This is a genomic window from Streptomyces sp. AA4, from assembly GCF_000158875.1.
In the GTDB taxonomy this organism is placed as follows: Bacteria; Actinomycetota; Actinomycetes; order Mycobacteriales; family Pseudonocardiaceae; genus Amycolatopsis.
Genome location: NZ_GG657746.1, coordinates 3,629,057 through 3,685,641, shown reverse-complemented (window position 1 = coordinate 3,685,641; position 56,585 = coordinate 3,629,057). Strand labels below are relative to the sequence as shown.

General features: G+C 71.2%; 51 protein-coding genes and 2 pseudogenes (2 of these 53 running past the window's edge). 17 read left to right on the top strand and 36 right to left on the bottom strand.

The window, feature by feature from the left end:
* The 4 genes in view from SSMG_RS16980 to SSMG_RS16965 are tightly spaced (at most 38 nt apart) and all read right to left on the bottom strand, a layout consistent with a single transcriptional unit that may run on beyond the window.
* Positions 1–725 carry the 5' portion of a metallophosphoesterase gene (locus SSMG_RS16980; RefSeq protein WP_009077798.1) on the bottom strand. Its footprint begins 214 nt before the window's first position, so 725 of the gene's 939 nt are visible here — the first part of the coding sequence; its start codon is at positions 723–725; its stop codon lies beyond the left edge, outside the window.
* Positions 722–1,129 carry a cupredoxin domain-containing protein gene (locus SSMG_RS16975; protein WP_009077796.1) on the bottom strand — a complete coding sequence of 136 codons (408 nt, stop codon included), beginning with the start codon at positions 1,127–1,129 and terminating at the stop codon, positions 722–724. The genes SSMG_RS16980 and SSMG_RS16975 overlap by 4 nt, the downstream gene beginning before the upstream one ends.
* 38 nt (positions 1,130–1,167) lie before the next feature.
* Positions 1,168–1,854 carry a ubiquinol-cytochrome c reductase iron-sulfur subunit gene (locus SSMG_RS16970; protein ID WP_009077794.1) on the bottom strand — a complete coding sequence of 229 codons (687 nt, stop codon included), beginning with the start codon at positions 1,852–1,854 and terminating at the stop codon, positions 1,168–1,170.
* Complete coding sequence (locus SSMG_RS16965) at positions 1,851–2,432, bottom strand: RNA polymerase sigma factor (protein WP_037713956.1); 582 nt, start codon at positions 2,430–2,432, stop codon at positions 1,851–1,853. Before SSMG_RS16965 ends, SSMG_RS16970 begins: the two co-directional genes overlap by 4 nt.
* Before the next feature lie 114 nt (positions 2,433–2,546).
* Here SSMG_RS16965 and SSMG_RS16960 point away from each other — a divergent pair, with 114 nt between their 5' ends.
* A complete protein-coding gene (locus SSMG_RS16960) occupies positions 2,547–3,818 on the top strand; it encodes a vanadium-dependent haloperoxidase (RefSeq protein WP_009077791.1) in 1,272 nt (423 codons plus the stop codon).
* A 73-nt stretch (positions 3,819–3,891) separates the two neighbouring features.
* Here the strand turns inward: SSMG_RS16960 and SSMG_RS16955 are convergent, their stop codons facing one another.
* The 4 genes from SSMG_RS16955 to SSMG_RS16940 form a co-directional block, all read right to left on the bottom strand.
* Entirely contained in the window at positions 3,892–4,743 is an 852-nt protein-coding gene (locus tag SSMG_RS16955; RefSeq protein WP_009077790.1) for an ATP-grasp domain-containing protein, read from the bottom strand.
* A 168-nt stretch (positions 4,744–4,911) separates the two neighbouring features.
* Positions 4,912–6,741, bottom strand: coding sequence for a murein biosynthesis integral membrane protein MurJ (murJ, locus tag SSMG_RS16950; RefSeq protein WP_037713954.1), 1,830 nt, complete (start codon positions 6,739–6,741; stop codon positions 4,912–4,914).
* Positions 6,742–7,070: 329 nt separating this feature from the next.
* A complete protein-coding gene (locus SSMG_RS16945; protein WP_009077786.1) occupies positions 7,071–7,763 on the bottom strand; it encodes a hypothetical protein in 693 nt (230 codons plus the stop codon).
* Positions 7,764–7,824: 61 nt separating this feature from the next.
* A complete protein-coding gene (locus SSMG_RS16940) occupies positions 7,825–10,788 on the bottom strand; it encodes a glycoside hydrolase family 3 protein (protein WP_037713952.1) in 2,964 nt (987 codons plus the stop codon).
* Positions 10,789–11,102: 314 nt separating this feature from the next.
* On the opposite strand from SSMG_RS16940, the gene SSMG_RS16935 reads away from it, so the two are divergent.
* From SSMG_RS16935 to SSMG_RS16910, 6 genes are all read left to right on the top strand, one after another.
* On the top strand, positions 11,103–12,110 hold the full coding sequence (locus tag SSMG_RS16935; RefSeq protein WP_009077783.1) for a LacI family DNA-binding transcriptional regulator: 1,008 nt from the start codon (positions 11,103–11,105) through the stop codon (positions 12,108–12,110).
* A 53-nt stretch (positions 12,111–12,163) separates the two neighbouring features.
* A complete protein-coding gene (locus SSMG_RS16930; protein ID WP_009077781.1) occupies positions 12,164–13,399 on the top strand; it encodes a sugar ABC transporter substrate-binding protein in 1,236 nt (411 codons plus the stop codon).
* A complete protein-coding gene (locus SSMG_RS16925) occupies positions 13,396–14,334 on the top strand; it encodes a carbohydrate ABC transporter permease (protein ID WP_009077779.1) in 939 nt (312 codons plus the stop codon). Before SSMG_RS16930 ends, SSMG_RS16925 begins: the two co-directional genes overlap by 4 nt.
* Positions 14,331–15,140 carry a carbohydrate ABC transporter permease gene (locus SSMG_RS16920; RefSeq protein ID WP_009077777.1) on the top strand — a complete coding sequence of 270 codons (810 nt, stop codon included), beginning with the start codon at positions 14,331–14,333 and terminating at the stop codon, positions 15,138–15,140. Before SSMG_RS16925 ends, SSMG_RS16920 begins: the two co-directional genes overlap by 4 nt.
* Before the next feature lie 18 nt (positions 15,141–15,158).
* Positions 15,159–17,159, top strand: coding sequence for a TIM-barrel domain-containing protein (locus SSMG_RS16915; protein WP_009077776.1), 2,001 nt, complete (start codon positions 15,159–15,161; stop codon positions 17,157–17,159).
* A 151-nt stretch (positions 17,160–17,310) separates the two neighbouring features.
* Positions 17,311–17,592 carry a colicin immunity domain-containing protein gene (locus tag SSMG_RS16910; protein ID WP_009077774.1) on the top strand — a complete coding sequence of 94 codons (282 nt, stop codon included), beginning with the start codon at positions 17,311–17,313 and terminating at the stop codon, positions 17,590–17,592.
* A 138-nt stretch (positions 17,593–17,730) separates the two neighbouring features.
* Here the strand turns inward: SSMG_RS16910 and SSMG_RS16905 are convergent, their stop codons facing one another.
* The 3 genes from SSMG_RS16905 to SSMG_RS16895 form a co-directional block, all read right to left on the bottom strand.
* Positions 17,731–19,500, bottom strand: coding sequence for a dihydroxy-acid dehydratase (locus SSMG_RS16905; RefSeq protein ID WP_009077772.1), 1,770 nt, complete (start codon positions 19,498–19,500; stop codon positions 17,731–17,733).
* 145 nt (positions 19,501–19,645) lie between these two features.
* A complete protein-coding gene (locus SSMG_RS16900) occupies positions 19,646–20,458 on the bottom strand; it encodes an oxidoreductase (RefSeq protein WP_009077770.1) in 813 nt (270 codons plus the stop codon).
* 3 nt (positions 20,459–20,461) lie between these two features.
* Positions 20,462–21,643, bottom strand: a complete 1,182-nt coding sequence (locus SSMG_RS16895) for a cytochrome P450 (RefSeq protein WP_009077769.1) — start codon at positions 21,641–21,643, stop codon at positions 20,462–20,464.
* A gap of 174 nt (positions 21,644–21,817) precedes the next feature.
* On the opposite strand from SSMG_RS16895, the gene SSMG_RS16890 reads away from it, so the two are divergent.
* A complete protein-coding gene (locus SSMG_RS16890; protein ID WP_009077768.1) occupies positions 21,818–22,504 on the top strand; it encodes a helix-turn-helix domain-containing protein in 687 nt (228 codons plus the stop codon).
* A 334-nt stretch (positions 22,505–22,838) separates the two neighbouring features.
* Here SSMG_RS16890 and SSMG_RS46180 read toward each other — a convergent pair whose 3' ends face one another.
* Entirely contained in the window at positions 22,839–23,090 is a 252-nt protein-coding gene (locus SSMG_RS46180; protein WP_234392834.1) for a hypothetical protein, read from the bottom strand.
* Between the two features lie 137 nt (positions 23,091–23,227).
* Between SSMG_RS46180 and SSMG_RS46175 the strand changes: the two genes are divergently transcribed.
* Positions 23,228–23,413 (top strand): NIPSNAP family protein, encoded by a 186-nt coding sequence (locus SSMG_RS46175; protein ID WP_009077767.1) that lies wholly within the window; start codon positions 23,228–23,230, stop codon positions 23,411–23,413.
* A gap of 12 nt (positions 23,414–23,425) precedes the next feature.
* Here SSMG_RS46175 and SSMG_RS16880 read toward each other — a convergent pair whose 3' ends face one another.
* The 14 genes from SSMG_RS16880 to SSMG_RS16810 form a co-directional block, all read right to left on the bottom strand.
* Positions 23,426–24,682, bottom strand: coding sequence for an activator-dependent family glycosyltransferase (locus SSMG_RS16880; protein ID WP_009077766.1), 1,257 nt, complete (start codon positions 24,680–24,682; stop codon positions 23,426–23,428).
* A gap of 50 nt (positions 24,683–24,732) precedes the next feature.
* The gene (locus tag SSMG_RS16875) at positions 24,733–26,286 is read right to left on the bottom strand and encodes a CdaR family transcriptional regulator (protein ID WP_009077765.1); all 1,554 of its coding nucleotides are present in this window, start codon (positions 26,284–26,286) and stop codon (positions 24,733–24,735) included.
* A gap of 104 nt (positions 26,287–26,390) precedes the next feature.
* Positions 26,391–27,413, bottom strand: coding sequence for a glucose-6-phosphate dehydrogenase (coenzyme-F420) (gene fgd, locus SSMG_RS16870; RefSeq protein ID WP_009077764.1), 1,023 nt, complete (start codon positions 27,411–27,413; stop codon positions 26,391–26,393).
* An 80-nt stretch (positions 27,414–27,493) separates the two neighbouring features.
* A complete protein-coding gene (locus tag SSMG_RS16865) occupies positions 27,494–29,077 on the bottom strand; it encodes a PucR family transcriptional regulator (protein WP_037713949.1) in 1,584 nt (527 codons plus the stop codon).
* Positions 29,074–30,363: a hydantoinase/oxoprolinase N-terminal domain-containing protein gene (locus SSMG_RS16860; protein ID WP_037713947.1), complete on the bottom strand. Its 1,290-nt coding sequence runs from the start codon at positions 30,361–30,363 to the stop codon at positions 29,074–29,076. Before SSMG_RS16860 ends, SSMG_RS16865 begins: the two co-directional genes overlap by 4 nt.
* Entirely contained in the window at positions 30,360–31,424 is a 1,065-nt protein-coding gene (locus tag SSMG_RS16855; RefSeq protein ID WP_037713944.1) for a DUF917 domain-containing protein, read from the bottom strand. The genes SSMG_RS16860 and SSMG_RS16855 overlap by 4 nt, the downstream gene beginning before the upstream one ends.
* Positions 31,425–31,453: 29 nt before the next feature.
* A complete protein-coding gene (locus SSMG_RS16850; protein WP_009077761.1) occupies positions 31,454–32,599 on the bottom strand; it encodes a M20 family metallopeptidase in 1,146 nt (381 codons plus the stop codon).
* Complete coding sequence (locus tag SSMG_RS16845; RefSeq protein WP_009077760.1) at positions 32,596–33,534, bottom strand: DUF1028 domain-containing protein; 939 nt, start codon at positions 33,532–33,534, stop codon at positions 32,596–32,598. The genes SSMG_RS16850 and SSMG_RS16845 overlap by 4 nt, the downstream gene beginning before the upstream one ends.
* A complete protein-coding gene (locus SSMG_RS16840) occupies positions 33,531–34,352 on the bottom strand; it encodes an alpha/beta fold hydrolase (protein WP_037713942.1) in 822 nt (273 codons plus the stop codon). Before SSMG_RS16840 ends, SSMG_RS16845 begins: the two co-directional genes overlap by 4 nt.
* Positions 34,349–34,786 carry a nuclear transport factor 2 family protein gene (locus SSMG_RS44795; protein ID WP_037713939.1) on the bottom strand — a complete coding sequence of 146 codons (438 nt, stop codon included), beginning with the start codon at positions 34,784–34,786 and terminating at the stop codon, positions 34,349–34,351. The genes SSMG_RS16840 and SSMG_RS44795 overlap by 4 nt, the downstream gene beginning before the upstream one ends.
* Positions 34,787–34,798: 12 nt before the next feature.
* A complete protein-coding gene (locus SSMG_RS16830) occupies positions 34,799–35,806 on the bottom strand; it encodes an LLM class flavin-dependent oxidoreductase (RefSeq protein ID WP_009077758.1) in 1,008 nt (335 codons plus the stop codon).
* A 262-nt stretch (positions 35,807–36,068) separates the two neighbouring features.
* Positions 36,069–36,746, bottom strand: a complete 678-nt coding sequence (locus tag SSMG_RS16820) for a hypothetical protein (RefSeq protein WP_037713937.1) — start codon at positions 36,744–36,746, stop codon at positions 36,069–36,071.
* Positions 36,747–36,860: 114 nt separating this feature from the next.
* A complete protein-coding gene (locus SSMG_RS16815) occupies positions 36,861–37,481 on the bottom strand; it encodes a TetR/AcrR family transcriptional regulator (RefSeq protein ID WP_037713935.1) in 621 nt (206 codons plus the stop codon).
* 26 nt (positions 37,482–37,507) lie between these two features.
* On the bottom strand, positions 37,508–38,416 hold the full coding sequence (locus tag SSMG_RS16810) for a LysR family transcriptional regulator (protein WP_009077754.1): 909 nt from the start codon (positions 38,414–38,416) through the stop codon (positions 37,508–37,510).
* A 95-nt stretch (positions 38,417–38,511) separates the two neighbouring features.
* Here SSMG_RS16810 and SSMG_RS16805 point away from each other — a divergent pair, with 95 nt between their 5' ends.
* Positions 38,512–39,822: an MFS transporter gene (locus SSMG_RS16805; RefSeq protein ID WP_078560805.1), complete on the top strand. Its 1,311-nt coding sequence runs from the start codon at positions 38,512–38,514 to the stop codon at positions 39,820–39,822.
* Positions 39,823–40,066: 244 nt separating this feature from the next.
* Positions 40,067–41,245, top strand: a complete 1,179-nt coding sequence (locus SSMG_RS16800) for an epoxide hydrolase family protein (RefSeq protein ID WP_100266813.1) — start codon at positions 40,067–40,069, stop codon at positions 41,243–41,245.
* A gap of 2 nt (positions 41,246–41,247) precedes the next feature.
* On the opposite strand, the gene SSMG_RS16795 is transcribed toward SSMG_RS16800, so the two are convergent.
* Positions 41,248–42,138: a helix-turn-helix domain-containing protein gene (locus tag SSMG_RS16795; protein WP_037713933.1), complete on the bottom strand. Its 891-nt coding sequence runs from the start codon at positions 42,136–42,138 to the stop codon at positions 41,248–41,250.
* Between the two features lie 38 nt (positions 42,139–42,176).
* Between SSMG_RS16795 and SSMG_RS16790 the strand changes: the two genes are divergently transcribed.
* The gene (locus tag SSMG_RS16790) at positions 42,177–42,590 is read left to right on the top strand and encodes a nuclear transport factor 2 family protein (RefSeq protein WP_009077751.1); all 414 of its coding nucleotides are present in this window, start codon (positions 42,177–42,179) and stop codon (positions 42,588–42,590) included.
* 287 nt (positions 42,591–42,877) lie between these two features.
* On the opposite strand, the gene SSMG_RS16785 is transcribed toward SSMG_RS16790, so the two are convergent.
* The 5 genes and pseudogenes from SSMG_RS16785 to SSMG_RS47665 form a co-directional block, all read right to left on the bottom strand.
* Positions 42,878–43,258, bottom strand: a complete 381-nt coding sequence (locus SSMG_RS16785; protein ID WP_009077748.1) for a hypothetical protein — start codon at positions 43,256–43,258, stop codon at positions 42,878–42,880.
* A gap of 337 nt (positions 43,259–43,595) precedes the next feature.
* Positions 43,596–44,081 carry a hypothetical protein gene (locus SSMG_RS16780; RefSeq protein ID WP_009077746.1) on the bottom strand — a complete coding sequence of 162 codons (486 nt, stop codon included), beginning with the start codon at positions 44,079–44,081 and terminating at the stop codon, positions 43,596–43,598.
* 45 nt (positions 44,082–44,126) lie between these two features.
* The gene (locus SSMG_RS42450) at positions 44,127–45,416 is read right to left on the bottom strand and encodes a hypothetical protein (RefSeq protein ID WP_009077744.1); all 1,290 of its coding nucleotides are present in this window, start codon (positions 45,414–45,416) and stop codon (positions 44,127–44,129) included.
* A 117-nt stretch (positions 45,417–45,533) separates the two neighbouring features.
* A pseudogene (locus SSMG_RS47670) lies at positions 45,534–45,740 on the bottom strand (hypothetical protein); the annotation flags it as partial.
* A gap of 994 nt (positions 45,741–46,734) precedes the next feature.
* Positions 46,735–47,304: pseudogene (locus tag SSMG_RS47665) on the bottom strand (ALF repeat-containing protein); the annotation flags it as partial.
* Between the two features lie 515 nt (positions 47,305–47,819).
* Here SSMG_RS47665 and SSMG_RS16770 point away from each other — a divergent pair.
* Positions 47,820–49,736, top strand: coding sequence for a tachylectin-related carbohydrate-binding protein (locus SSMG_RS16770; RefSeq protein WP_009077741.1), 1,917 nt, complete (start codon positions 47,820–47,822; stop codon positions 49,734–49,736).
* A gap of 119 nt (positions 49,737–49,855) precedes the next feature.
* Here the strand turns inward: SSMG_RS16770 and SSMG_RS16765 are convergent, their stop codons facing one another.
* The 4 genes from SSMG_RS16765 to SSMG_RS16750 form a co-directional block, all read right to left on the bottom strand.
* Positions 49,856–50,284: a hypothetical protein gene (locus tag SSMG_RS16765; RefSeq protein ID WP_009077739.1), complete on the bottom strand. Its 429-nt coding sequence runs from the start codon at positions 50,282–50,284 to the stop codon at positions 49,856–49,858.
* 222 nt (positions 50,285–50,506) lie between these two features.
* Entirely contained in the window at positions 50,507–51,025 is a 519-nt protein-coding gene (locus tag SSMG_RS16760) for a hypothetical protein (protein ID WP_009077737.1), read from the bottom strand.
* The gene (locus tag SSMG_RS16755; RefSeq protein WP_009077735.1) at positions 51,022–51,927 is read right to left on the bottom strand and encodes a class I SAM-dependent methyltransferase; all 906 of its coding nucleotides are present in this window, start codon (positions 51,925–51,927) and stop codon (positions 51,022–51,024) included. The genes SSMG_RS16760 and SSMG_RS16755 overlap by 4 nt, the downstream gene beginning before the upstream one ends.
* Positions 51,928–52,007: 80 nt before the next feature.
* Complete coding sequence (locus SSMG_RS16750) at positions 52,008–52,655, bottom strand: TetR/AcrR family transcriptional regulator (protein ID WP_009077733.1); 648 nt, start codon at positions 52,653–52,655, stop codon at positions 52,008–52,010.
* Positions 52,656–52,755: 100 nt separating this feature from the next.
* Between SSMG_RS16750 and SSMG_RS16745 the strand changes: the two genes are divergently transcribed.
* From SSMG_RS16745 to SSMG_RS16730, 4 genes are all read left to right on the top strand, one after another.
* Complete coding sequence (locus SSMG_RS16745) at positions 52,756–54,189, top strand: FAD-dependent monooxygenase (RefSeq protein ID WP_037717370.1); 1,434 nt, start codon at positions 52,756–52,758, stop codon at positions 54,187–54,189.
* Entirely contained in the window at positions 54,186–54,575 is a 390-nt protein-coding gene (locus tag SSMG_RS16740; RefSeq protein ID WP_037713931.1) for a RidA family protein, read from the top strand. Before SSMG_RS16745 ends, SSMG_RS16740 begins: the two co-directional genes overlap by 4 nt.
* Positions 54,572–55,219 carry an alpha/beta fold hydrolase gene (locus SSMG_RS42445; RefSeq protein ID WP_009077728.1) on the top strand — a complete coding sequence of 216 codons (648 nt, stop codon included), beginning with the start codon at positions 54,572–54,574 and terminating at the stop codon, positions 55,217–55,219. The genes SSMG_RS16740 and SSMG_RS42445 overlap by 4 nt, the downstream gene beginning before the upstream one ends.
* 323 nt (positions 55,220–55,542) lie before the next feature.
* On the top strand, positions 55,543–56,585 hold the 5' portion of the coding sequence (locus SSMG_RS16730) for a M4 family metallopeptidase (protein WP_009077727.1). 568 nt of this gene lie beyond the right edge of the window; only the first 1,043 of its 1,611 coding nucleotides appear in the window; its start codon is at positions 55,543–55,545; its stop codon lies beyond the right edge, outside the window.

The following is a 56,585-nucleotide window of genomic DNA, read 5'->3' as shown; positions in this document are numbered from 1 at the left end:
CCGTTGAGGCACGTCACCGACGAGAACCGCCGCAGGTACGAGAGCGCCTGGGTCGCGTCGTCGGTCCCCCAGCCCCACGTCGGGTACATCGCGAACAGCGGGATGTGGCTGAACACGACGATCGGCGTGTCCGAACCGAGCTTCGCGACGTCCTTGCGCACGAACTCCAGCTGGTCCGGACCCAGGTGGCCGAGCTTTTCCAGGCTCAAAGTGTTGACCAGCGCGATGAAGTGGACGCCCTTGACGTCGAAGCTGTACCAGCCGTCGCCCGCCGTGCCCGCGCCGAACGCCTTGCGGTACTTCTGGCCGGCGTCGTCGATCGAGTCGTGCTCGCCGGGCACCGTGGACACGTGCCCGGTGTCGAGAGTGCTCATCATCTGCTTGACCTGGTCGAACTGGGCGGCCGTCGACAGATGGGTCAGGTCGCCGGTGTGCATGACGAAGTCCGGGCGGTACCCGAGCGTGTTGATTTGCGTGATGGCGTCGGTAAACGACGCCTCGACGGCGGTGTTCGCGGGCCCGGTGAAGCCGAGGTGGCTGTCGCTGATCTGAACGAACCGCAGTGCGTTCGGGTCGTCGACGGCAGCGGCGTCGCCCGGCGCGGCGATCCGGCTGATGACTTCGCCGCCGGTGACGGTCAGGACCACCGCGGCGCCGAACCACGCCGTGTGGCGCAGGAGCTGGCGCCGGGTCATGCCCTCCGGGCCGGGGTCGTCTTCGGTCACGGGGTCACCGTCACGGTCGCCGTCATGAACGGATGGATGGTGCACAGGTACTCGAACGTGCCCGGCGTGCTGAACGTGTACTGATAGGACTGTCCGGTTTGGAGGGTCGGCGACCGTAGCGGGCCGCCGGAACCCGTGCTGGTGACGGTATGCGCGTCTTGGTCCTGGTTGGTCCAGGTGACGGTGGTGCCCTTCTTCACCGTCGTCGCGGCGGGCGCGAACGCGAAGTCCTTGATGGCCACGGCGTTCGCCGTCGAGTTCGCGGCCGCGGGTGGCGACGGCGGCTGCGTCATCCCAGGCATCGACGCCATGGGTGTGGCGGCGGGCGGCGGTGCCGCAGGAGGCGACGCGGCGCAGGCCGTCAACGCCAGCGCGGCTGCGGTGACGAGCAGGAAGTGTTTCACCCCAACGGATTTCCTCATACCAGGAATACGCGCGGGGGTTACGCTCCCTCGCCCGGCACCAAGACCTCGACGACGCCGCCGGACTCGCGCACCACCAGGTGCGGCAGCGGCGGCGGAGTCACCGGCAGCTGATGCGTGAGGACCGCGCCGTCGACGGCGAACGACGTCCGGTGGCACGGGCAGTTCAGCCGCCGGGCCGGCGCGTCCAGGTTCAGCCGGCAGCCGAGGTGCGTGCACGTCGCCGAAACCGCGCGCACCTGCCCGCCGGAGCGCTGCACGAACCCGGCGACGGCCCCGAAATCGAACGGCAGCACGCCGCCTTCGGGCAGGTCTTGGGCCGCGACAACAGCTCGCCACTGGCCGTTCTCGGGGCGCAGGGTCTGCTCTTCCGGGGGCGCGGCGGCCGGTTCGGCCCCGGACGTCACCAGGTACTCGACGCCCGCGCCCGCCGCGGCCGCCACCGCGGCGGCCGAGGACACCTGGATGAACCGGCGCCGGTTGCCGCCCCGGACGGGCTCGGGTTCGGGTTCGCGCAGCTCCTGCGCGAGCCGGCGGTGCAGCGCGGCGACGAACTCCTCGCTCGCCGCCGCACCGCCGGGCCGGGCGGCGCGCAGCAGCACCGCGGTCCGCAGCTCCGCCTCATCGCCGGGACCGGCCGCGAACGGGCGCGGCCGACGTCGGCGCAGGAGGTCCTTGACGAACCGGCGGACGCCTCGAGTGCTCACGTCTCCATCCCTTCCGCCAGCTGGGCCGCCTGGCGCAACGCGCGGTGCTGCAGCACCTTCGCGTTGCCGACGGTGGTGCCCAGCTCTGCCGCCGCCTCCTTCAACGAGCAGGCCTGCAGGAACCGCAGGCGCAGGATCCGGCCGTAGCGCTCGGGCAGCTGCGCGAGGATCGCCTCGGCGCGGGCGAGCACGCCCGGGTCGACGGTGTCCGCTTCGAACGCGGCGATGTCGCGCTCCTCGTCCAGGGCGGTGATCTCCCGGCCGAGCGTGCGCCGCCAATGCCCGGCCAGCACCGTCCGCGCGGTGGCCAGCAAGTACGCCCGGACCTCGCCGACGCTTGCCGAGACCCGCAGCGGCCGCAGCGCCGTCAGGAAGACCTCCGTGGTGAGGTCCTCGGCGTCGGGCCGGTTGCCGACCTTCGAGAACATCAGCCGGAACACGCGGTCGACGTTGTCGCGGTAGACCGCCTCCCAGTCCGGGTAGACGTCCGCGCCGACCGCGTGCAGCCGCGCGCGAGGCACCGCGCCCGCTTCGTCCTGTTCGGCGCGTCTGCGCCGGAACCGCTGTGCCACCGGCACCGCCCGCCTTCTCCCCACCGGACTCTTCCCGCCACCAGAGGGATACGCACCGGGGTTACGCCGTAACCGAAGACCGTATCCGTGAGCGGAGTTCCCGACGACCCGAGGAGCGAAATGACCGCATCGATGTCACGCCGGCACCTACTCGCCACCGGCGGGGCGGCCGCCGCCGTCCTCGCCGCCACCGGCCTGCCCCGGCCCGCCGCCGCGGCGACGCCGATCCGGCCGGGCGGCGCGGACGTCGTCCTCGCCTGGAACCGCGAGCTGCTGGCGATCGTGCGCACGCCCGGCCTCCAGCCCGCGACCGTGCACCCGACGCGCAGCTTCGCGCTAATGCACGCAGCGATGTACGACGCCGTCGTCGCGACGACCAACAGCGGGCGTCCGTACCTGTTCACGCTCGATGTCCGAGGCCCGGCGGCACCGGAAGCGGCGGCAGCACAGGCCGCGCACGACGTCCTGGCCGCGCTCTACCCCGCCCGATCCGCGGAATTCGCGCGCCTGCTGACCGGGCAACTGACCGGCATTCCGCCAACCCCGCGTGACGGCGGCGTACGAGCTGGGCGTCTGGTGGCCCGGTTGCTCCTCGGCCTGCGCGCGGACGACGGCTCCGCAGCGGTCCCGCCGGTCCTGACGCCGGGCACGGCCCCCGGGCAGTACCGGCCGACGCCGCCCGCGTTCGCGTCCGCGGTGTTCACCCACTGGCCCGCCGTGACGCCGTTCGTGCTCGACCGGGCCGGGCAGTTCCGGCCCCGCCCCTACCCCGCGCTGGATAGCGCCCGGTACGCGAGAGCCCTGAACGAGGTCGCCGCGACGGGCCGGGACACGAGCACAACGCGCACCGCGGACCAGACCGTGCAGGCGCGGTTCTGGGCGGCGCCGATCTGGAACTACTGGAACGAGATCGCACAGTCGGCCGTCGGCGGTTCGCGCAGCAACCTGCTCGTCGCGGCCCGGGTGTTCGCACAGCTGAACCTGACCTTCGCCGACGCCGTGATCGCGTTCTACGAAGCGAAGTACCACTACCGGATCTGGCGACCGATCACCGCGATCCGCCTCGCCGCCGACGACGGAAACCCGGCGACGCAAGCGATCCCGGACTGGTCGAGCCTCGCCACCACCCCGGCGGACCCCGCGTACCCCGGCGCGCACAGCGTCGTCTCGCAGGCGGGCGCGCTGGTCTTGAGCCAGGAGTACGGGCCGCGATGGACGCTGAAGGTCACGTCCGAGTCGCTGCCGAACGTGGTCCGGCGGTTCAGTACGTTCCAGGACGCCGCCGACGAAGCCGGGTTGAGCCGCATCGCCGCGGGAGTGCACACCCGGCTCGACCACGACGCCGGTCGGCAGCTGGGCCTGGACGTCGCCGCGTTCGTGTTGCGCTGCTGACCGAGTAAGCGGTTTGGCCCGCGTTCCAACGCTAGCCGCTCTCCACCGGCCCCAGCTCGCCGAATCGTAGTGTTCAGCTTGCGCCGCTCTGAAGCATCGTGATCATCGCTTCCGGCGTGATCGCTTCCGGCCGGTCGCTGACTTGTCCGTCGCCGATCTCCACGACTCGCCATCCGCCGTCCGCTCGCTGGACGAGGTCGACAGTCACGAACGGCAGCCCCAGCGCCGCGACCAGCGGTCGGACCAGGGTGAGGTCGGGGTCGGCGACCGCGGCGCCGGGCGGATTGTCCGGGTGCGGTCCGATGATCCGGCACCGGCCGTCGACCCACCACGTCCGCACCTCATCGGAGGTGAAGTTCTCGAATCCGCGAAGGACGAATCCGCCGACCATGTCCTCCGCGCGCAGCTCCCGGAATCTGCTTGCCACGGCCCAAGATTTCTCCGCGTCGCTCAGCTCGGGGATGAATGCCGCCTCGGTCCAGTAGTGCTTCATGGACTTGGCGTAGTCGCGCAGCACGGCAGGGCCTGGCCCCAAGTCGCTTCGCGCACGGTCGAACGCGGCCCGGTCGTCGCCGACTGTCCACACCGATCGCGGTGTTACCGCTGCCAGGCTGGAGTACCAGCCTGGCAGCTCGTGCGCGCGCCGATACTGTTCGGCGGTGGTGCGCAGGGTGACGCCGCGCTGCGCGAGCGCGTCGGCGAAGGCCGCGTACTGCTCGCTGCGCAGCATCCAGCCGCGGTAGACCGCGTCGTCGCCCGCGGGTACCCGGCACACCGCTTGACGTGCTCCTGCCGAGGTCGCCAACGCGTCGTGGTCGATCAGCGCGACCTCGATCCCCGACGCCCGCGCAGCACTCGCCTCGGCCGCGAAGTGTGCATCGGGACGGCGGGGACGAAGCACATCCGAGGGCACGAGCAGCATCATGACCGCATAGTGCGCGACCCGGCCCGGCGACCGCTACACATTTCCTGCCGTGCGGCCGAGGCGGGATACCGCGAGCCGCGAGGGCATCGGAAACTACGCACGCCCAGCGCCCAGGTACCGGAGCAACTCGAGAAACTTGGCACGCGCGTATCCGAATCGAGCCCCTCGTCACCCCCGCTTCAGCAACCGGCCGAACCTCTTCCTCGCGGGCGCGAGTTCCTCGATCCCCAGCGCCGCCAGCACGCCGAACGACACGGCGAGGCCGACCAGGCCCTGCAGGATCAGCTTGACCCACGCGGTGCCCTTGGCCCCGGCGTCCGGCACGATCCAGCCGACGGCGACGGCCGCCGCGACGCCCAGTGCGCTCGCGACTACCGAGAACAGGATCACCCCGAGCGCGCGTTTGCTGCGCAGGTGGCCGAGGCTCACCCACAACCAGACCTGGCCCAGGATCGCGCCGACCACGAACGTCAGCGAGTTCACCAGCATCGTGCCCAGGACGATGCTGTGCGGGTCCAGCAGCACCGGGCACAGGTACAGCAGCGGGACCTTCACCGCGGTCATCACGACCATGATCAGCGTCGGGGTCCGCGCGTCCTTCATCGCGTAGAACACCCGCAGCTGCAACATGACCAGCGCGTACGGCAGCAGCCCGAACGACGAGATCGCGAGCGCTTCGCCGAGCCGGCCCGCGTCGGCTACCGAGTTCGCGCCGCCGCTGAACAAGGCGACTCCGATCGGCTCGCCGACCACCGTCGTCACCGCGGCGATCGGCACCAGCATCACGGTGGAAATGCGCGACCCGTAGGAAAGATCGGCCACCACCTTGCGGGTGTCGCCGTCGGCCGCGTTGCGGGACAGGCGCGGCATGATCGCGGTCAGCAGGGACACGCCGATCACGCCGTAGGGCAGCTGGAACAGCAGCCAGGCGTTGGAGTAAATGGTCACGCCGCCCGCGTCGCCGCTGGTCAGCACCCGCGTGTTGACGGTGAGGCCGATCAGGCTGATCGCGACGTAGCCGAGGATCCACAGCGCGAGGCCGCCGAACTCCTTCATGCGCTTGTCGATGCCCCACCGCCACTTGAAGCGGAACCCCGTCCGCAGCAGCGGCGGCACCAGCAGCGCCGCCTGCACGGCGATGCCCGTCGTGACGCCGATGCCGAGCACGAGCAGCTTCGGGTCGCTCATCCGCACCGGATCGGTCGAGATCTTGCCGGGCATGAGCATGAACAACGCCAGGGTCGCGATGACGACGACGTTGTTCATCACCGGAGCCCACGCCGTCGGGCCGAAGATGTGCTTGGCGTTGAGGATCGCCGACAGCAGCGCGAACACGCCGTAGAAGAAAATCTCGGGCAGCAGCAGCCGGGCGAACGCGTTGGTCAGTTCGGAGCTGGCGTGTCCGCCTCGGTCCAGGTACAGCGAGGTCAGCGCGGGCGCCGCGAACACCGCGAGGACGGTGCCCAGGCCCAGGACCGTCAGGCCCATCGTGAGCATTCGCTGCGTGTAGGCCGAGCCGCCGTCGGGATCGTCCTGCGACCGCACCATCAACGGGACCACGACGCTGCTCAGCACGCCGCCGAGCAACAGCTCGAAAACGCTGTTCGGCAGCGTGTTGGCGATGTTGAACGAGTCGTTCTCCACGCCGGTGCCGACCGCCCACACGAGCATGATCTTCCACAGGAAGCCGGTGATCCGGCTGACCAGCGAGGCGACGGCCATCTTCCCGCTGGACTTCGCTATCGACGGCGGGATCGCCTTCGGCTCGACGCGCGGCGGGCGCTCGGTGACGTCACGCCTCGGGCGATCGGGGCGCGGCGCAGGCGGCGCACCGCCGGGCAGCCGCGGCAGCATGCGAGTGGCGAGGGAATCGTACGGGCGCAAGGCATCCGGGTCGGCGACCGGCCACTTGGTATTCGCCGGCACGCCGCCGACGCGCGGGATGAACACCGTGGCGTCGGGATCGTCCGGCGCCAGCGGCGGGGCGCCGAAGGGCATGCTGTTCTGGCCGCGTTCCTGAAGCCACGGCCGGATCGGCGGCCGCCGCGGCGGGGGCGGCTGCCGGCGAGGATCGGCCGCCTCCGGCGGGAGAGGGCGGGGGCGTTGGTCAGGCGCCGGACGCCGCGTGAGGCGTTCGGGTGGCCGCCCCGGGTCTTTGTTCAACGTGTGCCCATCGCCGACGGTCGATTCGCTCCCCCAGCGTAGTCAGTTCGCGCGCGCCGGTGGTCGATCCGTCGGCAGATCGGGATCCCGTCGCGTCCGGCGCCGGGCACAAGACTGGAGAGGGGATGCCGCCGCGGGTACCGGCACCTCGGCGGCATCCCGGTTCAGGAGGCCGACACCGAGTAGCTGCCGACGGTGAAATTCGACCCGCCGGGCGACGAGGTGATCTCGAAGCCGAACTGCACCTCGCCGAGCGTGACGTCGCCGTACCAGCCTCGTGCCTTGATCCAGTTGAGGACGGCCAGCACGTCCACCCGTCCGGAGTCGGTGTTCGAGGTGCGCACGAACGAGAAGACCGCGTTGCTGCCGTTCGAGCCCCGGTAGACGTCCCAGGTGTGGCCGCCCACGCTGACCGTGGTCTGCCGGGTGCCGAGCGGGCCGACCGCGCCCTGTTTGTTCATCCAGAGCATGATCTCGTAGGCGTTGTTGCCCGCCCAGATGTCGTACGCGGTTTCGTAAGCGCCGCTGCCGGGCCGGTTGACGGCGAAGGCGCTGGTGACGCTGCTCAGGGAACTCAGCGTCCGGCCGACGTTCTTCGCCGAGTGCGGGTAGGACTTGATCCCGCCGGTGCCGGGGTGGTCGGCCCAGACTCCGAAATTGCCGCCGGAGTTCGCCCAGATCGTCTGCGGCCCGGCTCCGCTGCCCCACACGTCGTTGCGCACGGTGTAGCCGCCGTTGGACCAGGTCGCCCATTTGTCCGAAGAGGACCAGACCGCGGCTTCCGCCACCCCCGCCGTCGTCGCCACCGCAGCGGCGGCCAGTACTGCTGCGAGAAGAGAACGCACTGCCTTGTGCATCGATTCTCCTTCCGTTTCCGGGCCGGGCGGCCCGGTCGCCGGGGTCGGCCCCGGCGAGCCCTCAGGACCCCAGTGCGAACGACGACACCGTGACCGGTCCGTCGAAGGTCAGGTAGACGTCGTGCCGTCCCGCCGCCGGTGCGAGCGCCGCCGTCGCCGTAGTGAAGGAGTACTTGTCGCCGGTGCTGTTCACGACGGCCGTGCCGAGCACCCGGCCGCGGACCGGATCGTCCAGCCGGACGGTGATCCGCGCCGTCCCGCTGTCCGCTTTGGACACCTTCGCGGTGAAAACGGTCCTGCCGGGCCGCAGCAGAGCGTCGCGGTAGGAGACCCAGCTGCCCGCCGTCGCGGCAACGGAGGTGCCGTCTGTCTTCGCGGTGTCGGTCAGCGTCACGCCTTGGTAGCCGTCGAAATTCTCCGCGAGCGTCGGCTGCGTGAGATCACGCGGCGGAATACGCTCGCCGGGCACGTACACCGGCACCGATCCGGTGATGTCCGTGGCGGAGCGGCCGACCGCGAAGTCGTACACCCCCGCTTCGACGACCGACCGGTTCCGCGTCACGTCCCAGAACGCGAGGTCGGCGGTCTTGACCGAGAGCCGGACCGTCTTCGTCTCCCCTGGTGCCAGCGCGACGCGGTCGAACGCCCGCAGTTGCTTCAGCGGTTGCGCCGCTCGCGAGGCACGGGCGCTCGAGTACAGCTGCACGACGTCGGTTCCCGTCCGGGCTCCGGTGTTGGTGACGTCCACATCGACGGCGACCGTGCCCGGCGCGGTCTGCACCGGACGGGGCTTGCCGTACCGGAAGCTCGTGTAGCTCAGCCCGTACCCGAAGGGGTACAACGGTTTCCCGGTGTAGTACTGGTAGGTCATGCCGGTCTTCGCGATGTCGTAGTCCAGCATGGACGGCAGGCCGGCGTCGGAGGCGTACCAGGTCTGGGTCAGCCGCCCGCTCGGGTCGTGGTCGCCGAACAGCACGTCGGCGACGGCGTGCCCGGTCTCTTGCCCGGCGTGCGTGGTCCACAGGATCCCCGGCGCGGACTGCGCGTCCCAGCCGGTGGTCGGGTAGCTGTTCTCCACGACGACGACGGTGTGCTTGTTCGCCTTCTGCACGGCCTCCACCAGCGCCTTCTGCGCCGGGGCCAGCTCGGTGCCGGTCCGGTCGTCCGCTTCCCGGCCGTTGATGAACGGCATGCTGCCGACCACGACCACCGCGGTGTCCGCGCCCTTCGCCGCGGCGACCGCGCTGTCCGCTCCGCTGGAGACGACGTCGCGGCCGAATTTCGTCGCGCCCGCGACGTCCGGCGAGCCGATCGTCAGCACGCCGTCCGCACCGACCACGGCGAACCGGTTCTTCCCGAACCACGGCTCGTTCACCTCGTTGCCCGCGTACTCGAGCACGTAGCTGCCGTCGGGCTGCGGGTCGAGTTTGAGCTGCTGCTGGACGTACCAGCCGTTCGGCTGCGCGGCGTTGTTCACCAGTGCGCCGCCGGAGTAGCCGAGGTACTTGCCGTTCGCGACGGTGCGCAGCGTGTTCTTGCCCGCGCCCCAGTCGAATACGTCGAACGACTGCGCGGGCCCGGCGGTGGCGGCGCCCTCGGCGAGTTTGCCGCCCGCCGGATCCGTCGACGCGGTCAAGTACTTGCCCGTAGCGAGGTTCTTCAGCGCGATGCGGTCCACGCCCTCGCTCGAAGCGACGGCGCCGACCCGTTCTTTGACGGCCTGCAGCGGCGTCACCCGGTACGGCATCGTGCCGCTGTACCAGTCCTCGTACAGGGTGTCCGACAGCGGCCCCACGACCGCGATCTTGCCTTGCGTCGTGAGCGGGAGGGCGTGGTTTTCGTTGCGCAGCAACACAACCTGTTCGTCGGCGGCCTTGCGCGCCAGCGCGCGGTGCTCCGGCGAATCGATCACCGCCGGGGTGATCTTCTCGTACGGGTTGCGTCCCGGCGGGTCGAACTCGCCGAGGCGGAATCGCAACGACAGCAGGTGCCGGTCCGCGCGTTCGACGTCGGCGACGGTCAGCAGCCCCTTCGCCAGCGCCTCCTTCACCGCGCCGGCGGTGATCGAGCCGTTGGTGTCGTTGTCCGTGAAGCTGTCCAGCCCGGCCTTGATCGCCGCGGCGTCGGCTTCGGCCTGAGTTCCGTAGTATTTCTCGGAATTCGCCAGGTTGGTCGGCGCTCCCGCGTCGGACACGACCGCGATGTCCCGCGGCGCCCACTGCCGCAGCGCGCCGTTCAGGTCCGGACTGACCGTGTTGGGCCTGCCGTTGACCAGGTTGTAGGACGGCATCACGGCGTTCGCCGCGCCCGCGGCCAGCGCGGGCTTGAACGCCTGCTGGTCGTAGTCGTGCAGGATCTTCGGCGGCACGGACGAATTGCTCGTGGTCCGGTCGGTTTCGTTGTTGTAGGCCAGGTAGTGCTTGAGCGTCGGGGCGGCCCGCAGGTACCGCGGGTCGTCGCCCTGGACGCCGCTGCCGTAGGCCACCGACATCCGGCCGGTCAGGTACGGGTCCTCGGAGTATCCCTCCTCGTTGCGGCCCCAGCGCGGGTCGCGCAGCAGGTTCACCACCGGCGCCCAGAGATTCAGCCCCCACACCGACGGGTTCTCCGCGTGGTGCCCGCGGGCTTCCTGCCCGACCGCGGCGCCGACCTGCTTGATCAGCGCCGGATCCCACGTCGAAGCCAGGCCGAGCGCCTGCGGGAACACCGTCCCCTTCGCGGACACCACCGCGCCGCCGCGGTCGTAGTCGGTCGACCAGGCGACGCCGTGCAGCGCCTCGGTGCCGGTCTTGAACATGCCGATGCCCAGCCGCGGGATCGCGGGCTGGTACTGGTGCAGCAGCGAAACCTTCTCGTCCAGGGTCAGCCGCGAGACCAGGTCGTCGATCCGGGCGTCCAGCGGCAGCGACGGATCGCGGAACGGCGGCGGCGGGGCGGCGAGCGCCGGGACCGGCGTCGCGACCAGCAGCGCGGCCGCCGCCAGCAGCACGCCGCGGCGGACGCGGCGCGCGAAGTAGGCACACATCGGTGGGGGCCTCCGGGAAAGTTGTCGAATCGGTTCGACTCAGGGATTCCGAGGGATTGCGAGACAAATCCGGATGCCGACGACTATCGCAGGACGACCGCGAAGGGGTCAAGGCTCGCCCGCCGATTTCGACCACCCGCCGCTGAGCTGGGGCAACGTCCTATTCACGGCATTCGACAAATTCGACAGAGGAAGCTGATCGCGGAATCGAATTCGACGGCCCGCCGAGGCGGAAATGCCGCTTGCGCACACCGCATTCATCGCATACTTTCGTCGACTGTCGATGCGCTTCGACGAACCGCCGAGGAGGCTCCGTGGTCACGATCAACGACGTCGCCGCCGTCGCCGGCGTCGCGCCGAGCACCGTGTCGTACGTGATCAGCGGCAAACGCGCGATTTCCCCGAAGACCCGCCGCCTGGTCGAGGACACCATCCGCAAGCTCGGCTACCACCCGCACGCCGGCGCCCGGGCGCTGGCCAGCAGCAAGACCAGCGTGCTGGCCCTGGTCGTGCCGCTGCGCACCGACACGAACGTCGCGGTCGTGATGGAGTTCGTCGCCTCGGCGGTCACCGCCGCCCGCGCCTACGACCACGACCTGCTGCTGCTGACCACCGACGAAGGCCCCGCGGCGCTGCGCCGGGTGGTTTCCTCGGCCATCGCCGACGCGGTCATGGTGATGGACGTCGAGGCGGCCGACCCGCGCGTGCCGATGCTGCTCACGCTCGACCGGCCGGTGGTGCTCATCGGCGTCCCGGACCACCCGGGCGGGCTGAGCTGCGTCGATCTCGACTTCGCCGCGGCCGGCGAGGCGAGCGTGGGCCACCTCGCCGATCTCGGGCACCGGCGGATCGCGCTGGTCGGGCCCGGCCCGGAGGTCTACGAGCGGGGCACCAGCTACGCCACCCGGTTCATCCGGGGCTTCACCGCCGAGGCCGCCCGCCGCGACGTCGAGGCGACCACGACGGCGTGGCCCGCCGCCTACCACCACGGCGGCGGCCTCGACGACTTCTTCGCCCGGAACCCGGACGCGACCGGGCTCGTCGTGCACAACGAAGCCGCGCTGCCCGGCCTGCTGGCGGACCTGCGCTACCGCGGGGTGCGAGTGCCCGAGGACCTCTCGGTCGTCGCGGTCTGCCCGGACAGCATGGCCGTGCACTACCCGATTCCGCTGACCAGCATCGCCATCCCGGCCCGCGAGGTCGGCACGCTCGCCGTCGAAACAGTCATGCGCCAGCTCTCCGGCCAGAGCACGAACGAAACCCGGTTGCTCGCCCCGAAACTGGCCGTGCGCGCCAGCACCGCCCCGCCGGCCCACCACTGACCCCCCTCCCTCACCGCCGTACCCCTCCCCGCCCGTTCAAAGGAGAACCCGCCATGACCCGTGCCCGTTTGCGCCTGCTCGCCGTCGCCGGGGCGGCCGCCGCCGGACTGTCAGCCGCCTGCTCCCCCGCCCCGCCCGGCGGCGCCGGTCCGGACGCGCCGGCCGCGACGTCGATCACCGAACTGGACTACTACGCCGACGAACAGGGCTCCGCCGCGTGGCAGAAGGTCCTCGACGGATGCGCGGCCCAGACCGGGATCAAGATCGACCGGCAGAAGGTGCCGACCGCGCAGTTGCTGCCGAAGGTGCTGCAGGGCGCGAGTTCGAAGACGCTGCCGAACCTGATGTTCACCGACAACCCGACGCTGCAGCAGGTCGCGTCCACCGGCGCGCTCACGCCGCTGACCGACTACGGCATCTCCACCGACGGCTACTCCCCGGGCATCGTGAAGGCCGGGACCTACCAGGACAAGGTCTACGGCCTCGCGCCGGGCGTGAACGGCCTCGCCCTCATCTACAACAAGGACTTGCTGCAGGCCGCGGGCGTCGAACCGCCGAAGACGTGGGACGAGCTGAAGGCTGCCGCGGCGAAGCTGACCAAGGACGGCAAGTACGGACTCGCGTTCTCCGCGATCGCGTCGGAAGAGGGCACCTGGCAGTTCCTGCCGTTCTTCTGGAGCAACCGTGCCGAACTGTCCCGATTGGACAGTCCACAGGCGACTCAAGCGCTGCAGTTCGTCACCGACCTGGTCAAGTCCGGCTCGGCGTCGAAGTCGGTCCTGACGTGGAACCAGAACGACGTCGCCGACCAGTTCGTGGGCGGCAACGCGGCGATGATGATCAACGGCTCCTGGAACCTCGCCCGCCTCGACGAGCAGAAATCCCTGCACTACGGCGTCGTGCCGATCCCGGTCCCGCAGGCGGGCGCCCAGCCGGTGGTCGCACTCGGCGGCGAGGTCGGCGCGATCCCCGCGACCGGGGCGGCCGGGCAGCGCGCGGCGGGCAAGGTGCTGTCCTGCATCCTGTCCGAACCGGTGATGCTGGAATGGAGCAAGGCGCACGCCTACGTCCCGTCCAAGACCTCGGTGGCGCAGAAGTTCGCGGCCGAGCAGCCGTCGATGCAGGCCTTCGCGAACGAGGTCGGCGCCGCCCGGTCCCGTACCGCGGAACTCGGCGACAAGTACCCGAAGGTCTCCCAAGCGATCGCTGACGCGCTCCAGGCCGCGCTGACCGGCACAAGCTCGCCGGCCGACGCGCTGAAGACCGCCCAGCAGGCGAGCGGATCGTGACGGTCAGCGCCGCCCCGTCGCTCGCCGCACCGCGGGCGACCGGCCGGGCCCGGCCCCGAGACCGGTTCGTCGCCTGGGCGTTCCTGCTGCCCGCGGTGGCGTACGTGGTCGTGTTCTTCGGCTACCCGCTCGCGGCGAATCTCGTGATGAGCACGCAGGACTACACGGTCAAGTCGTTCTACACCGGCGAAGCGCCGTTCGTCGGCTTCGCCAATTACGCCGCCGTTTTCCGGAATCCCCTGTTCCCCGCGTCCGCGCTCAACACAGTGCTGTTCACGGCCGGGTCGCTGGTGTTCCAGTTCGGCATCGGCCTCGCGCTCGCGGTGTTCTTCAACAGCCGTTTTCCGGGCAGCACCGTGCTGCGCTCGCTGCTCCTGCTGCCCTGGCTGCTGCCGCTGGTGGTCAGCGGCGCGGCCTGGCGGTGGATGCTCGACACCGACCACGGCGTCGTCAACGCCGCGCTCGGCCTCGTCGGCATCGGCCACGTGCCGTGGCTGTCCAGCACCGGCTGGGCGCTGCCCGCGGTGATCCTGGCCAACATCTGGATCGGCATCCCGTTCAACCTGGTCATCCTGCACGGCGGCCTCCGGGCGATCCCCGCTTCGCTCTACGAAGCCGCCGCGCTCGACGGCGCCAACGCGTGGCAGCGCTTCCGCTACGTCACCTGGCCGCAGCTGCGGCCGGTCACCGGCATCGTGCTCATGCTCGGCCTCGTCTACACGATCAAGGTGTTCGACGTGATCATGGTCGTCACCGGCGGCGGGCCGGCCAACGCCACCCAGACCCTGACCACGTGGTCGTATCAGCTGTCCTTCCACGATTTCGCGTTCGGGCAGGGCGCCGCCGTCGGCAACATCCTCATCCTGGTCGCCACCGTGTTCGGGCTGCTCTACCTGCGCTCGGCCAAGGCCACGCTCGGGGAGACGGCCGCATGACCGCCCGGCTCAAAACCGCCGTCGGGATCGTGCTCGTGGCGATTCTGCTGTTCCCGCTCTACTGGATGGTCAACGCCTCGCTGCAGCCCAGTGGCGCCCTGCTGAAGCCGAATCCGGACTGGGTGCCGATCGGCGGCACCCTCGACGGGTACCGCAACGCCCTCGGCTCCCAGGGCGGGCACCTCGTCTCCAGCGTGATCATCGCGCTCGGCACCGTGCTCGTCTCCCTCGCCGTCGCGCTGCCCGCGTCCTACGCGCTGGCGCAGCTGAAGACCCGCGGCGGCCCGGTGTTCGTGTTCGTGCTGCTGATCGTGCAGATGATCCCGGGCATCGTGATGGCGAACTCGCTGTACACCGTGTTCAGCAACCTGGGTCTGATCGACAACTACCTCGGCCTGATCCTCGCCGACTCCACCGCGACGATCCCGTTCTGCGTGCTGCTGCTGCGGGCCTTCATGATCTCCGTGCCCAAGGAGCTGACCGAAGCGTCCCGGATGGACGGGGCGGGGTACTGGCGGACGTTCTTCTCGATCATCCTCCCGGTCAGCCGCAACGCCGTCCTCACCGCGGCGCTGTTCGCGTTCCTGTTCGCCTGGGCGGACTTCCTGTTCGCCGTCACGCTCACCACCGGCCAGGGGTTCGAGCCGATCACCGTCGGCATCTACCGGTTCGTGGGCAACCAGTCCGCCGACTGGAACTCCGTCATGGCCACCGCCGTTCTCGCCTCCGTTCCCGCCGCCGTCCTGCTCGTCGTGGCCCAGCGGTACGTCACCGCCGGGCTGACCAGCGGCGCCGTCAAGGACTGAATCCTCCCTAGGAGCCCCATGATCACCGTGACCGGAGACGGCCGCGCACTCGAAGTCGCCATCCGCCACGAAGTCCTCCGCCTCGAACCCTGGGGCGCGGACAGCCTGCGCGTGCGCGCCGGACGGCACGACATCCTCGAGGACATCCCGGGGGCGCTGCTTCCGCCCAAGCCGGTCCCCGCGGAGGTCACCGCGTCCGACCGCCGGGGCGTCGTCGTCAACGGCGACATCACCGGCATCGTCGAAGTCATCGACACCGACACCGGCATCGACGCCGTCGTCCGGTTCGTGCGCACCGCGACCGGCGAGGAACTCCTGTCCGAGCAGCGCGCGCACTTCTGGTGGCCGGGCGCGCGGCTGTTCCTGCCGTCGGCCAACGGCTACGGCCGGCTCGAACAGCGCTTCGCCGCCTACGACGACGAGCGGATCTACGGACTCGGCCAGCGCACCCATGGCCGGCTCGACCACAAAGGACTGGTGCTGGACCTGATGCAGCGCAACGCCGAGGTGTCGGTGCCGTTCCTGCTTTCCTCGCGCGGGTACGGATTTCTCTGGAACAACCCGGCGGTCGGACGGGTCGAGTTCGCCGTCAACGGCACGCGCTGGGTGGCCGACGACGCCCGGCAGATCGACTACTGGATCACCGCCGGACCCGACCCCCGCGCGATCCTGTCCCGCTACGCCGACGCGACCGGCCACGTCCCGATGCTCCCGGAGTGGGCGGCCGGTTTCTGGCAGTCGAAACTGCGCTACCGCAGCCAGGACGAACTGCTGTCCGTCGCCCGCGAATACCGCCGCCGAGGGCTTCCCCTGTCGGTGATCGTCGCCGACTTCTTCCACTGGACCCACCTCGGCGACTGGCGGTTCGACCCGGCCGAATGGCCCGATCCGGCCGGGATGATCCGCGAACTGGACGCGCTCGGCTTCAAGCTGATGGTCTCGGTGTGGCCGACGGTCAGCCCGCTGTCGGAGAACTACCGGCATATGCACGAGCACGGCCTGCTCGTCGGCACCGACCGCGGCGTCCCGTTCCACGCTCCGTGGAAGGACAAGGGCTTCGGCGCCGAAATGCCGGTCGCCTACTACGACGCGACCAACCCCGAGGCGCGGCGGTTCGTCTGGGAGAAGATCAAGGAGAACTACTACGACCTCGGCGTGCGGGCCTGGTGGCTCGACGGCGACGAACCGGAACTGCAGCCCGGCCACCCGCACAACCTGAGCCTGCGCGCCGGTCCCGGCAGCGAGGCCGCCACGCTGTACCCGCGGGCCCACGCCCAGACCTTCCACGACGGCATCACCGGCGAGGGCGACGACGAGGTCGTCCTGCTCAGCCGCTCGGCCTGGGCGGGCAGCCAGCGCTACGGCTCGGCGGTGTGGTCCGGCGACATCGCCCCGACCTGGGAATCCCTGCGCGCCCAGGTCCGCGCCGGGCTCAGCCTCGCCGTCGCCGGGATCCCGTGGTGGACCACCGACATCGGCGGCTTCCACGGCGGCGACCCGGACTCGCCGGAGTACCGCGAACTCGTCGTCCGCTGGTTCCAGTACGGCGTGTTCTGCCCGCTGTTCCGCCTGCACGGCTTCCGCGATCCCCGCACCGAATTCGGCCCGGACATGACCGGCGGCCCCAACGAAGCCTGGTCCTACGGCCCGGAAGCGCTCGAACTGATCGAAAAGTCGCTGCGGCTGCGGGAAACCCTCCGTCCCTACCTGATGCGGCAGATGCGGATCGCGCACGAACGGGGCATCCCGCCGATGCGGCCGCTCTTCGTCGACTTCCCGGACGACCCGGCCGCGTGGACCGCCGACGACCAGTTCCTCCTCGGCCCGGACCTGCTGATCGCCCCGGTCCTGACGGCGAGCGCGACGGTCCGCACGGTGTACTTGCCCGCCGGGACGTCGTGGACCGACGCGGCCACCGGCGAAACCCGGCCCGGCGGGACGACAGTCGAGGCGCCGGCGCCGCTGGATCGGATTCCGGTGTTCGTTCGGGAGGGGGCGGACAACCCGCTGCGTTCTTGAACGCTTGGGGTCAGTATCCGCGCCCGCGGGAAGCTCTGACCGTCCATGGAGGACTGTCAGGGCTTCCCGATGCCCTACCGTGGACCGCGGGCCATCCGTTGCTTTGCCTTCTGACCAGGTTTTGTCTCCCGGAACGAGAAGCTGACCACCCATGCGCGACGCGGACGACTACGGCGAGCTGATCGAGCGATTCGTCGACGGCGGGATCGATGCTGGCCAGTTCGAGCAGCGGTACCTCGACCTGATGAAGAACGACGAGACGCTGCACCCCGAGGACGTGTTCGCCGTCCTTGACGAACTGTTCTCCGAGGTCGACGAATATTTCGTCTCGCCGGAGGCTTCGGTAGCAGAGCGCCGGGACCGGGACGAAGCGTTGCGCGAGCGTGCCGCCGCCGCGCTGGTGCGCCTGCGACGGCTCGGCGTGCTCGAATAGCGCCCCGACAAATGGCGGCCTCCCTGGGACGCACCTCGTCGAGCGCGACCAAGCGGATGTCGTCGCCGAGCCGGTACAGCAACAGACGGGCCATTCCGATGCCGACGGCGCTGCCTGGTGCTCACCGGCTCCGCCGAGTCAGGAACCCGCCTCCACCATCCCCGCTCCGTTGATCGCCGGGGTCGCCAGTGCGCGCATGCGGCGGAGCAAACGAGACGTCACCGGACGCACCAGCGGATGCACCCCGCCGTTCGCCTCGGCCGCCTGCTGCCACTTCGCGAGGCGCGCCTCGTGCACCGCACCATCGGCCAACTCGACACACTCGAGAGTGTCAGTGTTCAGGTCCACGACGATCGTGTCGCCGTCTTCCACGAGGGCGATCGGGCCGCCGAGGGCGGCTTCCGGGCCGACGTGTCCGATGACCAGGCCGACGGATCCGCCGGAGAACCGGGCGTCGGTCATCAGGGCGATCGAGATGCCTTTCCTCCGGCACAGCGCGGTGATGCGGGAGGTCGGGTCGAGCATCTCGGGCATGCCGGGCGCGCCCCGCGGGCCTTCGTAGCGGATGACGACCATGTCCCGGTCCGCGAACTCGTCCGGCGTTTCGACGAGCGCCCGCAGCAGGGCCTGCTCGCTGTCGAAGACGCGCGCCCGCCCCTCGAAGCGGCCGTCGACGACGCCGGTTTCGACTCCGGCCAGCTTGATCACCGCGCCGCCTTCGGGGGCGAGGTTGCCCGACAGCAGGCGCAGGCCGCCAGTCGGCTTGAACGGGTCGGCGACCGGGAAGATCACCTGCCGGTCCGGAGCGGGCGGGGCGAGTCGCTCGATCTGCTCGGCGAGCGTCTCGCCGGTGCAGGTCAGGGTGGAGCCGTCGAGCAGGTCGTGCCGGAGCAGTTCCGCGACGACTGCCTGCAGGCCGCCGGAAGCGTCGATGTCCACCATGCTGTACTGCCCGAACGGCCGCGCGTCGACGAGCACCGGGACGGTCCGGGAGAGCCGGTTGAACTCCTGCTGCGTCATGACCTCCGACCAGAAGTCGAGACCGGCCGCGCGGGCGATCTCCGGCGCGTGCAGGACGACATTCGTCGAGCCGCCCAGCGAGATCGCCACGACCGCGGCGTTGCGGAACGCGGCCGGGGTGGCCAGCTGGCGCGGCGTGATCCCGCGCTGCGTCATGATTTCCAGGCAGTCCACGATCTGCTCGGGGAATTCCTCGACCCGGCGCGGATCCTCGGACGCGGGCGACACCATGTGCAGCGGCTCCAGGCCCAGCACCGCGATGAAGGACTGCATCGTGTTGTACGTGAAGATCCCGCCGCAGCTGCCGTGCCCGGGACACGCGTTGCGCGCCCACCGCTCGCGTTTCGCCTCGTCCGGGTCCCCGGCGACCTGGAAGCAGCTGACCAGGTCGATCCGCTCCCCCGTTTCGGGATCAGTGCCCGGGCGGATGGACCCGTCGGAAAGCACCACGGCGGGCACGTCGCGCTCCAGGATCGCCGCGGTGGCGCCGACCGGGGGCTTGTCGCACGCCACGACGGCGACCGCTCCCCGGATCTCGCTGCCCTCGAAATGCAAGGACAACCCGTCGTTCGTCGTCTCGCGGCCGATCAGCGAGTACCGCATCTGCGGCGTGCCGTTGCGCTGGCCGTCCGAAATCCCGCCCGAGTAGTTCGGGGCCAGCAGCCGGACGGGCAGGTCGCGTTCGGTGATCCGGCGCGCGAGAGCCTGGTGGATCGCCTCGACCTTGTCCGTGACGCCGAGGTAGCAGACGCTGTCCCCCAGGGTGCCGACGACGCCCCACGCGTCCCCGTGGATCTTCTCCACGTCCTGGCCCAGCGACCGGGCAGTGGCCACCGCCTGGCAGTCCTGGCCCGGACGCCACACGTCCCGGCGGCTCGACTCGTCCATCAGCTCTCCCGTCTTCGACCGCGATCGCCCCCATCGTCGCAGATCCGGTCCGGCGCGCAGCTCGGGCGGGGCGGCGGAACGCGACGGCCCCGGGCCTGAGCGGGATCGGCCGGAAGCTTCTCCCGGCGCGCCGCCACGACGATTCCTACCGGATCGAGCGGGTGACCAGTTCGTCGAACTCGCGGTCCGGCAAGGTCCGGTTCAGCTTCAGCAGCTGCTCCGCGTGCAGCCCGACGGCGTACCGGGTCTCCGGCGGATCGGCTTCCACCGCCTGTCGGATGGCCTGGGCGACGACAGCGGGAGCAGAACCGTCCGAGAGGCCGGTTTCGGCTTGGCTCGCCATCTTCTCCACCATTGCCGCGTACGGACCCCGGCCGGAGTACTCCCGCAGTTGCGCCGCGGTCCGGTCTTCGAATTCGGTCTTGATGATGCCGGGCTGGACGACCACGACCTCGATGCCGAACGGCCGGACTTCCATGCGCAGCGTGTCGGAATACGCCTCGAGCGCGTGTTTCGAGGCGTAGTACCAGGCACCGAACGGGAGGCTGATCTCCCCGCCGATGGACGAGACGTTCACGATGCGGCCCGACTCTTGGGCGCGCATCGCGGGCAGCACCAGCTGGACGAGCCTCGCGGGCGCGAACACATTGACCTGGAACTGGTCGCGGGCCGCGTCCAACGGGACCTCCTCGGCCGCGCCGTGCAGCACCGTCCCGGCGTTGTTGATCAGGACGTCGATCCGACCCTGTTCCTCGAGGACAGTGCGGACGACGCGGGCCAAATCCGCCTCGCTGCGGGCGTCCATCGCCAGCGGGTGTCCGCCCGCGGCGCGCAGTTCCTCCATTTTGGACACTCGGCGCGCGGCTCCGTAGACGACGTAGCCGGCTTGCCGCAGTTCCAGCGCGGCGGCACGGCCGATTCCCGCCGAGGCACCGGTGATCAGGCACACTTTGGACACGGTTCAGTCCTCCCAGGCGACGGGCAGCTGGTGCACGCCGTAGATGAGCATGTCGTCGCGCACGGCGATCTCCGCGGCGGGAGCGGCGAGGCGCAGCGAGGGGAATCTGGTCAGCAGAGCGGGCAACGCGACCCGCAGCTGGACGCGGGCGAGTTGCTGGCCGAGGCATTGGTGGATGCCGTGGCCGAAGGCGACGTGCCCGCTGGACTTCCGGCGCAGGTCGAGTTTGTCCGGCGCGGGAAAGCGCGCGGGGTCGTGGTTCGCGGCGGGCACCGAGATGGTGACCGACTCGCCCGCGGCCACGTGTTCGCCCGCGAGTTCGACGTCTTCCAGCGCGGTGCGCACGGTGAACGGGATAATGCTGAGATAACGCAAAAGTTCTTCAACCGCGTTGTCGGCCAACTCCGGTTCACTGCGCAGAAGCGCGAGCTGGTCGGGGTGTTCGAGCAGAGCGAAGACGCCCAGCGCCAGCATGTTCGTGGTGGTGTCCAGCCCGGCGCCCAGCAAGGTGAAGCCGATGTTGACCAGCTCGATGTCGGTGAGATCGCTGCCGGTCAGGTCGCCGAGCAGATCGTCGGCGGGGGCTTTTCGCTTGGCCGCCACCAATTCGCCGATGAACCCGTGGACCGCGGCGTAGGCAGCGCCGGTTTCTTCGGGAGTGTTGTCGAGCCGGAACAGCTTGAGCGCCTGCTGCTGGAAGCGCTCCCGCTCGGCGTAGGGAACCCCGAGCAGTTCGCAGATCGTCTGCGCCGGCAAGGGTTGTGCCAAGGCCGGGACCACATCGGCCGGGCCGCCCTGTTCGGCCATCGCGTTCAGGCAATCGTCCGCCACGGCCTGAATCCGCTCGGTCAGCCGGCGCATCCGGCGGACGGTGAACTGTCCGGCGAGCAGCCGCCGGTACCGGGTGTGCTCGGGGGCGTCCATGCTGCCGAACATCCCCGGCGGCGCGGGCTGAGCGCTGCCGGGAGCGCCGGGGATCGGCAGGTGCCGCACTTCCGCTCGCGCGCTGAACCGGGGGTCGGCCAGCACTTCGCGGGCCAGCGCGCGTCCGGTCACCAGCCATCCGACGTGCCCGTCCGGGTAGTCCAACCGGCTCAGCGGACCTTTCTCGCGCAATGCGGCCAGCCCCGGCGGCGGGTCGAACGGCTGGCCTGCCGGTCGCTCGGTCGGCAGTGTCCTGGTCATCGCCAGCTCCCTTCCCGTGAACCTCTTGCGGGAAACGCTAGAACGATGTTTTATCGAGGTGCAAACGACCAATCTGCATATCCGCAGGCAGTGGGCAGATTAACGATGCACTGACCTGCCGCTGAACGCACCGCGTGCAGTCCAGGGCGAGCAACGAGGACGGAGAACGACCAGATGCCCTCCGGCAGGTTGAGCTACCCGGAACGACAGCGCGTCGCCGCCGGGTTGGCGGACGGGCTGAGCTACGCCGAGATCGGCCGTCGGCTGGGCAGGCCGAAGTCGACGGTGATCCGCGAGGTCGCCCGCAACGGCGGTGCGCACGATTACCGGGCCGACCGCGCCGAGCAGGCCGCCCGGCGGCGGGCGCGTCGCCGGGCTCCCGCTCCGTCCGCCGCGCCGCCGCCCCGGACCGCGGCCGACCCGCGAACCCGCAGCGACTTCGAGACGCGGTTCGCGCAGATGGCCACCCAGACCGGGATGCCGTCGATGATGGCGCGCGTCCTCATCTGCCTGTTCACCGCCGAGTCGGGCAGCCGCACCGCGACCGACCTCGCCGCCCGGCTGCGCGTCAGCCCCGCGTCGGTCTCGAAGGCGGTGGCCTGGCTGGAAGAACGGGGAATGCTGCGGCGCGAGCGGGACGGCCGCCGCGAGCGTTACCTCATCGACGACGACGTGTGGCAGCGGGCGTGGCTGGCCAGCATGGAAGGCATGGCGCAGTGGGCGGATTTCACCCGCCAAGGCGCCGAACTGTTCGGCGGCGACACCGTGGTCGGCACCCGGCTCCGCACGACCAGCCGCTGGCTTCAGCACATCCGGCAGGACATGGTCGACGCCGCCGAGCATTGGCGCAATCGCCCTTGACCTCGAAAGACAATCCGTGCGGGCCGGTTGGGACCACAATGGACGAACTGGCCGCCGATCCGCACAAGCTGGGCCACGAAGAACCGGAACCGGGAATCCATCGCCTGCGCCGGGAACCTGGGTTCGGCATCGGCCGGTGGACCTGTCTGGTCCGGTGAGCCTGAGCCACCGGCTCGCGAACGTCCCCGTGCTGGCGCATTCCGCGGACCGGCAGTGAGTGCGGACGCTCTGACCGGGGCGACCGCGCCGACTGACGCGAAGGGCGTGGTGCGGCACTACATCGCATGGGTCGACGGCACGAACGACCGTCTCGGGTAAACTCTCGCTGCCCGGCTCACCGAGACGGGAAGCCCGCCTCCCGGTCACGGAGCTTCCCCGGGTTGTTCGTCAGTACCTGCGCCCGCGAGACGCCCAGGTCGAGCAGGATCGCCGCAGCGGCACCGTATTCGCGCGCGTCCGCCGGTTCGCCCAGCCGCGTGCTGCTGCTCCGGGAGTTCGAGGACGCGGGCGCCCTCGCCGACGAACGGCAGCGGATCCTCGCCAGCTCCGACCCGTTCGGGATCGGCGAGCACTTGGATTCGTTCACCGTCCGCAGCTACGCGCCGTTCCCGTTCGTCCCGTCAGTCCAAACCGGACACTTCGGCGACGTCGACGAATTCCGCACGTACGAACTCAAAGTCGGCGGCTTCCCGAGCGCACCAAGCTCTTTCCGCTCACCCGGCGATGTACGGACTGGACGGCGTCCCGCGGATCACGCACATCTGGCCGTTCCCCAGCCTCGACGCCCGCCTCGCCGTCCGTCGCGAGTCCTACGAGCGCGGGATCTGGCCGCCGGAGAACGGTCCGGAGAACATCGCGCGGGCTACTTCCAGCATCGCCATTCCGACGGCTTTCTCGCCGTTGCATTGAGCAGGTCCGCGGTCACTCCCGGATACCCGCCAGCCGCTCCAGTTCCGGCACGACCTGCGCGGGCGCGGGCACTTCCCGCACCTGCGCCCGCACCTTCTCCGCGGCCGTCGCGAAAGACGGCTCCTCCAGCAGCCGCAGCAGTTGTTCGCGCAGGTGCGCGGCGCTGACCTGCTCGTGCTCCAGCACCAGACCGGCTCCTTGGCCCGCCAGCCGGTCCGCCAAACCCGCCTTGTCCCACATGTTCCCCGGGATCACCAGTTGCGGGACCCCGTGCACCACGGCGTTCCCGATCGTGCCCGCACCGCCGTGGTGGAGGACCGCCGCGCAGGTCGGCAGGAGCGCGTCCAGCGGGACGAAGTCGAGGAGGCGGACGTTGTCCGGCACCGCCGAGGCCGATTCGGCCTGCCGGGCGGTCAGCGTCGCGATCACCTCGACGTCCAGGTCGGCCACCGCGTCGAAGAGGTCGGTGACCGAGAACTGGTCGGTGCCCCACAGGTCGCGCCGGGACATGCCGAGAGTGACGCAGACCCGCCGCCGGGCAGGCGGTTCGGACAGCCACGACGGCACGGTCGACGGGCCGTTGTACGGCACGTGCCGCATCGGGAGATAGTCCGCGCCGACCGGAAACCGGGTCCACGGCGGAAGCGGGTCGAGCGTGCGCTGGCCGAGGACCAGTTCCTCGTCGAAGGCGCAGCCGTACCGTTCCAGCTTGCCCGACAGCCACTCCGCCATCGGATCGGCTCCACCGGCACCGCCCAGCGCAGTGAACAAGTGGCGCATGCGGGCCCAGTGGTCGAGCCCGAAGAGCATCCGGACATGCGCCGCCCCGCTGGCCCGCGCGGCGATCGGGCCCAGGTACGTCAGCGCGTCCCACACCACCAGATCCGGCCGCCACGACCGGGCGAACCCGACGACGTCGTCGACAGCCGCGTCGTGGGCGAGTTCATCCAGCGCGATCGAGCACCACGTCGTGAAGACGCCGCGAACGTAGTCCAGGGTGAGCCGGTCCTCCCGGGTCTCGGTGATGTCGAATTCCCAGTCGAAGACCGTCTTGCCGGCGGGCCGCTCCTGCTCCTTGCCGCCGCCCCCGCCGAGGTTCAGCACCGGCCCCACCGAGACCGCGGGCAGCCCAGCCCGGACGATCGCGTCGGCGAGATCCGGCTGCGCGGCGACCCGGACGTCGTGCCCCGCCGCGCGCAGCGCCCACGCCATCGGCACCAGGTTGTACAGGTGCGCGTTCGCCGCGAACGTCGTGAACAGAACCTTCATCGCACTCTCCCCAGCCTCCGGGCGGTCCGAAACCGGGCAAAACATACCGATCAGTACGATTTCGGTTCCACCCCTAGCCGTTTCCCTAGGGGCGACGCCAGAAGACGGGTCTGCAGCTCGATCGTGAAGCGCTGCACGGGGTCGTCGAGGTCGACCGCGCACAGTTCTTCGATGCGTCGCAGCCGGTAGCGGAAGGTGTTGCGGTGGATCCGGAGGGCGGCCGCGGCGCGCGTGGCGTCTCCGCCCGCGTCGAACCAGCAGCGGAGCGTCTCCAGGTATTCGGCGCCGCGCGGGGACGGGTCGCGGCGGAGGACGTCGAGGGAGCCGTCGAGCAGTGTGGGGTGTTCGGCGGCGAGTTCCGCCAGTTCGGCGATCAGGACGTGCGGCAGCAGGTCCGTCAGGTGGGCGGTGCCTGGTGCGGTCAGGGACCGCGCGGCGTGCCGGAGAGGACCCAGTTCGGCGCGGAGTTCGGAGCCGGTGGCGCAAGGACGGCCGAGACACGCCGCCAGCGGCGCGTCCGTCGAGGCACGCCGGCGCAGGCGTTCGGCGAACTCGGCGGGTCCCGGATCAGGAGCGGAGGGGAACAGGACGACCAGGAGGGAATCCAGCACCGCCGTCGCCGTGCCGGGGTGGAGCATCCGGGCGCCGCGGGCCAGGGCTCCTTCGCGGTCGGGGGCGACCTCGCCGAGAACGGCTAGCCGCCATCGCCGCGCGGCGCCGAGCCGTTCGGTCAGCGCTTCCAGCGATCCCGAACCGGCGAGCAACCCGCGCAGCAGTTCGGTGCGGATCGTGTCTTCGTCGTCTCGTCCGGCGGGTTCGTCGAGGAACCAGGCAGCGGCCGCCGTAGACACTTCACGCAGCACTCGCGGCACGGACGTCTCCCGGCGCGGCGCGCAGAGGACATAGCCGCTGACGGTTTTGCCGGAGTGAATCGGCGCGGCCCACCGCGGGCCCGCGTCCGGGACGTCGAGGCGCGCGACGCTTCGCACCTGGGCGAGTCGCACCCGCGACGGAACACGTCGAGCGAGCACCATTTCGCTGGTGAGCGCGTCTACCTGTGCGCCGCAGCCGAAAGCGAGCACGCGGAAGTCCGCGTCGGCGATCACCACAGCCCCCTCCAGGGCCAGGGCTGCGCTTTCGGCGAGATCGTAGAGACCGCCCGCCGTCGGCGGCACGCCGCGCGCGCCGAATCTCGCGCCGGAGAGCAGGGACTGCACCACCGTGCCGATCTCCGTCCACTCGACCGGTTTTGCCGCCACGAGCACTGGCACGGCGGCAGTAGTGAGGTCGAGTCCGGACGGCAGCGCACCTTCGCGCACGACCACCGCCGCGGCGCCCGCGCGGCCCGCCGCGGTCAGGGCTTGGGCCAGGTCGTCGGCCGCCGGGCCGGGCTTCGTCATCAGCACCAGCTCGTTCCGGCCGGGCAAGCGCGACGGGTCCCACGGCGCGGCCCCGGCCAACGGGCGATCCAGGCCGTCCGCCGGGGCCGCGACGCTGAACCAGCCGCGGCGCGCGCCGACGAGGAGCGGCAGCCGGATCGTCCCGTCCGGCGGCGGGAGATCGGCGGCGATCGGTTCCCCTGGCCGGGTGTCGACTGCGGTCATCGGGCCGCTCCTTCCGTCCGCGCCACGCTGCGTCGGGGGAAGGCTAAGCAGCGTCCGGAGCCCCGTCAGTGGGCGCAGGGCCCTGCGAAGACCGGGCAGCAGGGCTATCCGCCCAGGTTCCGCAACCGCGGCAGGAGATCCTGGCGGGCCAGTTCGAGGAAGCGGGCTTGATCGTGGCCGGGCGCGTGCAGCACCAGATCGGTGAACCCCGCGTCGACGTACGGGCGGATCCGTTCGACGACCTCGTCCGGGTCCGAGGAGACGATCCACCGGGAAGCGATCTGGGACATCGGGAGTTCGTCGGCGGCGCGCTCCATGGCGAGGGGATCGGACACGCCGTGCTTCTGATCGGCGGTCAGGGACAGCGGCGCCCAGAACCTGGTGTTCTCGGCGGCGGCCTCGGCGTCGGTGTCGTAGGAGAGCTTGATCTCGATCGTGCGCGCGACGTCCGCGGGCTCGCGGCCTGCCTGCTCGGCTCCCGCGTCGACCGCCGGCTGCAGCTTCTCCGTGTACAGCTCCATGCCCTTGCCGCTGGTGCAGATGAAGCCGTCCGCGATCCGGCCGGCGTATTTCGCCACTACCGGACCGCCTGCCGCGACGTAGACGGGCACCGGCCGCGACGGACGGTCGTAGACGGTCGCGTTCTCCGTCCGGTAGTACTCGCCGTCGAAGCTCACCCGCTCCTCTGTCCACAAGCGACGGATGAGGTCGATGGCTTCCCGCAGCCGCGCGAAGCGTTCCTCGAACCCCGGCCATTCCATGCGGGCGACCGCGACCTCGTTGAGCGCTTCGCCGGTGCCGAGGCCGAGCATGACGCGTCCGGGACAGAGCGCGCCGAGGGTGCCGAACGCCTGCGCCACCACGGCCGGGTGGTAGCGGAAGGTCGCGGTCAGCACGCTGGTGCCGAGCCGGACCCGTTCGGTCCGCTCCCCCGCCGCCGCGAGCCAGGCCATCGAGAACGGCGCGTGGCCGTTCCGGTGCCGCCAGGGCTGGTAGTGGTCGCTCACCAGCACCGAATCGAAGCCCCGCCGTTCGGCGAGGACGGCCAGCTCTACCAGGTGGCGCGGTCCGAACTGTTCGGCCGATGCCTTGTAGCCGATGGTGATTCCCGAGGTGCGTGTGTCCATTCCGGACACTCAACCGGACTGCCGGCGCGGGGTCATCGTGCACGGCGGCCGAACGGCGGGCCGCGCTCTTGTGCGCGCGGTCAGCCCGGTTCGTCCCAGTCGATGCCCGCCGCGCGCGTGGCCAGATGCACCGCCAGCCGGTCGTCCGGATCGCCGAGATCGGCCGGCAGCAGCTCGGCGATCCGCTCCATCCGCTGCATCACCGTGTTCCGGTGCACCCCGAGCGCCGCCCCGGCGGCCTTGGCCGAAGACTGGAAATCCAGGTAGCACCGCAAGGTCCGGACCAGGCCGCCGGACGGATCCGCCTCCTCCAGCGGGGCGAGCAAGTCGGCTGCCGCGCCGCGCAAGGGGGCCGAGCCGTACCAGCCCGCGATCAGTTTCCGGGCGCTCCCGGCGTCGATGTGCTCGACGACCGCCCGGCGGTGCGAGGTGCGGGCCAGCAAGGCCGCGCGGCGGGCCTGTTCGGCGGAGCGGCCGATGCCTGCCGCGCCGGGGTGCGCGCGGCCCACTCCGGCGCACAGCCGCAATCCCGGATGGTCCGCTTCGACGGCGGCGAGCGTCCTGGCGAGCCGGTCGAGCAACGGGCCGGGGTCCTCGGCTCGCGCGTCGGAAGTCAGCCAGAACAACCATCCGTCGGCGCGTTCGACCAGACTCGCGCCGACGCCGTGTGCGGCCAGCCGCGTCTCCAATTCCGCGCCCAGCGCGGACATCCGGAGCGCGGGCGGGACAACCGGGGCCTGCACCTGGACCGCGGTGTGCTGCCCGGCGAGCCGCCAGCCGAGCGCGGTGGCCCGTTCGACGGTGTGGCGGCCCGGTTCGCCGGGCTGTTCGAGGATCTCGCTGAGCAGGAGCGAACGGCGCCGGTGTTCGCGTTCGTCGCGGACGGCCTCCCCCGCCACGTGCACCGCGAACGACAGCGCCGCGATCGCGATCGCCCGCCGCACCGGCTCGAGCAGCACTCCGGACGCGAACCGGGGGCGCCGCACCGCGATCCAGCAGACCGCGGGCCCGGTCGCGACGACCTGGACCGGGTGCAGCATCAGCTCGCCGTCCGTCCCGACGGTCAGGGCGACCGGCCGCGGATCGGCCAGCAGCGCCGGATCGGCACACCTGCCGAGCAGCTCGTGCACGGCCGGATCACCGGCCACGAAACGGGCTTCCGCGTCGACGAGCGCCACCGGCTCGCCGAGCGTCGCGGTGAGCTGGGCGGCGAGCGCGTTCGCGTCGGCGGGCGGGCGCTGGAAGCGGCGCGAGGCGTCGCCGAGCACGCGCAGGCCGGCGATCTCGGGGGCGCTGACGTAAGGCTCGAACGCGGTGAGCACGCCGGTCGGGGTGACGTCCTCGACCCCGACGAGCGGCAGCGCCAGCCGGTCGGCGAGCCTGCGGGTGGCGAACGGCACCGGCCGGTGCGGGCGGGCCGCGACGATCCCGGACAGGCCCGCGCTGCCCGCCAGCCGGATCGCGAGATCCGCCGCGAGGTCGTCGAGAACGAGCTGGTCCCGGCCGAACACCACGACACTGCGCGGGGCGAGCTCGGAAATCTCGTGCACCGCGGACCCCGCGACGACCGCCCCGACGGGCCGCTTCAGCCCGGACTCGCCCGCGAGCACCTCGTAGTGCTCGAGGAGGTTCAGGTCCAGCAGCTGCGCCAGAGTGACCGTCACAGCGGCGCCGGTTCCAGGATCGGGCCGACCGCGGTCGCCTGCAGCCGCGCGGCCGGGACCGGAACGTAGGTCATCAGCGCCTCCTTCACCGGGGTTTCCCGCAGGGTGCGGGGATCGGCGCCGGCGCGAATCGCGGCGTCCCGGGCCAGTTGCCGGGCGCGGACCGCCGAGTCTTCGCGTCCGCCGCTGCCCTGCCAGAAGATCCGGTCGACCGAGCCCGCCGCTTCCGCGCCGGCCGCCCCGGCCGCGGCGGCGAGATCGCCGTCCGGCAGCCGGATCGCGTCGGGCAGGGACCGGTCTCCGACGAGCACGACGGGAAGGCCGTCGTATCCGTACCGCGCGCGGGCGACCGCTTCGGCGAGGGACATCGAGCGGTCCACCGCGGTCAGCCGCGGGAGACGCGAGCCGATCCGGACGCCGCCGAATTCGCGGCGGGCGCCCGATTCGGGCAGCAATCCGCCGCGGGTCGTCCCGACGACAGTCCGGCGGCCGGTCGCTTCCGCCACCACCGCCGCGGGCACTCCGGCCAGCCGGGCGGCGCCGTGCAGCGACGCCGCGCGAGCCGCGCCCAGGCAAGCCGTCGCGTGGCGCTGCGCGGCCGGTTCGGGCAGCACCGTTCCGTCGCCGCGGACCAGGTACAGCTCCGCCGCGGGGTTGTGCTTCCGGACCGCGGCGCCCAACGCGTCGATCCGGATGCGGGCGAATTCGGCCAGGGCCGCGTCGAGTACGGCGGTGTTCTCGCGTTCCAGGAGCCCGATCGCCTCGGTCTCGCTGCCCTTCCGCACCGGGACGTCCGGGCCGAGCACGTCGGCGAGGACGGCCGCGGCCCGCTGTTCGTGGTCGGGATTCTCCAGTCCGTGGACTCCGGCGACCGCGACCGCGCGGACGGTTCCGGCGCACCGGCGGGCGAATTCGGCCACCGCGGCGAGGTCCAGCGGCTCCGCCGCCGTGCCGTCGTATTCGTGCCCGCCCCGCACCGTCGCGACCGGTCCCGCGAGCGCCCCGGCCGTCTCGGCCGGCCAGCCCGCGAGGGGCGGAAGCGCGGTCGCGCCGCCGATGCGCAGGACCCCGACGGGAGACCCCGCGTCGGCGGGCACGGGCTCCGGCAGGATCGCCACGACCCGGTCGACCGCTTCGGCGCCGACCTCCGCCATGAGCGCGTCGAGCAACCGCGACGGCGAGCCGGTTCCGGGGACTCCCCGGTGGAAGGCCACGATCCGGCTCGCCTCGTCCACAACCACGGCTCGGGCGGCGACCGCGTCGAGGCCCACTCGCAACCGGCTCATCGGACACCGGCCAGCGCCGCCGAACCGTCGAATCGCACCGGGTCGACGGCGTACCCGAAAGCCCGCGGCCCGGCCGCCGCGTGCCCTTCGGGCGTGTGCCAGCGTTCGTCGACCGGGCCGGCGATCACGTGCACTTCCTGGCCGACGGCGAGGTCGACGGTCTGCGTCAGCGCGCCCGTGTCCGTGTCCGCGACGCCGATCAGGTCCGGAACCGTGGCCAGCACGGCGCCTTCCCGGCTGACGATCAGGTTCTCGTTCTGGAAGTCGATCCGCACGAAACCCTCTGGCGTGTCGAGGGAAACCACGCCGCGCGGCCAGCCGTCCGAGGAATGCTGGAGGACTTCGGCGACGGTTCCGGTGCACACCAGACGGCCGCCGCAGGCGCGCAGATACGGCTCGTGTCCGTCCTCGGCGAGCGCCGCTCCGATCCTGGCGCATTCGCTGATCGACCCGACGGCGCCGAGCCGCGCGCAGTCGCCCGCCGTCACCCGGTACGCGCTGATCAGCGCGACGAGACCCAACGGCGGCAGCACGGCCCGCACCAGCTCGCCGAGCACGGCGTCGGTGCCTTGGCTGAACTCGGCGACGATCCCGGAGCCTCCCACGACGGTGATCGGCGAGACGGAAAACCCGGCCAGCCGCAGCAGCGTCAGGTCGATCGAGGGCAGGGTGCGGCGCATCAGGTCGAGGTCGAGACACGGCAGCCCGAGTTCGGCCGCGACGGCCAGCGGGACAGCCACGTTCACGCTGCCCAGCTGGATCGGCAGGATCGCCGCGCACTCGCGCCCGGCTCGGGCTTCCACTGCCTTCCGGAGAGTCTCCGCCTCGACGACGTTGTGCGCCTTCTCGACGAGCGTGTGCGGGGTTCCGCCGGACACCACGGGGAGCACGAGGGCTTCCGGAGCCAGTTCGTCCGCCGTGACGAGCGGAATCGGCCCGTGCCGCCGGACGGCCGCGAGCAGGAGCTGCTGCGCCAAGTACGGGTCTCCGCCGCCTCCGCTCCCGAAGTGCCCGGCACCGCGCACCACGTCGTCGATCGCGGACTCGGCGACGTGCTCCATGCGCAAACCTTAACCGGCGTCGTGGCTGCTCAGGCGGTGGCGACACCCCGGAAACCGGCATACAGCCGGGCGAACGCGCGGGCCGCGGCGGTCAGCTCGGCAACCGGCACGTACTCGTCGGCGGTGTGCGCGACCGTCATCGACCCAGGCCCGTACACGACCGTCGGGATGCCGAGCTGATTGCGCAGGAACCGCGCGTCCGTGCCGAGTTTCAGCCCCCTGACCGGCGCGTCGCCCGCCGCCTTGCGCACTTCGGTGACGAACGGGTGCTCCGGGTCCAGTTCGGAGCCCTCGGCGAAGGCGAGGACGTCCGCGTCGTAGTCGAACTCGCCCGCCGCGTCGATCAGTCCGGTCACGGTGGCCAGAGCCTCGTCGCGAGTCTGGCCGGGCAGCACGCGCCGGTCGATCCGCAGGCGGCATTCGGCCGCCACGATGTTGACCGCGGCGCCGCCCGCGATGGTTCCCGCGTTGGCGGTGGGGATGCCCAGGAGCGGATGCTCTTTGTCGCCGAAATCGGCGAGGTGGAGCGCCGAGACGATCCGCGCGGCGTCGGCGACGGCGGAGTGCCCGGCCGCCGGGTCGCTGCCGTGCCCCGCCCGGCCGCGCACGACGATCTCGACCATCAGCGAGCCTCGCTCGGCCACCCCGACGCACAGCTCGCTCGGTTCGGGCACGACGGCCGCGTCGGCGTGCACCAGGCCGGCGGCGACCAGCGCCTCGGTCCCGGCCCGGCCGCCGGTCTCCTCGTCGGCCACTAGATGGAACACGACGTTCGCCGGCGGCACGATCCCGGCGTCACGGCAGGCGCGCATCCCTTCGAGCGCCGCGGCGATCCCGCCCTTCATGTCGCAGGCGCCGCGGCCGTAGAGCAGCCCGTCCCGGACCACTCCGCCGAAGGGCGGCACCGACCAGTCCTCCTCGGACACCGGAACGACGTCCACGTGCCCGTTGACCAGCAGGGTGGGGCCGTCGCCGGAGCCGATCCGGCCCAGGATCGACGGACGCCCCGGTTCAGGTTCGAAGACCTCGACCTCGGCGCCCAGTCCGGCCAAGGCCGTGCACAGCGGTTCGGCCGCCGGACGCTCGCCGCCGGGCGGATTTCGCGTGTCGCACCGGATCAGGTCCGCGGCGAGTTCGGTCACCCTCGCGGGCTGGACAGCGGCTGCGGCGTTCATGCCGGCTCCTCGAGGTGTGCGGTCATCGCGGCGAGGGCTTCGGCGTCGAGAAAACCCAGCGGCGCAAGCCCTTTCGCGAACCCCAGCAAGGCGGGCCGGAACGCCGCCACCTCCGCGAAAAGCTCGGCGGCTTCCCGATGCCGTCCGGAACGGGCGAACAGGACCGCGCGCCAGAAGTCGGCCTCGCGGTTGTCCGGCCCGATGACCTCCGCCGCCGACTTCAGCGCGCTCAGCCGTTCGTCCGCCTCGTCCGGAGTGACTCCCTCGAACGGCCCGAGCGTCAGGCCGCGCGCGAACATCACCCCGCCGACCGCGCCGAACGCCCGGGAGCGCGGAAGAAGCCGAGACAGTTCGCCGAGCGGATCCGGGTGGTCGTCGACGCGCAGATCGACGACCACCTCGTTCCACGGCTCCGGACCACGACGACCGGACACGACCAGCAGGGCCGCCGACTGCGCGCCCCGCACGTCTCCCCCGGTGCCGTCCGCGGCGCGAAGCCCCGCGAGGATGCGGTCGGCGAGGTCCCCGCCCGCGGTCTCGAAGGCGTTGAGCGCCGCCTGGCACACGCCCGGCGCGGCCAGCATGTTCCCTTGCACCGTCACCTGATGGCCGCGCGCGGAACCGGCATGCGGCGCGCACGACTCTCCCGTGTACGCGCCCACTGAGCCTCGTGCGTCGACGATGCCCAGCTGGCGGTACGCGGAATCCGAATCCTCCGCGATCAGTAAGTCCACAGTGGACGGTGCGGGGACCCCCGCCCGCAGCAACTCCAGGCCGCGAGGGCCGTAGCCGACGTTGACGAACGCCTGGGTGGCCACCGCGCCGACGCCCGCCTCGGCCCACGGCAGCAACGTGCCGACGCCGAAGAAGTGGGTCTGGGCGCCGACGCCGAGCCAGCCGGTGACCGGATCGCGCGCGACGATCGAGTACGTCACGGCCTTCCTTCCTCCGCCCTCGCGAGGTGGTCCCGGAGCAGGTCCGCCACCTGGCCGGGCTCCTCCAGCATCGGCAGGTGGCCCGTTCCGTCCAGCTCCTTCGCGGCGCCGCCGGTGGCTTCGGCGAGTTCGCGCGACATCGCGGGCGGGCAGGTCGGGTCCTCCGTGCCCGCCACTGCCAGCACCGGAATCCCCGCCGGGGCGACCTTTCCGGCGAGGTGCCGGATGTCCGCGCCGAACGCTCCGTAGAGGATCTCCGCGACGACTGCCGTCGGCCGGGCGCCGACCGCTTCCGCCATCACCTCCCGGACCCGAGCGGAGTCCCGGTGTTGTCGGCCCACGATCTCGGGCACCTGGCCGGCGAAGTATCCGGCGGTCCCGCTGGCCTCGAGGTCGCGCGCCATCGCGGCGATCGCCTCGGCCGGAACGCCGGTGCCCAGCGTCGAACCGAACGCGGCGACACTGCGCACGCGGCGGGGATGCAGCGCGGCCAGCGCGACGCTGATCGTGCCGCCGAGCGACCCTCCGGCCAGATGCACCGCGCCCAGTCCGAGCGCGTCGAGGACCGCCAGGACGTCCGGGACATAGCCTTCCTCGACGGTGAACGGCCCCGTCTGCCCGGAGTTTCCGTGCCCGCGAAGGTCCGGCGCCACGATCGGCCGGTCGAGCCGTGCGGCGACGTCCTCCCAGACCACCGCCGCGGAGTTGATCGGATGAAGGAGCACGAGCGGGGCGCCCGGCCGGTCGTCCGCGGTGCGCAGCACCGACAGCTTTCCGGCCGGTCCCTCGACGCTGACGCGGTCCAAGACCGTCCTCATTCCGTTCCGTGCTTGGGCATCTGCGGGTCCTGGACGCTGACGTGCATGTGCCAGATCCGCCAGTCCGCGCCGCCCTTGCCGTCGTCGCGGCGGAAGAACTCGGTGGTGCGGAACGGAGTCGGGACCGCGTCCTGCCGGCCCGGGGCCACCACCTCCGCGGTTCCTTCGGCGGTGAGCAGCGCGACGTCCCCGAAAACCTGGACGTCCGGGCCGGCGGTGTCCTTGATCGCGGTGATGCTGAGCCCGATTTTCGCGGCGTTGACCCACAGCCGGTGCTTGTCCAGCACGCCGCGGTAGGTGTGGCCGTTGAGGTTGAACTGGTGGTAGCCGTCGCCCTCCGGGAAGTACCGCAGCATCCGGTCGGCGACGAGGCCGACGTTCGCCTCGTACCAGCCTTGGTGCACTTGGAGGATCCGCTCGAGGTCAGTGTTCACGATCGTGCCCTTTCAGTGGGTGAATTCGCCGGTCAGTTCGCCGACCGCGGCGAGGGTTTCTTCCGCGCCGTCCGCCACGACGGTCGCGATGGCGACGTTGTCCGCGCCGGCGTCGAGGTATTCCTTGAGGCGGGCCCGCGCGGTGTCCTGGCCGCCCACGACGCCGAACACGTCGAGCCAGTCGTCCGGCATCTCCGCGGCGACGACCTCGGGTCCGCCGCGCGAGAGCAGGTCCGCGAGCCGCTCGTTGGCCCCGACCGCGCCGAACAGCGGCCCCGGGCCCGTCGCGGCGAGATAGAAAGCCAGAACCGCCTTGAGCGCTTCCCGCGTCGCGGCCACCTGCCCGGGATCCCGCGTGACGTTGGCCGCGACGAGGACCGTGATCGTGACGCGCTCGTCGCGTCCGGCCGCGCGCGCTGCCTCGTCCAGCTTGCGCCGCGCGTCCCGCACGTATTCGACCGGGGCGAGCGCGCTGACCAGCAGGCCGTCAGCCAGCTGTCCGGTCAGGCCGAGCCCCTTGTCCCCGAGCACCCCGGTGAACAGCGGCACCGGCTCGGGAACCGGATGGGCGACGGCGACGTCGTGGAACGCGGCGAACTTGCCCTCGGCGGTGATCGTCTCGCCGCGCAGCAGCCCGCGCACGGCGGCGAGGGTTTCGCGCAGGGCGCTCATCGGCGACCGCTGGGTCAGGCCCATCTGGGCGGTCCAAGCGGGAACGCCGTGCCCGATCCCGGGCATCAGCCTGCCCGGATAGGCACGGGCGAGCGTGCTGATCTCCATGGCCAGCAGCGCCGGATGCCGCACGACCGACGACACGACCCCGATGCCGACCGGGACCCGCGACGTCGCCCCGAGCGCGAGCGCGGCACCGGCGATGCCGCCGAGGAAGAAGTAGTCCTCCGGCAGCCACAACTCCCCGAAACCGGCGGCCTCCGCGGCGGCCGCCTGCGCTCCGATCTGTTCGGGCGGAGTGGTGCTGCCGAGCAGCACTCCCAGCCTGCTGCGGAAAGGATGGGTCATCGGCGGGCTCCTGTCGTGCGGACCGGATCACAACGTCGGGGTCGACGGTAGGAACCGCACCGGGCGGAGCGCTTCGGGCACGGCGACGAAACGGGGGCAGCGCGACAGTGCACGGTGCACGATCGGCGGGTTTGCCGGGATGAACTCGCGACCGATCACCTGGCGCGGGGAAGTGCGACAGCGCGGTGGCAGCGAGGCCGCGAAAACGCCGCCGCCCGCGGAGATTTCGCGTCGCACCCGTCCTGAGCGCCGCGTTGCCGGCTTACCGTTGCGCCGCCGCGTTGCGGATCCAGCTGCGGAACTCGATCGCCAGATGTTCGCAGTGGCCTTCGATCATCGAATCCGGTGCTGCGGCGGGATAAACGACGCGCACGACGACGTCCGCGCCGGTGTCGGTGTCGCGAGCCTGGTGCAGGCAGTACGCGAACGGCGTGCCGTCGTCGAGGGTGAGTTCCGCGTTCATCAGCGACACCGGGTATGGCGCGTCGAGGTAGGCCGCGACCGCGGCGGGCAACTCCCTCGCCACCGCGACGCGGAAGCGCGTGAGGTGACCGCCGATCGTCTCCACCATTCCGCCCGGATACTGCGGCGGTTCGACGTAGTGCTCGGGGTGCGCGTTCAGCAGCAAAGCCTTGTCCTGGAACCGGCCCGTGGCGGCTTGGCCCTGGAACCATTCCGCCAGTTCCGTGCCGCTGAGACCGCGCACGGCGAACTCGGTGCGCGATTCGCGGTAGCCGCCGTCCGACGCCGTGACGAGGTCCCGGTGATATCGGTCACCGTCCTCGATCTGCGCGGCCAGCAGATCCATCATGACCTGCCCGCCCGCGACCTCTTTGAGGTTACGCAAAGCGCGGCGCGCTGCCTTCAGTTCCCATTGGTCCACAACGGATTCGTCGACAGTGCGGCCCATCGTCCGCACCTCGACTGTCACTGCGGTCATCGCAGTTCTCCTCCCTGAAGCGAGGCCAGCACTCACCGGCCTGACTCCACTATAAGATGCATCAGTGCATCTTAGGGAGAACGTGAGCCACCCCTCACCGGCGGGAACCCGCGGCTATCGAGCCCGGGCACCCGGGCGTTTCCGGGCGATCAGCGGCAGGAAAATCGTGTCCACCACTTCCCGGATCGCCTCCGGCGACATCGGCTCCAGATTCAGCAAGGTTTCGTTGCGCAGCAGGTCATAGGGCAACCGCGCGATCCGCGGCGTGAGTTTCGCTTCGTCGATTTCCCGCCGCTCGACGGCCCGGCGCGTCACCGCGTCGATCACCGCCCATCGCTCGTCGATCAGCGACCCGCGCAGTTCGGCGACCGTGGTGCCGGTTTCTTCGAAGTACGCGGCCAGCTGGGCGGTCATCGCCGCGGCGAACATCGCGAACGCGCCGTTGAGCTGTTCGAGCAGCGCGACGGTGTCCTCGCGCAGCGACCCGGTGTCCGGATCGGCGAGCGGGAACCGGGCGCTGGCGCGGACGAGCGCATCTCGGACGAGTTCCGCCTTCGTCGCCCAGTGGCGGTTGACGACCGGACGGCTGGTGCCCGCGCGATCCGCGACCCCGGCGAACGTCAGCGCGGCGTACCCGCCCTCCATCAGCTCGGCCCACGCGGCGTCGAGGAGCGCGGCTTCCAGTTCCGCGCCCCGTCGGCGCCGGCGGGGACCAGACTCCTCCGCAAGATGCATGGCCGCACCCTACCTGCCGTCTTGAGTCACCCGGCGAGCAAAGCGGGAACGAGGCTTTCCAGTTCGTCGAGCGCGGCGGCGATCGCGGGAGCGGTGCGGCCGCCGGGCCGGGTGACGGTGAGGATTTTCCGCCGCGGCTCGCCGGCGCAGGGCAGCCGGACCACGGCGGCGTTCGCGGGCGCCTGCGCCGTCCGGGGCACGAGCGCCACGCCCAGCCCGTGGGCGACGAGCGCGAAGGTGGCGTTCCAGTTCAGCGAGTCGTGGGCGACCTCGGGGGTGAATCCGGCCGCGCCGCAGGCGGACAGGACGTGCGTGCGGCACGTGCACGTCGCGCTGGGCACGATCCACGGCTCCTCGGCGGCCTCGGCGAGGTCCACCTCGTCGCGCTCGGCCAGCCGATGTCCCGCGGCGACCACCAGGTCGAACGGATCGTCCAGCAGCGGACGCTGGTCGAACCGGGCCCGGTCGCGCGGCGGTTCGTCCGGGGCGGCCTCCACGACGGCCAGGTCGGCGTCGCCGTCGAAGAGCCGGTCGAAGCAGGCGGCGGCCTCGGCCTCGCTGATCTTCGGGACCAGCCGGGGATGGCGCGTGCCGAGCGCGGCGGCGGCCGGGGCGAGCAGCGCGGTCACCGCGACCGGAAACCCGGCCAGGCGCAGCAGCCCGGCCGGTTCGTCGCGGTCGGCGCGCAGGTCCCGTTCGGCCAGCTCCCAGCGCGCTTGGATGTCGTCCGCGTGCGTCAGAAGCCGTTGCGCCGCAGGGGTGAGTCGCACCCGGCGACCCTGCGGTTCGAGCAGGGCCACCCCGAGTTCCCGGCCCAGCTGACGGATCTGCTGGGACGCCGCGGACGGCGTGAAGTGCAGTGCCCGAGCCGCGGCGGTCACGGTGCCGTAGTGGTCCACCGCGCGCAGCACGTGGAGGCGGCGCAGATCGATCATGTAGCCAATTCTTCACAGTTTGGTCCGAAAAGACAACCTGGACCTGTCCGTTTCGGCGCACCACCCTGGAGGTCGAACTGCGAAGGGAGTCCTCGATGGGCACGGTCTGGCTGTCCTTGTTCGCGGAAGCCGTTGTCGTGACTGGCATCGCGGCCGGATTGGCCCGCTGGGCCGCACGCTGGCCCGGCCCGGGAGCGAGGCCGCGCCGGAGCACCACGGTCTGGGTCCTGGTCGGCTTGGTGCTGCTGGCGCTCAACCTGCGGGCCGCCATCACAGGCGTTCCCCCGGTCCTGGGCGGACTCCAGCGCCAGTTCGGGCTGTCCGGGCTCGGGGTCAGCGTGCTCACCGCGTTGCCGGAACTCTGCGTGGGCATCTTTTCCGCACTCGCGCCTCTGCTCGCGCGCCGGATCGGCACCGAGGCGGCGATCACCGCGGCGCTTCTCGCGATCACGACCGGACTGCTGCTGCGGGTCCTTTCCGTTCCGGCGGCGCTGTTCGCGGGCACCGTGCTCGCCGGAGCCGGGATCGCGGTCGGCAACGTGCTGCTCCCGGCCGTCATCAAGCGTTTCTTCCCGGACCGCGTTGGCCCGCTGACCGGCCTGTCGATGATGCTGCTGTCCGTCGGCGGCGCGGCCGGAGCGGGCCTGGCCGTCCCGCTGGAGCACCTGGGCAGCTGGCGATTGACACTGGCCGCGTGGGCCATCCCCGCCGTGCTCTCTCTCCTCGTGTGGGGCCCGCTCGGGCTCCGCGCCCGACGGCGAGAGAGCCCGATCCCTCCCCGGGGCTCGCTGCTGCGCTCGCCGCTGGCCTGGTGCGTGATGGTCTTCATGGGCCTGGCGTCGCTGATGTTCTACACGCTGACGTCGTGGCTCCCGGAAATCATGCAGGGCCAAGGATTCTCCCCCGCCGTCGCCGGGACGATGAACTCGGTCGTGATCGTCATCGGCATCCCGCTCGGCTTCGTCGTGCCGGTGGTCGCCGCCCGACTGCGCGACCAGCGGCCGCTCGTCCTCGGAGTCGTCGCCCTGATGGCGATCGGGCTCACCGGTCTGCTGCTGGTTCCGCAGGCGGGATGGGTCTGGATCGCGGTCTTCGGAATCGCCACCGGCGCCGCGTTCCCGATCGCGTTGACGCTCCTCAACCTGCGCTCCGCCACCCACACCGTCACGGCGCGACTCTCCGGCATGGCCCAGTCCGGCGGATACCTCCTCGCCGCGTGCGGCCCGCTGGCCTTCGGACTGCTGCACACCCTCACCGACGGCTGGCACGCGCCGATCTGGCTGCTGATTGTCTTGCTGGTGCCCGAACTCGCGTGCGGTTCGCTGGCCGCGCGGCCCGGTTTCGTCCGACTGCACGCCACTCGGCCGGAGTACCCCGAGTTCGCCCGCTCCTCCGAGTCAGTTTGAGCGACTGTCCACTTCGGACCCCAGCGAGTCGGCTTTCGAAGAACGGCACGAACGAACGGCGTCGCCTCGTTGCTGCGCCCGCAGGCGCGTCGTCCTCCCCGCCGATTTTGCCGGGCGGCCAGAACTGGCGTCGCGGGAAAGCTCGGCAGCGACCGATCCTCTGCGGACTCGACCGCAATTATTGACTCGCACACCGCAATCTCGAACATTGAGGCGCCACCCGCCCGGCCCTAGCGTTCCTTGCGTGGCTGACATTTCCGCGGGCGAGTCGCCCGAACCTTTCGCCATTCACGTCGACGACGCGGACCTCGCCGAATTGCGAACCAGGCTGGACCGCGTCCGGCTTCCCGAACACGAGACCGTGCCGGACGCGTCCCAGGGGCTCCAGCTGGCACAGCTGTCGACCCTGCTGACGGCTTGGCGCGAACACGATTGGCACGCCCGGCAAAAGCAGTGGAACGCCATCCCGCACTACCGGATGGCCGTCGACGGTTTGGGGATCGCGTTCTGGCACGTGCGCTCGCCCGAGGCCAACGCGCTTCCGCTGGTGCTGACCCACGGCTGGCCGGGTTCGATCCTCGAGTTCGAGGACGTCATCGGCCCGCTCAGCGACCCGGTCGCGCACGGCGGTTCCGCGCGCGACGCCTTCCACCTGGTGGTCCCCGCGCTGCCGGGGTTCGGGTTCAGCGACCGGCCTCGGGAACAGGGCTGGAATCCCGCACGCACCGCCCGGGCTTGGGCGCAGCTGATGACCGCGCTCGGCTATCCGCGGTTCGGCGCGCACGGCGGGGACTGGGGCGCGTTCGTGAGCACCGAACTCGCGCGCCTCGTTCCCGAGCGCGTCGCGGGCCTGCACCTGACGATGCCGATCGCCTCGCCCACGCCCGACGACCTTCTCGCGCCCGGTCCCGCCGAACAACGCATCCTCGACCGGCGCACCCGGCATCTGACCGACGGCTACGGCTTCGGGATCCAGATGAGCACCCGCCCGCAGACCCTGGGCTATTCGCTGCTGGACTCCCCCGCCGGCCTGGCCGCGTGGCTGGGCGAGAAATTCGCCGCCTACTCCGACCCCCGGCCCGAATTCGGCGGCGGCGTAAGCATTTCGCAGCAGATCGACACCATCGCGCTGTACTGGCTGACCGGCACCGGCGCGTCGTCCTCGCGGTGGTACTGGGAGGCGATGCGCTGGGTGCCGCGGGGCGCGGAAGAGGAGAACGCGCAGCCGGTGACCGTGCCGACCGCCTGCTCGATCTTCCCGGCCGACCCCTGGCCGGTCGCCCGGCACTGGGCCGAACGCCGCTACCTCGACCTGCGCTCCTGGCACGAGCTCGACCGCGGCGGCCACTTCCCCGGGTTGGAGCAGCCGGAGCTGCTGGTGTCCGAGATCCGGGAAGCCTTCCGGCACTCGCGCAAGCCCTGAGGTCAAGAACCGCGGTACGCCGACGGCCGCGTCCCCGTGTGCCGCAGGAAGGCCGTCGACAGGGCGGCCGGGCTGGCGAATCCGCAGCGCCCCGCGATCTGGGAGACCGTCAGGTCGGTGTCGCGCAACAGCCGTTTCGCCTCGTCGATCCGCAATCCGGTCAGATACCGGTACGGCGTCTCCCCAGTCGCTTCCTTGAAGACCCGGACCAGGTGGTAGACGCTCAAGTGGACCGCACCGGCGAGATCGGCCAAGGTGATCGGCTCGGCGAGCCGCTCGCGCATCGCCGCGACGACCGCCCGAACTCTCGCGTTCTCGGGTGTTGGCACCGCTTCCGGTGACCGCCGAGTGTGCCGGGTGAGCAGTTGCATCGTCAGGAACGCCGCGGCGGACTCGGCATAGAGATCGTCGGCGGCCCCCGCCCCGCCGACGGCCCGGATGATCTCCTCGACCAGCGGATCCCCGGCCGTCAACGACGCGGCCAGTGCGTCGAAATCCACCGCGGCACCGCCGAGCTGCGCCGCGGTGGAATCGACTGTGGCGCGCGGAATGTGGACCTGCACGCTGGCCAACGCGCCCATTGCCCGGTAACGCCGCACCGCGGGCTGATCCGGCGGCAGCAGCTCGACGCGCCCCGGCGTCCACGAAGTGCGCCCCCACCGGCCGCCCCGGCACGTCTCCATCACCGCGCTTCTTCCGACCGGCAGCACGAGATGCAGATCCGCCGCAGCCGGCAGCGCCATTTCCTCGGCGACGGGCACGTGTTCGAACCGCTGCACGAGCAGGGATTCCCAGCCCGCGTCCTCCCAGCTGCAATACGTGCGCCGGACGTAACGCCCCATTTCGAACCCGGCGTACGGCTGGAGATTCAGCCGCGTGGAGTCGAACACCATGATCCCCAGGCTAGCGACGATCCGCCCCAGGAGGCCCGATGACCGCCGCACCTCATCCCGCGCGCACCGCCAGCCAGGCTCTGCACGCCGCCGTCCGGAGGAAAGACAAGGAGGCCTGGCTGGAGCTTTTCGCCGCGGACGCCGTCGTGGAGGATCCGGTCGGCCCTTCCCCTTTCGACCCGGAAGGCCGGGGACACCGGGGGCGCGACGCCATTTCGGCCTTCTGGGACCGGGCCATCGCGCCGAACGAGTCGATCGAGTTCCTCTTCGACGACTCCTTCGCCTGCGGGGACGAGGTCGCCTTCACCGGCCAGGTCCGGAGCCAGCACGACGGTCAAGTGCTCGAAGCGGAGGGGGTTTTCGTGTACCGGGTCGACAAGTCAGGGCAAATCGTCGCAGTGCGGGCCTTCTGGGAGGTCGAGCGAACCCTGCGAACCGCCCGGCCCGCCTGACAGATACACACGACGCGAGAGACGGGCCGCGGTCCTGCGCCAGGACACCCAGTCGACCGCCTACGGGATCGCGGCGAGCAAACCCAGACCCGAAGACGGCGGCTGCGCTGCCGCCGATATTGGCCCCGCTGTTCGGCGGCAGGGTGAGCTCGGCGAGCTATCCGAAGCTCTCCAGCCCGATCCCGGCGACGGTCATCCAGGTCGCGACGAGCATCGTGATCTTGACAGTGGTTATCTGGATTCCTTCTTGAATGACGTCTCTGCTCGGCGACCTCGCTGCCTGTTCGCTACGCGCGAGGCGAGTAGCGCGGAGCAGTGCTCCACCAGCGCAACGCGGGCGCGAGGCCGGTCAGCACGCCGGCCCCGGAAACGCAGAGGCCGACCACGAAGACCGGGATATCGCTGGCGAAGCCGCTGCCCGGCGGCCCGTCGAAGAAGAGGGGACCCACGCCCAGCACGAGCGCCCCGATCGCGCACAGGACCACCGCGGCCGCCGTCAACCGCTTTCGCTCGGCAGGCGGAGGCCAGTCGCTCCTCGTCGCCCGCAGCCAAGCCAGCGCTGCCGTCATGGCGACCAGCAGACCCGCCCCCGCCGCACACTGACCGAAGAAGAGCGAGCCAGCCGCACCGAAATTGAAGCCGGGCCCGGGCGGCTCGGCGATCGCCATCAAGGCTCCCGCGCTCAGCAGCAGGTCCCCCGACGACGATCAGGCCGCCCGCGGTGACGGTCAAGCGTCTGACCGTGGCTCTCGTGATATCAGCTGCGATGGTCCTGATCCCTTCCGGCCGAATGACGCCTCCGTTCGGCGCTGTGTGCCCAGAAACAACTGATTTCAGGCAAAAGCATCTTATCCGGTCACGACCAGCCAAGCGAGGTCCCGCAGAGGTGTCGCCAAACGGTGACAAAAATGCGGCACACCGCGGAGCCCGCAGTGCTGGCCTGGACCGAGAACGGGTCCAGACCAGCACTGCGCGTCGTCCCAGTGGCCGGAAAACCGCGCACCGTCAGCGCCCGGCAGCGGCCCTTCGCCTCGACCACCAGTGCCACGCGGGCGCGATCCCCGCGAGCAAACCCACGGCGACGAGGCCGAAACCGACCACGAAGATCGCATAACTGAGACTCAAGTCGGAGAGCGGGGTGATGCGGCCGAAGGTGAAGGCAGCCACGCTCTCGACCACGGCCCCGGCGGCAAGCAGAACCACCGCGGCCACGGTCAGATACCTGAGCAGTTTCTGCCGAACCGGCAATCCGGCAGCGGGGCGCGGCTCGCGCTTCCGCGCCCGGAACCAAGCCACCACGGCCGCCCCGCCGATCAGCAGGCCTCCGACGGTGATCGCCTGACCGAACAGGACGGCACCGCCGGCGCCGATGTTGGCCCCGGTGTGGGGTCGCTGGTTGACGAGCATGAGCAATCCCGCGCCCAGCAACGCGGTCCCCGCGGCGATGAAGCAGGTGGCGATGGCGGTCAAGAGCCTGACGGTGCTGTTCATAGCTGCTTTCTGCTGGCTGACGTGGGTACGTGGAGACCGGGCCGGTTAGAAGGGGATGTCGTTTTTCCCGCTCCCTTCATAATGAGACCAGCCGAGTTTGCGGACGAACCCGTAGTAGATACTGGTCACGGGACCGGCGCAGACGTAGCGGTTCGGATCCCACCAGTCGTACTTGTTGGTGCAGGCGTCGCGGATGTCCGCCGCCAGCCATTCGTCGCAGATGTCCCGGTCAGTGGTGCTGCCCTTGCTGTAGCACCTGTCGTGGGCCGCGCAGGCGGGCCTGAAGTCCGCTCCGAACCACAGGTACCGGTCCGGTGCCATGGTGCAGCCGTCCGACGGCTCTTCGGCGCCGCCGCTGGCTCCACCCCCGCCGCGGTTGCCGAACGCGCCGTTCTTGTTGAGGACGTCGTTGGCAGCACCGCCGCCCAGCGTCGGCGGGTCGTAGCCGCGCCAGCCGGTGTTGTCCTGGGCGGTCCCGGGCGCCGGTTGCTGGGGCTTGCTGGCTGCCGCTCGGTAGGCGTCGGTCGCAGCCTGCGCGGCTTGGGTGGCGTCCTTTCCGGCGGCGAGGGCACTGTTGCGAGCCGCGGCCGCAGCGGCGCTGGCGCTGCTGGCCGAGGCGGAAGCCCGGGCGGCGGAAGCGTTGGCCTGTTTGGCGGATCCGGCGGCTTTGGTCGCGTCCTTGTTGGCGGACGCGGACGCGGCGCGCGCGGTCTTGGCCGATTGTGCCGCCCGGTTGGCGCATTGCTGGGCCGTGTTCGCGGACTGGTCGGCCTGGGTCGCCCATTCCTGGGCCTTGGCGGCGGACTGTCCGGCCCACGCGGCGTAGACGTCGGCGTCCTGGGCCGCACCTTGGGCGCGGGCCGCGGACTCCCCGGCCTTGGCCGCGTCGGCACGCGCCTTGGCGGCCGCTTGGTGGGCCTGTTCGAGCATGGCGTGCATGGCGTTGACGTGCGCTTCGGTGTACTGGTCGCGCTGCCGTGCCTGGTACTGGCCGACTTCCAGGAACGAGCGGGCGAGCCAGGTCGGGCCCTCCAGCGCGGTCTGGGCGGCGGCTTCCAGTTCCGCTCCGCCGGAGCCGAGCGTCTGGCCGGTCTGGAAGACGTCGTCGGAGACCGCGGCCTGGTACTGGCCGGTTTCCAGGAACGCCTGCCGGTCGGCGGGAGTGCCGTCGAGGGCCGCTTGGGCGGCGCGGTAGGTGGCGGGACGGTTCTTGTCCAGCATCTGCCCGATGCGCAGGCTGTTGTCGGCGTCGCGGCTGGAGTAGTCCTGCTCGCGCAGGAACCGTTTCACCGCTTCCCAGTCACCGGCCAGCGCGGTGTCGGCGGCCTGCTTCATCGCGGGCTTGCCGGCCGTCGCGGCCAGGTGCGCGGCGCGGGCGCGGTCGTCGGCTTCGGCCGCGGTGGCGCGGCCGGCGCGGATGTACTCGACGACGTCCGCTTCGCCGCCGGCGAGGGCGGCTGTGGCGGCGTCGCGGGTCCAGGGGCCGCCGGTGCTGATCAGCCGGACCGCGGCCTTGCGGCCCTTGGCCACGACATCGGCCTGTGGCGCCCCAGGCGCGGCCGCCTCGTCCAGCAGCTTCCGGGTCTCGGCGTCGAGCCGGTCCTGCTCGGCCGCGTTCCACGTCGCCTTGTCCTGCTGTTCCTTTTCCTTCGCGGCCATGGCCTTGGCGGCCTCGCGGTCCTGCTGGGCGCGGGCCGCCAGTGCGTCGGCCTCGGCCTTGCGCGCGGTCTCCTCCACCCGGCTGGCCTGCTCGGCCGCCGCGGTCGAACCCTTCGGCGGCCTTGATCGCGTTGTCCGCGTGCGCCCGGGCCAGCCGCGCGGCGTCGTGGGCCTGGCCGGCGCTCGCGGCGGCTTCGTCGGCCGCCAGCGCGGCGGCTTCGGCATTGGCCTTCGCCGCGTTCGCGGCCTGTCTCGCCTCGCCCGCGGCGGTCGCGGCCTGCCCGGCGAGGTTCTCCGCGCTGTCCGCGGCACGGGACGCGGTCGCGGCGGCACTGCGCGCCTGCCCCGCGGCCCGGTTGGCGACACCCGCGTCCGCACCCGCCGCAGCCGCGCTCCGACCGGCCGCCTCGGCCGCACCTGCGGCGGCGGAAGCGTTGGCACCAGCGGATTTCGTCGACTGCGCGGCGGTCTTGGCCTGACCGGACGCCTCCGCGGCGTGCCCGGCAGCTTCGCCCGCCCACTGCGCGCGCTGAGCCGCGTCCCGCGCGGTCTCCGCGGCCTTGCGGGCCGCCGCGGCGTCACCGCCGTTGCGCGCCGCCGCCGCGGCCGCAGTGTTAGCCCGAGACGCGGCCGTGCCCGCCGCAGCGGACGCCGACGCGGCCCGCGCCGCCGCCATCGCCGCGACCCCGGCCGCCTTGTGGGCGTCGTTCGCCGCCGACGTCGCGGCCTGCGCCGCCGCCGCCGCTCCGTTCGCGGCGTCCGCGGCCCGGCCGGCCGCCAGACCGGCCTGCACCGCATTGCCGTGCGCGGCTTCGGTTTCCTGGGCGGCCTTCTCCGCGGCCTGCTTCGCCCGCTGCGACGCGGCGACCGCCCAATCGGCCGCTTCGTTGGCCGCCTTCGTCTCGGCCTGCGCCCACTTCCCGGCGGCCTGCGCCTGCCCGGTCAACGTGGCGATGTCGGCCGCTTCCTTGTCCCGGGCGCGGGCCACCTGCTGCCCGGCGCCGAGGAAGTCCTGGAGCACCGGCCAGGTGCCGTCGTCGAGAGCGTCCTGCGCCGCCCGCTCCAGGTTCGCGCCCCCGCTGCCGAGCATCTGCGAGACCCGCATCCAGTCGTCCGCTTCCCGGGCGGTGAACTGTCCCTTGGCGAGGAAGTCCCGGAACGCGGCGACCGTGTTGGCGTTCAGCGCTTTCTGCGCGGCCGCCTCGAGATTGCGGCCGTCGCCGCCCAGCATCGAGCCGATCCGCAGCTGCTGATCGGCCGTGTACGGCTCCTGCCAGCCGGATTTCAGGAATTGCCGCTGATCCGCGACCGAACTGTCGAGCGCTTTCTGCACGGCCTCGTCGAGCTTCCGCCCGCCAAGGCCGATCATCCGCGCGACCTCGAACGTCACGTCCACGTCCAGCGCCGGGCCCTGCCCGGTGCTCAGGAACGCCTGCAGGTCCTGGTCCGTTCCGGTCAGCGCGGCCTCCGCCGCCCGCCGCGTCGCCGGACCGCCCTCGGTCATCAGCCGCACCACGCCCGCCCGATCCGTTGCGGGAGCGGGAGATTCGTACCCCGCGGGCATCCCGGTGGGCGGTACATCGGCCGTGACCGCCGCGGGAGCCGCCGCGGCCGCCACCGGCGCGCCGCACACCCCCGTCCCCAGCACGACCGCCGTCGCCATCACCAGCCCGAAACGCGCTCTCGATCTACCGCGCGCCAGCTTCACCATGTTCCCCCTCTGTCCACACGCGACACTCGCGTCGCGCACGCCCCCCGCAGCGAACAAGACGCACCAATTCCAGGTTTCGGCTGAAGCTACCGCAGCTGGTCTGAACCAACACAGGAAATGTGACCGTTCCGCCCCAATCGGAGCAATGTGTAACGCCCGGCGCGTTTGCGCGATTCCTGTCCTGAAGTCGACTGTTCTGGGGGGCCGCGCCGCTTCGGCACTGAAGCGGTGCGGGATCGCACGCCTTCCGTCTCCCGCGAGAGGGGCGCGGGAGTGCTCGCACGCGGCCAAGTCCGGTTTCCCTTGCGCAGTCGGCGGAACGGCAACCCCGTATACGAGAACGACAAGAGAGGAACTGGCCGTTGCGCATGCGTTATCAGCTGCCGGCCCTGGGCGCGGCAGCAGGCATGGTCCTGTCCGCCAGTCCCGGTCTCGCCGCCGCGGCGACCGACGGGCAAACCCCCGCGGTCGAGGACTACGCCTACCCCGGCGCGGACAAAATCCTGGCCGAGCAAGGGATCGTGCTCAAAACCGGCGACGGCAACATCCGCCTCGTCGAATGCGGCGACCGGACCGACGTCATCCGGATCGTGTCCAACCGCAACAGCGTCCGGGAAACCTTCTGCTTCGATTCGGACGGCCCCAAGGGCTATCTGTCCCTGGAGATTCCCGCCACGTTCCTGGCCAAGGGCGACGGCAGCACCGTCGAAATGACCCTGACCAACAAGGGCAAGTCACAGACCGTGCCGGTCGGCAAGGACACCTGGACCAAACTCGGCGAGTCCGCGGATCCCGACAACGGCCCGGCGACCCTCGTGGAAATCAAGACCTCCGGCGCCGCACCGGCGGCGAGCGGTCCGGTCGACGCCGCCCCCTCCACCGCGAAGATCACCGTCGGCCAGCCCGGCATCGACGGACGCTCCTGCACCGGCGTCCTGATCGCCGCCCAGTGGATCGCCACCGCCGCGCGCTGTTTCGCCGACGACCCCGCCGCCGTCCCCGCCGGAGCACCCGCAAAGAAAACCACCGCCGTGATCGGGCGGCCCGACCTCGCCCAGACCGACCGCGGCACCGTCGCGGACGTCGCCACGCTGGTGCCGCGTCCCGACCGCGACCTGGTGCTGGCCAAGCTTTCCGTCCCGGTCAACGGAATCACCCCTGTCGCGGTCAGCTCCACGGCTCCGGTCGCGGGCGAAACGCTGAAGGTCACCGGCTACGGCCGCACCGCCGACACCTGGGTCCCGACCAAGGCGCACAGCGCGTCCTACACCGCCGGCTCGGCCACCGACACCTCGGTCGACGTCACCGGCCCGGCAGGCCCGTGCAAGGGAGACGCCGGCGGCCCCGTCGTCCGCGACAACAACGGACAACCCGAACTCGTCGCCCTCGCCAGCACCTCCACCCAGAACGGCTGCTTCACCGCGGCCCAGGCGGCACCGGGCGCCACGCTCGCGCGCATCGACAACCTCGGCGGCTGGATCCGGCAGAACGTGCCGGACCTCGCGATCGTCTGCAAGGCCTCCGCGCCGATCTTCACGACCCGCGCCGACGGGACCCTGTGGCTGTTCCAGCACACCGATCCGCGCAACGGCGGCTTCGCCTGGGTCAACGGCAACGGCAGGCAGATCGGCAGCGGCTGGGAAAGCGGGCGCGCCGTCGCCGGGCCCAACGGCGTCGTCTACCAGGCCAACAGCAACGGCCAGCTGCGCCGGTTCCGCTGGAACGGCAACGACTGGGACCTCAACTCCGGCCCCACCCCGTGGTACGAGGACATCGACCACGGCTGGGAGCGCTACACCACCGCCGAGTACCGCAACCGCATCACGGTCGACTCGCTCGGGCACATCTACACCGTCGAACCGGACGGCAAGCTGCACTGGCGCAACTACGACCCGGCGACCAAGAAGTGGGAGCACCGGATCCTCAAGGACGGCTGGGGCCAGTACAACCTGATCGCCGCCGCGGGCGACGGAGTCCTCTACACCCGCAACGCCGGCGGCGACCTGTTCCGCTTCGTGTTCAACGCCGCCACCGGCGAGTGGACCCAGTGGGCCAAGCCGTCCGGCACCGGCTGGACCGGCTTCAAGACCATCACCTCGCCGGGAGCCGACGTGCTCTACACCTCGTACTCCGCCGACAGCGGCGGTCTGCTCTGGTACCGGTACCTGCCCGCCAGCGACACCTGGGCCGACACCGGGCGCGCCAACGGCAAGCTCATCGGCACCGGCTGGTACACGCTCCCCGGCATGACCGCGGCACCCGATTCCTGCCGCCTCGCGGGCTGAGCCCGGGGCACGCGCTGAGAATGGCGTGGTGCCTGCGCTCGGATTTCCGGGCGCAGGCACCTTCGCGGCTGCCCCTGGAAGCACCCGAACAGGCGCCGAAATTCGTCCGACCGAGCTATTTACCCGCGCGGCTCCGAGCCGTCTCGCGGCGCGGGGATCACCGAGCGGTTGCCGCGATAACGGGCCACCACGACCCGGACCCCGTTGCGGAACGCGTCCGGCATCGCCGCGAGAACCGTGCTGCGCGGCACCGGACGCGGAACGTCGAGCCCGGTCATCGGCCGCGCCAGGCCGATTCCGCGGACCGTCCAGCGCAACCGCCCGTCCTTGTCCTGATCGGTGAACTCCAGCGACACCGGGCGCAACGCCGCCACCCGCACGAGCCCGCTGTCCGGCCCGGTCGGGATCAGCACGTCGCCCGCGTCGAGAAGAAGACAGATCCGCAGGGCGGGCGTGAGCCCGTCGATCGCGACGATCCCGCGACGGCCCCGTTCGGGTGACCGGAGCAGCCGGACGCATTCGCGATGCGTCAGCTCCACGTCGTCCATCGCCCAGCTCCTCCCCTGTACCTCGGTGCGCCCAGGATCCCGATTCAGTCCCGCGGAGCGCAAGAACTCCCGCCGCCGGAAGCCGCTTCCCGCTGGAACTCAAGGCCTTCGCGGTCCGGAGCGGCGCATTTCCCGCCGAGTACGCACTATTCGCCGGAAAACTCGATCACGCCAGCCGGGTTCACCGGGTCGTGGGACGTGTCGAGACCGCGTCGGGCCCGGTCAATCCCCTGGCCGGTACCAGCGGCGATGGACGAGCGGTTCGACCGCGAGCACGACGACCGCGGCCGCGAGCGCGACCGTCCAGGCGAGCCAGTCGCTCGACGCCGCCGCCGACCACAGCGCGGCGGCGAACACGACCACCGGCCTCGCCAGCGTGAACGGTCCGAGACCGATCAGGATCACGAACGTGCTGCCCCGCAGCGGAAGCAGCCAGTACGCCAGCAGCGAAAGCACCGCGATCGCGGCGAAGGGTCCCAGTACCTGCAGCATCCGCGCACCCGCGGCGACCAGTCCGGCGTACCGGGCGCCGGGATCGGCCGAGAACGCCAAGGCCGCCCCGATCAGCGACGCCAGAAGGCCCAGGCCCGCGGCGCCGCCGGCCAGACCTCGGCGAGAGGCGGCCAGGTAGTAGGAACGCTTGCGGATCAGGGCATTGCGGCCGGTTGCTGCCCGGAAACCCGCGAGGGCGGCGTCGAGGAGCGCGAGGGTGCCCAGCACGAGCGGAACCAGGACGCTCATCCCGCTGGGGCCAACGCGCCGGCCCGGCGGCCCAGCGCACGCAGGACCTCGCCGGTCAAGTGCGGGCGGAGGCCGACAACCGGACGCATCGCCGCGCAGAGCGGGTTGAGGTACCTGGTCGCTTCGAAGAGAAAGATCTCCATCCCGGCGGCTCGCGCGGCGGCCGACCGCAGCACCGCGTCGCTGTGGGCGCGTCGCGCGGAGGCGACGCCGTCGTGCCGTCCCAGCGGCTCCCGCATCCGGGCGCGGTGGAACAGCCACGCACCGAACGGCGCCAGCCGGGTCGCGGCGATGTCGTAATGGACGAACGCCTGGGCGCCCGCGCGGTCTTGGGCGCGGAAGAATTCCGGCAGGGCACCGGCCGGAATATGGTGCAGTACTCCGCAGGACAGGTAGACGGCGGCGTCCTCCGTCAGCGCGAAAGCGTCCCCGCACACAAATGTGCACGGGAGTTGCTCGGCTTGGGCCAGTCTGTTCGCTTCGGCGACGAGAGCGCGATTGAAATCCACGCCGACCAGTTCGACGTCGCGGCCGAGCACGCCGGAACTGGCCAGGCTGCGCACCAGGAACCCCAGCCCGCACCCGACGTCCACCACCCGCGGGCGGATCCCGGCCGCCCGGACCGCGGCGAGGATCGGCACGAGCAGTTCCGCGAAACGCTGTGCCATGCGGACTTCCTCGTTGAGCCGCTGCAGTTCGGTGTGGACCCGGATCAGCAGCCGGTCGACCGCCGCCGGATCCAGCACGTCGCCGAGGACCGGGATCCGCTCCACGATCCGGGCCGCCCGTTCGTCCCCGGCCTCGCGCAGAGCGGCGACCGCTTCGCTCCGGAGCACCGGACGTCGCTCTCCGGTCGTCGGATCCCACTCCGCCACCAGATCGGAGATCTCCAGCACCGCCATGCGCGAACTCTAGCGAGCACCGGGTGATTCAGCGGTGCTGTTCCCCGAGATCGAGGTCGAGCCGCGGAAGGGAAAGCCGCTCAGGGCAGGTCCGCGGTGAGCAACCGCAGGCCCTGTTCGAAAAGTTCGGACAGATCCGTTCCGGTCAGGTGGTCCTGAGCCTCGGCCAGGTGCGGATAGTCGCCGTCCTGGATTGCTTCGCGCAGGTGGGCGATGTCGGCGCCCAGGTCCGGGCCGGACTGGAGAGCTGCTTGTTCTTCCAGGGCGTGGCCGGTCGCGAAGTGCAGGACCAGGAGCGCGGTTTTCATCGCCGCCGCGGCATCGAGTCCGGCCTCGCACAAGGCGCCGTTGAGGGCCTCGGCGAAGCCGAGGGTGTTCGGGCCGGTCGCGTGCGTGCCCGCGTACACCCGCGCACCGTCGCGATAGGACAGAAGTGCGGTGCGCAGGCTTCTTGCCAGGGCCAGGACCCGCTCGCGGGGTTCGGCGATTCCGTCGGCCGCGGCGCGGCAGCCGTCCAGCATCGCTTCGGCCATGGCGGTCAGCAAGGCCGTTTTCGTCGGGAAGTAGCCGTACAGCGTCCCCGCTTGGACGCCGACCGCCGCGGCCAGTTTTCGCATGGTGAGCGCGTCGAGGCCCTCTTCGTCGAGCAGCCGGAGCGCGGCGGCGGTGACGCGGGCGCGGTCGGCGGCGGGCGGGCGGCCTCGGGTACGGGGCGGGTGCGCGGTCATGTCGAGGTGAGCCTACCAGCGTGTTTGACAGCTTCGCGCTTCCTCAGGACACTGGCGGAAGGTTTACATGAACGTTGTTCGGAAAATAGTGGAGGCGGCTGTGGACACCGATGTCGTGATCAGCGGGGCAGGCCCGACGGGACTGCTGCTCGGCAGCGAACTGGCGCTGGCCGGAGTGCGGGTCCGGATCCTCGAACGGCAGAGCGCGCGGCACGGGCAGTCCCGCGCGCTCACGCTGCACCCGCGCAGCATCGAGATCCTCGAACTGCGCGGCCTCGCCGACCGGTTCCTCGCCGAGGGCCGCACCGTCCCGAGCTGGCATTTCGCCGGCCTGTCGCGGGAACTGGACTTCTCCGCCCTCGACACTCGGCACGGCTACACCCTGTTCCTCGAGCAGGCGCGGACTGAGGAATTGCTCGAAGAACGCGCGCGGGAACTGGGCGTCGAAATCGTCTACGGGCACGAAGTCGTGTCGCTGAAGCAGGACGACGACGGGGTCGAGGTCGTCGGCACCGGACCGGACGGTGACTTCCGGCTTCGCGCGGCGTATGTCGTGGGCTGCGACGGCGGCCGGAGCAAGGTCCGGGAGTCCGCTGGCATCGGCTTCCCCGGATCGGACGGCACGATGAGTTCGATGCTCGGCGACTTCGCCGTCGTCGATCAGGAAGAGATCGCCGCGGCCGGGCGAGGTCCGGTGCTCGTTGCGCCGCTTTCCGGAGGACTGACTCGCCTGGTGGTGACCAGTCCGCGGCGAATGCGCGTCCCGGCAACGGAACCCGTGAGTTTCGAAGAGTTTCGCGAAACGCTGGTGGAGCTGACGGGCACCTCCTTCGGGATCGCTGAACCACGCTGGCTGTCGCGGTTCGGCAATGCCACGCGGCTGGCCGAGAACTACCGCTCCGGCCGCGTGTTTCTCGCGGGCGACGCGGCGCACATCCATTTCCCCGCGGCGGGCCAGGGCCTCAACACCGGGCTGCAGGACGCGATGAACCTCGGCTGGAAACTCGCCGCCGAGATCAACGGCTGGGCGACGGCAGGCCTGCTCGACACTTACCACGCCGAGCGTTTCCCGATCGGGCAACTGGTCACCGACAACACCCAGGCGCAGACGCTGCTGCTCGAACTCACCCTGGTTCCCGACTACCAGCGCCCGGTCGCCGCGCTGCGCGGGCTGCTGGATTCGCTGCTCGAGATCCCCGAGGTCAATGCCCGGCTAGCCGGTCTGGTGTCCGCGCTGTCGACGTCCTATCCGGCCCCGGACAGCGACCCGCTCGTCGGCACCCGGACGCTCGATCCGGAGAGCGCGAATCTGGTGCGCAGCGGCACTTTCGGCTACCTCGGGGACGGCGCGGCACAGGTGGCCGAAGGCTGGAAAGACCGGATCACGGCGGCCGACGCCAAGCCGGCGAATCTCGGCGAAGCTCTCGTCCGGCCCGACGGGCACCTCGCGTGGGTGCGCCGCGAAACCGATCCGCCGGACCCCGCGCTCCGGGAAGCCGCGATCACGGCCTGGGCCGGGGAGGCGCGGCGATGACCGAGTACCTGGCGCCCGCCGGGCTGCACTGCCTCCCGGGAGCTTTCACCCCTGTCGTACGCGTGGGCGACCTCGTCTTCCTTTCCGGGCAAGTCGCTTGGGACGAGCACGGGAACCTGTGCGGCGCGGACCATCTGACGCAGATGCGCCAGATCGCGCGGAACCTCGACGTCGCGCTTGCTGCCGCCGGCTGCGGACGCGAGGACATCGTCAAGGAAACCGTTTACGTGGTGGACCATCGCCCCGAACCGCTCCTCGCGCTCTTCGGCCCGCTGCGGGAAGGAGTGCCCGCGGCCCCGGCGAGCACGCTCGTCGGCGTCGCCGCGTTGTTCGCGCCCGACGTGCTGGTCGAGGTCGACGTCGTCGCGAAGATACCCGCGCCGTGAGCCACTACGTCCTGGTGCACGGCTCCTGGTGCGGCGGCTGGGTGTGGGACCGGATCGCGGCACTGCTGTCCGAGCAAGGGCACACCGTTGCCGCGCCCACGCTCACCGGTTCAGGCTTGCGGCAGCACCTCGGCGAGGTCGGGCGGCTCCTCGAAGACCAGGTCGTCCTGGTCGGCCACAGCTACGGCGGGATGGTCGTCGCCGGTGTCTCGGACGCGCATCCGGAGCAGGTGCGCGAAGCGGTCTATCTCGATGCTTTCCTCCCCTCGCCAGGCGAATCCGCGTTCGACCTGATGCCGATGCTGCGTCGGCCGTTCACCGACGCGGCGATGTCCCACGACCCGTCGGGCCGGACCGTGCCGCCGTTCGGGCTCGCCGCGCTCGGATTCACCGACCCCGACGTGGCGTCCCGACTGCGGCCGCTCGACCTCGCCACCCACGAAGAACGCTTGCCGCCGTCTTCGAGCCAGCGACCGCCGAGCCGCTACGTGCTTTTCGGCGAGCACTCCCCCTTCGCGCCCATGTCCGTCCGCGCCCGGGCACACGGCATGGAGTGCCGGACGGTGACGACTGACCATTTAGGACTGTGGACGGCGGCTCCCGAAGTGTGCGCGGCCCTGACCGGAGGCGAGCGGGCCCGCTGAGCTTGCTTCGCCCTGGCCGGCGAAGTGCGGTTCCCGGCGCGCGGCCCTCCCCGCCGCCTGGAATTTCCGACATTGGTACGGCACTCAGGACATTCCCTACGAAAGTCGCCTCGGCCCCGAACGCGCCAAAAATCCCAGTACCGGCAAGGCAGATACCAATTGCCCGGCGAATCCGGAACATTCCGTTGGTCCGTTTGGAGCATTGACGCCCCGATGTGCTGATCCTTTACTCGACTGTGCTCGGCCGCACACCCACCGTAAGCGGCCGGGCACGTTCTCCCTCCCCGCACCCATCGTCCTGCCTTCATGGAAGGAAGACCTCGATGCCCCATCGCGGACTCACCACGGGCTTGGCGGCCGCCGCCGGTCTGGCCATGTCCCTCGCGCTGCCGGCGATCCCGGCGAGCGCGGCCTCTCCGGCCCAGCCCGCGTCCCCGGACGCGGCTGCCGCTCGCGCCGCCGACCAGGCGGTCGCCTCCGGGCTCGGCGGGCTCAGCCGCGGCCCCGCGGAGGCGTTCCGGCGCGTCGGCCTGACCGCGGGCGACGCCGGACTCTTCTACAGCGCCTACGAACGCACGTACCAGGGCCTGCGGGTCGTCGGCGGCGACGCGGTCGTCGTCGCAGACGGGGCCGGGAACGTCCGCGACACCAGCGTCGCGCAAACCGCGCCCATCGCCGTCGGGACGCAGGCCGTTCTCGACGCCGCGAAGGCCGCCTCCGCCGCGCGCGCTCAACTGCCCACTGTGGACAGTGTGAGCGCTCCGGAGAAGGTGGTGCTGGCCGGGACGAATCCGAAGCTGGCCTACGAAGTCGTCGTCACCGGGCGCACTGCCACCGCGCCGAGCAAGCTCCACGTGTTCGTGGACGCCGCCACCGGCGCTGTGCTCGACCAGCGTGACGACATCAAAACCTTCAGCTCCGGGGCCGAATCCCCGGCACAAGCGCAGCCGAACGCGGTGAACGCCGCGGGCACCGGCAACAGCTACTACGTCGGCACGGTCGCCATCGACACCACCGGCTCCGGCAGCTCGTACTCGATGCGCGACCCCGGCCGCCCTGGCATCAGCTGCGGCCGCGAGGGCGGGTCTGTCTACAGTGGACCGGACAACAGCTGGGGCAACGGCTCGGGCACGAACCTGGAAACCGGCTGCGTCGACGCCCTCTTCAGCGTCCAGACCGAGTGGAAGATGCTGAAGGACTGGCTGGGCCGCGACGGCATCAGCGGCACCGGCCGCGGTTACCCGGCGTCCGTCGGCCTGAACGACGTCAACGCCTACTGGGACGGTTCTTCGACGCACTTCGGGCACTCGCAGGACAACCGGCGGCAGGCCACGTCGATGGACGTCGTCGGCCACGAATTCGGGCA

Bases quoted from the DNA above. Each gene is read 5' to 3' on its own strand.
- SSMG_RS16905 (WP_009077772.1), bottom strand. From the start codon at position 19,500: ATGGACGAGTCGAGCCGCCGGGACGTGTGGCGTCCGGGCCAGGACTGC.
- SSMG_RS16830 (WP_009077758.1), bottom strand. From the start codon at position 35,806: ATGACCCATCCTTTCCGCAGCAGGCTGGGAGTGCTGCTCGGCAGCACC.
- SSMG_RS16860 (WP_037713947.1), bottom strand. From the start codon at position 30,363: ATGAGCCGGTTGCGAGTGGGCCTCGACGCGGTCGCCGCCCGAGCCGTG.
- SSMG_RS16785 (WP_009077748.1), bottom strand. From the start codon at position 43,258: ATGGCGATCGCCGAGCCGCCCGGGCCCGGCTTCAATTTCGGTGCGGCT.
- SSMG_RS42450 (WP_009077744.1), bottom strand. From the start codon at position 45,416: ATGAAGCAGGCCGCCGACACCGCGCTGGCCGGTGACTGGGAAGCGGTG.
- SSMG_RS16795 (WP_037713933.1), bottom strand. From the start codon at position 42,138: ATGGTGTTCGACTCCACGCGGCTGAATCTCCAGCCGTACGCCGGGTTC.
- SSMG_RS16955 (WP_009077790.1), bottom strand. From the start codon at position 4,743: ATGATGCTGCTCGTGCCCTCGGATGTGCTTCGTCCCCGCCGTCCCGAT.
- SSMG_RS16765 (WP_009077739.1), bottom strand. From the start codon at position 50,284: ATGGACGACGTGGAGCTGACGCATCGCGAATGCGTCCGGCTGCTCCGG.
- SSMG_RS16760 (WP_009077737.1), bottom strand. From the start codon at position 51,025: ATGAGCGTCCTGGTTCCGCTCGTGCTGGGCACCCTCGCGCTCCTCGAC.
- SSMG_RS16805 (WP_078560805.1), top strand. From the start codon at position 38,512: ATGGGCACGGTCTGGCTGTCCTTGTTCGCGGAAGCCGTTGTCGTGACT.
- SSMG_RS16770 (WP_009077741.1), top strand. From the start codon at position 47,820: ATGCGTTATCAGCTGCCGGCCCTGGGCGCGGCAGCAGGCATGGTCCTG.
- murJ (WP_037713954.1), bottom strand. From the start codon at position 6,741: ATGCCCTTCGGCGCCCCGCCGCTGGCGCCGGACGATCCCGACGCCACG.
- SSMG_RS16755 (WP_009077735.1), bottom strand. From the start codon at position 51,927: ATGGCGGTGCTGGAGATCTCCGATCTGGTGGCGGAGTGGGATCCGACG.
- SSMG_RS16840 (WP_037713942.1), bottom strand. From the start codon at position 34,352: ATGAGGACGGTCTTGGACCGCGTCAGCGTCGAGGGACCGGCCGGAAAG.
- SSMG_RS16910 (WP_009077774.1), top strand. From the start codon at position 17,311: ATGCGCGACGCGGACGACTACGGCGAGCTGATCGAGCGATTCGTCGAC.
- SSMG_RS16945 (WP_009077786.1), bottom strand. From the start codon at position 7,763: ATGCACAAGGCAGTGCGTTCTCTTCTCGCAGCAGTACTGGCCGCCGCT.
- SSMG_RS16880 (WP_009077766.1), bottom strand. From the start codon at position 24,682: ATGAAGGTTCTGTTCACGACGTTCGCGGCGAACGCGCACCTGTACAAC.
- SSMG_RS16930 (WP_009077781.1), top strand. From the start codon at position 12,164: ATGACCCGTGCCCGTTTGCGCCTGCTCGCCGTCGCCGGGGCGGCCGCC.
- SSMG_RS16820 (WP_037713937.1), bottom strand. From the start codon at position 36,746: ATGACCGCAGTGACAGTCGAGGTGCGGACGATGGGCCGCACTGTCGAC.
- SSMG_RS16890 (WP_009077768.1), top strand. From the start codon at position 21,818: ATGCCCTCCGGCAGGTTGAGCTACCCGGAACGACAGCGCGTCGCCGCC.
- SSMG_RS16920 (WP_009077777.1), top strand. From the start codon at position 14,331: ATGACCGCCCGGCTCAAAACCGCCGTCGGGATCGTGCTCGTGGCGATT.
- SSMG_RS16875 (WP_009077765.1), bottom strand. From the start codon at position 26,286: ATGACCGCAGTCGACACCCGGCCAGGGGAACCGATCGCCGCCGATCTC.
- SSMG_RS16940 (WP_037713952.1), bottom strand. From the start codon at position 10,788: ATGTGTGCCTACTTCGCGCGCCGCGTCCGCCGCGGCGTGCTGCTGGCG.
- SSMG_RS16815 (WP_037713935.1), bottom strand. From the start codon at position 37,481: ATGCATCTTGCGGAGGAGTCTGGTCCCCGCCGGCGCCGACGGGGCGCG.
- SSMG_RS16780 (WP_009077746.1), bottom strand. From the start codon at position 44,081: ATGAACAGCACCGTCAGGCTCTTGACCGCCATCGCCACCTGCTTCATC.
- SSMG_RS16810 (WP_009077754.1), bottom strand. From the start codon at position 38,416: ATGATCGATCTGCGCCGCCTCCACGTGCTGCGCGCGGTGGACCACTAC.
- fgd (WP_009077764.1), bottom strand. From the start codon at position 27,413: ATGGACACACGCACCTCGGGAATCACCATCGGCTACAAGGCATCGGCC.
- SSMG_RS16750 (WP_009077733.1), bottom strand. From the start codon at position 52,655: ATGACCGCGCACCCGCCCCGTACCCGAGGCCGCCCGCCCGCCGCCGAC.
- SSMG_RS16855 (WP_037713944.1), bottom strand. From the start codon at position 31,424: ATGGAGCACGTCGCCGAGTCCGCGATCGACGACGTGGTGCGCGGTGCC.
- SSMG_RS16915 (WP_009077776.1), top strand. From the start codon at position 15,159: ATGATCACCGTGACCGGAGACGGCCGCGCACTCGAAGTCGCCATCCGC.
- SSMG_RS46175 (WP_009077767.1), top strand. From the start codon at position 23,228: ATGTACGGACTGGACGGCGTCCCGCGGATCACGCACATCTGGCCGTTC.
- SSMG_RS16895 (WP_009077769.1), bottom strand. From the start codon at position 21,643: ATGACCAGGACACTGCCGACCGAGCGACCGGCAGGCCAGCCGTTCGAC.
- SSMG_RS16960 (WP_009077791.1), top strand. From the start codon at position 2,547: ATGACCGCATCGATGTCACGCCGGCACCTACTCGCCACCGGCGGGGCG.
- SSMG_RS16740 (WP_037713931.1), top strand. From the start codon at position 54,186: ATGACCGAGTACCTGGCGCCCGCCGGGCTGCACTGCCTCCCGGGAGCT.
- SSMG_RS16850 (WP_009077761.1), bottom strand. From the start codon at position 32,599: ATGAACGCCGCAGCCGCTGTCCAGCCCGCGAGGGTGACCGAACTCGCC.
- SSMG_RS16790 (WP_009077751.1), top strand. From the start codon at position 42,177: ATGACCGCCGCACCTCATCCCGCGCGCACCGCCAGCCAGGCTCTGCAC.